We start from the raw sequence: 56,813 nt of genomic DNA, 5'->3' as shown, positions 1-56,813 counted from the left end.
CGAAGACTTCGCACTTGGCGCGGCCGGGTTGGTCGTTGTACTTGCACCGGGAGCTGAGGTCGACGTCTTTGGTGTTGATGTTGCCCTTGGAGTCGACGAGTCCGTCGGCGGCGGCCACTGCGCTGTGGAACTCCTCGACGGAGGTCTGGACGCAGGCGAGGAGCTCGTCGGTGGCCTGTTGCCTGGTGCGCGGGTATTGGCCCCCCTTGAGGTAGTCCGCCTTGAGGTAGTCCGCATCGTCGCAGTGGTAGCGGGTCTGATTGGGGTAGTAGTCGCCCTTGTCGCTGCCCCGGATGGCGCCCCACTCGCCGTTCTTGACGTCGAGGTCGCCTGCGGCCATCGCTTCGAGTGACTTCGGCTGGAAGTCGGGCAATGCTCCCTTGGTGATCGTGGTGTGCGTACCAGGGCCGAAGGCGTGCGCGGGGGCGGCGACGGCCGGGATGTAGGCCAGTGCCGCGGTGATGGCGAGAGCTGTGCGTGTGCGCCACGGCCGGCGGTGGCGTGCGGGGCGGGTCATGGCGAAACGGGGGGCGGAAGAGGCGTTCATGGCTGCTCCCTGAGGACGGGCACGGACGTTCGTGCCGAACGGAGAACCCAAAGCGACCAAGACCTGTGACCGGTCGCCTCCTTGCCTCAGCATGGCCCAGGAGTACTCCGAACAGCCTTCCTGATTGCCCCATTGGAGGGGTCTTCCGCCACGCCGTCGACTCCCACCCGCCGGCACACCGCCACCCCCTGAACCCACCCCCGCCCGCACATCCCGCTTGACCAGCAGAAATGCAGATCGCCCCTCACAAACCTGTGAGGGGCGATCCACGTCTCCAGACAACAAAACGGCCGGTCAACCCGACATTCTGTCGGATCGACCGGCCGCATTGGGTCGGATGACCTATGTGCGCGAGGGGGGAGTTGAACCCCCACGCCCTTTCGGGCACTGGAACCTGAATCCAGCGCGTCTGCCTATTCCGCCACCCGCGCATCTGGGTGATGTGGAATAGCTTAGCCCATCCGCGGGGGTGCTCCGAACCAGGTGGGAGGCGTCAGCGGGCGAGCTGCTCGACGATCCAGTCGACCAGCACGCGGGAGACGTGGCTGTGCTCGGTGTTGGCGTCGTCGAACTTGACGTCGTCCAGGTGGCCGTTCTCCAGGGCGGCGTCGGAGATCGCGGCGGCCGGGTCGACGTCCCACTTCACCGGGTCGAAGTCCAGCGCCACCGCGCTGACGGCCGGGACGAAGGTGCCGCTGCGGTACTCCTCGGAGATCTTCGCCTTGAGGGCAGTCGCGACCTTGCCGAAGGAGTCCAGGGTGCCGCCGGGGACGGCGTCCAGCGCCGGGACCTCGGTGGTGGTGGTGCGGCGCACGGTGAGCGCGAGGTGCATGCCGCCGACCGGCTGCTTCTCGCCCTTGTTCGGCTGGAAGCGGGCCGTGGCGCTGGCGAACAGGGCCTGCCAGTCGAACGCCACCTCGCCCGCCGGCAGCGGGAGGCCGACGCCGTCGCGCCGACCGTTGGAGACGCCGAGCTTGCGCGGGATCTGCGGGAAGTTGCCGACCCGGTCGAGGTCGGCGAGGAACTCCTTGCGCAGCTGGCTGGAGGTGGCCACCGGGCCCTCGTACTTCGAGTTCTCGACCCACGCCCAGAGCAGCTGCTGGGCGGCGGGGCTGCGGATCAGGTCGGCCTGCTTGACGCCGTCCGGGCCGGCCGGGGTGAAGCCCTCGAAGAAGTAGGCCATCTGCTGGAGGATCAGCGGGATCCAGGCGCCGTTGTGCGGGGAGTCGAAGGAGAGGTACGTCGCCGTCTCGTGGTCCACGGTCGCCGTCTCCAGCTTGGCGAGCGCGTAGCGGGTGATGATGCCGCCCATGCTCACCCCGCCGACGGTCAGCCGCTCGTCGCCCTTGCGTTCGGCGATGGCCCGGAGGATGGCCGCGATCGCGACCTCGGCGTTGGCCTGGATGTGGGTGTGACGCTCGGTGAAGCCGACCAGGACGATGTCGTAGCCCCGGCTGAGCAGTTGGTCGAAGAGGCCCGGCCCACCGTCGGCGGCGGTGCTGAAGTAGGCGAAGAGGCCGGGGAGGTCGCTCGGGCCGTAGTTGAAGCCGTCCGCGAAGATGAAGGGCTTCCGCAGACCGAACTTCGGGTTGGCGTAGTAGACCGCCGCCTGCCCGGTCGCCGTCTGCCCCTCGTACGGCGAGCCGGTCAGCTCCCACGTCACGTCGGCGGCGCGACCGGCGGCCTCGCCCGACAGCGCACTGGTGAACCAGACGCCGGGCGTGAGCGAGTTGGCGATCTCCGCCAACTCGGACTTGCTGGGCTCCCCCTGACCTTCACTGAGGGCCGTCAGCGCTACGTCGATACGGGGTTCTTGTGCCATGGGAGTACCGCCTCGGTCGATGCGAGCAGGTCATGTGCGCACAGTGATGGACCGTAGTGGCCTGGTTACTCAAGGCACCACCGACGCACCGGAACTGATCGGAATCGTTCGGGTGCGGCGGCGTTTGATCGACTAGAGGGGGAACTCGCCGTCGCGGACGGCGGCGATGAAGGAGTCCCAGGCGGTGGCGGGGAAGACGAGGGCCGGCCCCTGCGGGTCCTTGGAGTCACGCACCGGGACGGCGTCGGGAAGGAACCCGGGGGCCACCTCGATGCAGTTGCCGCCGTTGTCCCCGCTGTAGCTGCTCTTGCGCCAAGCGAGGGCCACCTCGATGCAGTCGCCGCCGTCCGGGCCGCTGTAGCTGCTCTTGCGCCAGGTCAACACAGCCAACTCCTCGGGGCCTTACGCCGGAAAGTCGCCCTCACGGACGGCCGCCACGAAGGCTTCCCAAGCGGAGGCAGGGAAAACCAGGGCCGGGCCCTGCGGGTCCTTGGAATCACGGACCGGGACGGTGTCGGGGAGGGAGCCGAGGGCCACCTCGATGCACTCGCCCCCATCGTCCCCGCTGTAGCTGCTCTTGCGCCAAGCGAGGGCCACCTCGATGCAGTTGCCGCCGTTGTTGCCGCTGTAGCTGCTCTTGCGCCAGGTCAACACAGCCAACTCCTCGGGGCCTTACGCCGGAAAGTCGCCCTCACGGACGGCCGCCACGAAGGCTTCCCAAGCGGAGGCAGGGAAAACCAGGGCCGGGCCCTGCGGGTCCTTGGAATCACGCACGGGGACGAGGCCGGGGAATCCGGGGGCCACCTCGATGCAGTTGCCGCCGTCGTCGTGGCTGTAGCTGCTCTTCTTCCAGACGGCTGCGGCGAGCTCGTTGCTCATCATCCTTGAATCCCTCCAGGGCCTCGGCGATCAGCCGAAGCGAGTCGCTCTCTGACAGGCATTCACCACGAAGCTGGTCATAGCGGCGCTGATGCCTGGCCACGGCCTCCGAATCACCGCTTAGATGCCCCCGATCGAGGCTCTCCGAATACACCAAGCGCTGTCCGTCCGCCAGCTCCAACAACACCATAGCGGTCTTGATGCGAGCCCGACGATTCGTGAACGGCGCCACATGAAGCACGACGTTCGGGAGCTGAGCCACCTTCAGCAGGTGTTCCATCTGGCGCCTCATCACGCCAGGCCCACCCACGACAGTACGGATGGTGCTCTCATCAAGGATGACGAGCAACAACGGCCCGTCAGGTGCGAGAAAGCGACTCTGTCGACCGAGTCGAGCCCTGGTTCGCTCCTCGATCTCCTCCGGGTTGCCCGCCGCAACGCCATTGGCGAAGAGCGCATGCGCGTACTGCCGGCACTGCAACAGGCCGTACATCACGCCGTCCTGGTACGCCCGCATTCCAATGGAGATGGCCTCCACGTCCACGTACTCCTGGAACCAGTCCGGGTGCTCGATCGAGGCGTTCCAGTCGACCCGGCCGTACAGCCGCCTCAACAGGTCGCCGGTGTTCAACAGCCGCTCGATTTCCTCGACTTCCTCGATCGACGGCCTCCGCTTGCCACCCTCGGTGCGCGAGACGACGGTCCGGTCGCAGTGCAGGTGCTTGCTCAGCTCCTCCTGCGTCCAGCCCATCGACTCACGGGCGTAGCGAACCTCCTCGCCGAACATGATCGCGGAGCTCGCCGTCGTCCCCCGCTTGGCCTTCCGTGTCATCGCTGCCCCCTGCTGTGCATCGCACGTCCCGCACGCCGATTTGGCGTCACCGTACCTCCGCAGCCTCGATGATTGACACCAGAACGCAATCATTTGCATGCATAGCGTGATTGCGCACTACCCTCGCGCTCCCCCATCCGCCCCCTTGAGGTGCCCCGCCATGCTCAAAATCCGTACCGCTCCCCGCCCCCGCGCGTTCGCCGCCCGCCTCGACTCGCAGACCGAATCCACGCCCATCGCCCGGCAGTTGCTCCGCGCCTACCTCGCCGCGCTCCCCACCGGCGACCGCTACCGCGACACCGCCGAACTCCTCCTCGGCGAACTCTTCGCCAACGCCGTCCAGCACACCGACGCCCCCACCGACCGCCTCATCGAAATCCGCTTCTCCCTCACCCCCGACCACCGCCTCCGACTCGAAGTCCACGACGCCGGCACCGGCCGCCCCTCCCTCCGCACCCCCACCCCCGACGACGAACACGGACGCGGCGTCCTCCTCGTCAACGAACTCGCCGAGAAGTGGGGCTGCTGCCCCCGCGCCGGCGGCATCGGCAAATTCGTCTGGGCCCTCATCGCCCCCACGCCCCCCACCTCCACCCTCCTCGCCGTCTGAACAGGTGCCCACCATGCGACTCCCCCTCACCGCCCGGCACCTCTTCGACACCGGCTCCACCCCCGCCGACGCCTACGCCACCCTCGCCCGCCGCACCCGCCAACCCCTCCGATCCGCCCGCGCCGTCTGCATCGCCCTCGGCATCCCCGCCACCGACACGGAGCGCCGCCTCGACGACTGCTACGACGCCCTGCTCGCCAGCCCCCGCCCCGGATCCGAGGCCGACACCGGCGAACTCCTCGAAGCCCTCGGCGTCTTCGACATCCCCAAGACCCCCGACGACCGCGACCTCGCCATCATCGAACTGCTCATCACCGCCATCGACGCCCACGGCAGCATCCGCGCCGGCCACCACCACGGCCTCACCCGCTGGTTCACCACCGGCAACCTCACCACCGCCTACCTCTCCCTCACCGCCACCCAACCCCGCCCCACCACCGGCGACCCCACCCACTACTGGACCACCCTCACCACCGCCGGCGAACTCCTCACAGCCCGCCCCTCCCCCGACCCCCGCCTCAAACCCGCCCTCACCCACGCCCGCACCCAAGCCCGCACCCAAGCCCAAGCCGCCCGCGAAACCCACCCCTAAACACCAGAAGTCGACCCCACCGACTTCCTGCGCGGGTGCCGGAACCTGATGACCGCCGACGGCACCCCCGACACCGCGCCCGGCTACCTGGCCTCCGGCGTCGTCGCCCTGGCTCCGCTGCGGCACCTCGCCCTCAAGGCGATCACCGACGAACCCCAGGCGAACAAGTTCGCACTCAGGGTTTCAGTGGCGATCGCCGAGGCTCGCGACCACGGCGGCCAGCCGGTCCATGGCGTGCGCCACACCGAGCCCGTCCATGTAGTCGCGGACGTGCACGATCCGGCCGTTGCGGACCCGGATCACCAGGAGGCCGGGAATGCTGAAGGTCCGCCCGGTCGTGGTCACGGTCCCGGTGACGACCTGCTCGACGGTGATCACCTCGGAGTCGGTGCTCTCGTGCACGGCGACTTCGCGGATCTCCTGCGGTTGCGCCGGGCTGGCGCCCCAGGCCGCCCGGTAGCCCGCGCGGACCTCCTCGCGTCCCTGGTAGCGCGTCGGCATGCCGGGGGAAAGGAACGGGAACTCGTGGACGGCATCGACGGTGTAGAGATCGGCCAGGTCGTCCGCAGACTTGTCGAGCATCGCCCGCTGGTAACGGGCCAGGACCTCACGAGGGCCAGGGCTGGCGGGGGTGGTATCCGGCATGGCGCTTGGGCTCCGTTCGGTCACCACGCGGCCGAGCTCTGTCGAGCGATGGGCCGGGACTTCGGGCGTGCGGATGTGGCCACGGCCCCCAAGATCCGCTTGTGACAGCCGACTTGGAGGCCAGCTTGATCGCACCTTACGTGAAGGTCGACGGCGGGATCGGAAGAACGCGATGGATGGGACCCCGAATCCGTCGGCGTCGGCGAGATCCACCTCGACGGCGAGCCCTTCCCCGTCGAGATCCACCACAGCCTCGGCTGCCGCAGTGCCCTGATCCCCCGAGTCTCCGGTCAGGAGGGCTACGTGATCGTCACCGCACCCGACGAGCACCGGGCGTTCGTCCTCGATCCGGCCCTTCAGCCCCCGTCGGCGTTCTGACGTTGCCTCAACACATCACCCCAAGGTGGGGTTTGGCTCAATGAACCCCACCTTCCGTGCCGAGAAGCGAACGGGGTGGCGGCGCTGAGGGCTGCCACCCCGCCGACCTCTCGGCGCCCAAGGGATCACGCGGGGATCACGCGGGGATCAGGCCGGGATCACGCGGGCGGGATCGGGCCGAGGTAGGTGCCGCCGGAGGCGTCGATGGTCTGGCCGGTCACCCAGCGGCCCTGCGGGCCCGCCAGGAAGCCCACCACGTCGGCGACGTCCTCCGGCTGGCCGATCCGGCCGAGCGCGGTGATCGATTCGAGCCCGGCCATCGCCTCGGGGACGCCCGTCCACGGGGACGTCATGTCGGTGAGGATCACCCCGGGGTTGACGGTGTTCACGGTGATCCCGCGCCGGCCGAGCTCGTTGGCGAGCGGTGCGGCGAGGGCGACCAGCGCCGCCTTGCTGACGGTGTAGCCGATCTGCACCGGGGAGCCGATCCGGGCGGCCGCCGAGGCCATGTTGACGATCCGCCCGCCGTCCCGCAGCAGCGGAATCGCCCGCTGGATCACGAAGACCGGTGTGCGCACGTTGATCGCCATCAACCGGTCGAACTCCTCCTCCGTGAGCTGCCCGATCGACCCGGCCAGGTGGATGCCCGCGTTGTTGACCAGGATGTCCAGGCCGGCCCCACCGTCCTCACCGGGCTCGCCGTGCTCCGCCAGCCCGGCGGCGAGGCCCTCGAACAGCTGGTCCAGCGCGCCGCTCTCGCCGAACCGGGCCCGCACCGCGAACGCCCGACCGCCGGCCTTGGCGATCAGCTCCACGGTCTCCGCGGCGGCCGCCTCGTTGCCGCCGTAGTGGACCGCGACCAGCGCCCCGTCGGCGGCGAGCCGCTGCGCCACCGCCCGGCCGATGCCGCGCGATCCGCCCGTCACCAGTGCGGTCCTGCCGTCCAGTTCGCCCACGATCGCCTCTTCCCTCGCGCCGGCCCCGGTCGGATCCGGGGCCGGTCTCCCGCCGTCACGACCCGATGCCGGACAACCCTTCATGTATGCCCGGGGCCGGAGAGCTGATGCCGACCGCCCGCACGACCACCCCCCCTCGCCCCGCTCGACCACCCCCCTCGACCACCTGCTCAGGCCCGGAACAGCGGCTCGTAGGCGCCGCCCTCCTCGGCGTTGAGCAGCACGTACGCAGGCCCGAGCCCGACCGCGACCTCCCGCAGCCGGGCCAACGCCACCGCCACGCCGGGCACTTCGAGGCCGAGCGCGGCGGCGGCCGCGTCCCGCTCCGTGTACAGACCGGGCTCGTCCTCCAGGTACTCCTCGGCGGCCTGCGCGCTCTCCTCCACCGTCAGCCGCGGGCAGTCCCGCCACCACGGCACGGCCAGCAGCAGCCGGACCAGCTCCGGCAGCCCGACGGCCAGCACCGCCGCGCCGCCCTCCGAGTCGGCGTACAGGACGGGACGCTCCTCGCCGCCCTCCCCGCACAGGAAGAAGGTGCCGCCCGCGCCGTCCTTGGCCACCGGCTCCAGGGCCTCCCCGGAGGCGAGCACCACCTCCTCGACGTGCGGGTAGTGGTCGAGGCTGAGATCGCCCGGCCAGGCCAGGTAGTCGAGGGCGGCGGGGTTGGCGCGGATCGCGTCGAGCAGCGGGGTCGTCGGCATGGCCGCCACCCTAGGTCGCCCCGGTGACACTCACCCCGCCGGCCGCTCGGGGGTGTTCGCCGCCGCTCGCCTCCGACTCGCCCCGGGTGGGGAGTTGATCTCTACCGCGCAGCCGTTGTTGGGTGGCTCCTGTTGCTCTGACCCCCAGCGGCGAAGGAATGTGACACGGTGGACGAGAAATTACCTCCGGACGAGCGGGCCGCACTGTTCGAGGCGCAGCAGCCCCGGCTGCGGGCCGTGGCGTACCGGATGCTCGGCTCGGTGAGCGAGGCCGAGGACGCCGTCCACGAGGCCTGGCTGCGCTACGACCGCACCGACGCCTCCGACGTGCAGAACCTCCCCGGCTGGCTGACCACGGTCGTCTCGCGGGTCTGCCTCAACCTGCTGCGCGGCCGGGAACTGCGCCGCGAGGAACCGCCGGAGGCCGAGGCGGGTGCGCCGGGCCCGGCGCGCATCCCGGACCCGCTGCTGCGGCGCGAGGGGGCGGCCGACCCCGGGCAGGAGGTACTGCTCGGGGACTCGGTGGGCCTGGCCCTGATGGTGGTGCTGGAGTCGCTGGCCCCGGCCGAACGGATCGCCTTCGTGCTGCACGACCTGTTCGCGGTGCCGTTCGCCGAGATCGCCCCGCTGATCGAGCGGACGGCGGCCGGGACCCGCCAACTGGCCGACCGGGCCCGCCGCCGGGTTCAGGACCAGGCACCGGCGCCCGACCCGGACCCGGGCCGCCAGCGGGCCGCCGTGGACGGCTTCTTCGCGGCCGCCCGCGCCGGCGACCTGGGCGCTCTGGTGGCCGCGCTCGCCCCGGGCGTGGTGCTGCGCTCGGACGGCGGCGAGGTGCGGGCCGGGCACCCGGTGGTGCTGGCGGGCGCGGCCGCGGTGGCCGACCAGCCGGTGCTGTGGGGCGGGCTGTCGCCGTTCGCCCGCCCGGCGCTGGTCAACGGCGCCGCGGGCGCGGTGGCGATCGGCGAGGGCGGACGGCCGCTGTCGGTCATGGCGTTCACCGTGGTGGACGGTGCGATCGCGGCGATCGAGGTGCTCACCGATCCGGAGCGGCTGGCGGCGCTGGACCTCTCGGCGTTCCGCGACTGAACGTAGCGGGCGAGGTTCCGCTGCTGAACCTGGCGGGCGAGAGGGAGGCCGACCGCCCTCTCACCCGCCCGCGCCGGTCGACGCCGCGCGTCCTCGGGACGCGCCGTCACCAGCCCTGCGCGGCGACCCAGTCGGCGAGGTGGCGGGCGCACCCGTCGACCGACTCGCGCCAGGTGTGGCTCGCGCCCTCGCCGGCCTCGTCGCTGACGTGCTTGACCAGGCGCACCGGCACCCCGAAGCGGTGCGCGACGGCGGCGACGGCGTAGCCCTCCATGTCGACCAGGTCGGCGTGCTCGGCGAGCCGGTCGCGGGCCGCCGGGTCGGAGACGAAGAGGTCGCCGGTGGCCAGCACCGGCCCGTCGCCCTTGCCGACCACCAGCGGGGCGCCGTAGCTGCGGCCGGTGAGCGCCAGCAGGGCCGGGGTGTCGAGGTCGTGCTGGATGACCTGGACGACGTGGTGGGTGCCCTCCCAGCCGGGGCGCAGCGCGCCGGCCGTGCCGAGGTTGATCACCTCGGACGGCTTCTCGCCCTGGGCGAGGACGGTGGCCAGCGCGGCGGTGGCGTTGATCTTCCCTATTCCGGTGAGCAGGACGGGCAGCCGGTCGTCGAGGTGGGCGGCTTCCTCGCGCACGGCGACGACGAGCAGCGGGCGGTCGGGCGTGATCGTTCCAAGCAGGCGCATGCTTCCCATCGTACGGAGGGTGTCCGCCGAAACCGGGTGCACCGACCGCGCCGGGGCCGGTGGCGTCACGGCGGGATCGCCCCCGCCGCCGGACCGGGGGTCCGTCCTCGGCTCCCCGCGTGCCGACGCGGCAACCGGACCTCACCCCTCCGGCCTGTCCGAGGAACCGCATAGGGTGCATCCCGCGTCGGACGGTTCACCGCCGGCCGCCGGGAGGCGGGGCCCCGGAGGCGTGCCGGAACCGTGCGCGGCGCGTGCGGGGCAAGCTCAAGATCGGCGCAATTCGGGTGTGGCCACGGGGAGTCACGGCCATACTGCTGGCATCGGCCGGGCCCCGGACAGCGGGCCCGACCCCTGGGGAGGATGAGGCGGGTGGCAACACCAGTAGGTAACGGCGCACCGGGCGCCGTGGTCCCGGCACGGCCGAGCGGCCCGCCGGGCACGGCACCGGCCCTGCCGGGCGTCCGGGGCGTCCCGGCGTCCGGACCCGGCGCCACGCCGGCCCGGCGGCCGCCTGCCGGGCCCCCGCCGCGCGGCCTGTCCCGCCTGCGGGCCCGGCTGACGGACGCCACCCGGACGGCGCCGGGCCGGCTGCGGCTGGCCGGGGCGGTGCTCGCCGTGCTGACCGTGGCCTTCGGCGCGCTGACCGCCTGGCAGTTGGAGACCAAGGCGGAGGCCGCCAACCGGGTGGTCCGGCACAGCCAGCCGCTGAGCAAGGACGCGGCCGACATCCACCGCCTGCTGGCCCACGCCGACACCACCGCGGCCACCGGCTTCCTGCTCGCCGGGGAGGAGACGAAGACCATGCGCGGCGACTACGAGAACGATCTGGCCTCGGCCACCGGCCTGATCGCCAAGGCCGCCGCGCAGACCACCATCGACTCCCCCGCGTACCAGAAGCTCACCGAGCTGAACAAGCAACTCCCCGTCTACGCCGGCCTGGTGGAGACCGCTCGGGCGAACAACCGGCTGGGCCTGCCGCTCGGCGGCGCTTACCTGCGGTACGCCTCCGAGCAGATGCAGGGCACCCTGCTGCAGCGCGCCGCCGAGCTGACCGCCATCGAGAACGACGAGCTGGACAAGGACTACGCCGAGGCGAAGTCCAGCCCGTGGGCCGCGTACGGCCTGGGGGTGCTCACCCTCGGCGCTCTGGTCTGGGTGCAGGTGACGCTGTTCCGCCGCACCAACCGGGTGTTCAACCCCGGCCTGCTCGGGGCCACCGCAGCCGTCCTGGCCGGGGCGCTCTGGCTGGCCGTCACCGGCCTGACCACCAACGCCGCGCTCCAGCAGAGCTGGAAGCAGGGCGCGCAGCCGCTGCGGGCGCTCAACACCGCCCGGGTGCAGGTGCTTTCCGCCCGACTGGCGGAGAACCTGAACCTCGTCGCCCGCGGCTCCACCACCGCGTACGCGGACCAGTGGACGACGATCACCCAGCAGCTCGCCGGGAGCGAGCCCGCGAACGTCCCGATGGAGCAGCACTCCGGCTCGCTGCGCCAGGCCCTCGACCTGGCCCCCGCGGACGCCCGGAAGCAGATCGGCGACGCCGACCGGCAGTACGAGACGTGGCGCGCCCGGCACGACGCGGCCCACACCCTGGAGACCCAGCAGGCCGACTACCAGGGCGCGCTGCAGGCGACCGTGACGGCGGACCCGGCCGCCGAGGCGAACACCGCGGACGGCGCCTTCAAGGCCACCGACGGGGCGCTCGACCTGGCCGCCACCACCGAACAGGAGCACTTCGAGCGCTCCGCCAAGGGCGCCGAGGGCGACCTCCGGCTCGCCGCCCTCGCGGCCGCGCTGCTCGGCGTGGCGGCCGCGGCCGCCGCACTGCGCGGCCTGGGCCGGCGACTGGCCGAGTACCGGTAGAGGGGGGAACGGACACATGCGCAGGAGATCCGTACGCACCAGGCCGGCCGCCGCGCTGGCGCTGCTGGCCGCCGGCGCGGCCGTGCTCGGCGGGGGCGGGCCGTCCGGCGCCGTGCCCGCGGCCGCCACGGGCGCACCGCAGGCCGTCCGGTCGACCGGGCAGGAACAGGCCGGGCAGGAAGAGGCCGAGTCCTGCGACCTGACCAGTACCGTGCCGCCGAGCTCCGTGGACGGCACGGCGGTGAAGGCCATCAAGGCCAAGGGCACCCTGATCATCGGCGTGGACCAGAACAGCTACCGCTGGGGCGCCCGCAACCCGAACACCGGTGAGCTCGAAGGCTTCGACATCGACCTCGCGAGGGCGATCGGCGCGGCCATCATGGACAACCCGACCAAGGTGGTGCTCAAGCCGGTGTCGACCGCCGGCCGGATCGACGCCCTCACGGGCAACCAGGTCGACCTGATCGTGCGCACCATGACGGTCAGCTGCGCCAACCTGAAGAAGGTCGCCTTCTCCCGGTCGTACTTCAACATCAAGCAGCGGGTCCTGGTGCCCCGGTCGTCCACCGCCAAGAACCTCGACGAGGCGATCGGCGGCAAGACGGTCTGCGCCGCGGACGGCTCGGTGGCCAAGGACGTGCTGAACGCGAAGAAGACCGCCAAGCAGCTCGTCCTGGTGACCAACCAGCTCGACTGCCTGGTCCGCATGCAGCTCGGCAAGGTCGACGCCACCATGACCGACGACGAACTGGCGGTCGGCCAGGCCGCGCAGGACCAGACGGTGAAGGTGGTGGACGGCTTCGAACAGCCGGAGACGATCGGTGTCGCGATGCGCCAGAACAGCACCGACCTCACCGCCCGGGTCAACCAGGTGATCTCCGACTACTACGCGGACAAGCGCTGGCAGAAGTCGTTCGAGCAGTGGGTCCAGCCCTACCTGCCCGAGAATTCCAAGGACCCCGGCCTGTACTGGCCGGCCCGCTGACGCACCGGGCGGCGCACGGGCGCCGGCGGGCCGCTGACGCGGTCTTGACGCCCACCGCCCGCTCCGCCCGAACGGCCACCGGCTAGGGTTCGGGACGATCACCACGGGGAGACCGGTGGTGGGCACGGGGGATGTCGTGGGATCGCACGTCAGGTACGTCGGGATCGCACGCGAGGAAGGAAGGACACGGCGTTGGCGGCTTCGGCTGGCCCGGTACTGAGCCGGGAGGAGGTGGACCGCGCGCTGGCGCGCCTCGGCGCGGAGCGGGACGCGGTCGAGTCGGCGCTGCTCGCCCTCCAGGACCATCCGGGCCTGCGGCTGCTCGACGGCGCCGAACTGGCCGGGCGCACGCTGGAGCGCTGGTCCGTCGCCGGGAAGGGCCTGCCGCTGCTCTGGGCTCTGTTCGACCGCTACGCGGAGGCACTGGCCTCGGCGCGCGCGGTACGGGCCCGCAAGGCCAAGCCCGGCGCGCCCGAACTCGCCGAGCTGAGCGAACTGCTCACCGGCGACGCGGTGACCGTCCCCGGCGGCGCGCTGCCGGACGGCCCGCAGCTGCTCGGCGCGCCCGCCCGGCTGGTCGAGCGGGTCAGCCTGGACGCGCTGATGACCCGGATGAACTCCTGGTACGCCACCGTGCTGGAGGTGGTCAGCGCCGCCGACGCGGTCTGGTCGGCGCTGCCGGCCCGGATCGACCTGCTGCTGGCCGAACTCCACCGGGTGGGCAACCTCGCCGCCTCGCTCGGCGTGCGGGCCGGAAGCCATCCGCTCGCCGACGACCTGGCCGGGCTGGACGCCGACCTCACCGGGCTGCGCGCCGAGGTGCGCGAGGACCCGCTGGCGCTGTGGCGCCCGGCCCGGGTGCCCGCCCAGCGCGGCACCGTGCCGGAGGGCGGCGCCTTCGCCACCCCCGCCGGGGTGGTGGACACCGAGCGGTTCGACCGGGCCGGGCGGGCGCTGGACGGCGTCCGGGTGGAACTGGAGAACCTGCTGCGGCTGCGCGACGACGCCGAGGAGCGCCTTCAGGGCGTCGGCGACCTGCTCCAGCGGGCCGACGCCACCCTGGCCGAGGCCCGCCGGGCACGTGGCGAGGTGCTGGCGAAGATAGCCTCCAGCGACGTCCCGGCGGTGCCCGGGCCGGCCTCGGCGCTGCGCGAACGGATCGTGACGGCGCTGGAGTTGCGCCAGGGCGGGCAGTGGGGCCGGCTGGCGCCGCTGCTGGACACGCTGGAGGACGCCGCCGCCAAGGAGCTGGCCCGGGCCCGGCAGTCGCTCACCGAGGTGACCCAGCCGCTGGCCGTCCGCGCCGAACTGCGCGGCCGGCTGGACGCGTACAAGGCGATGGCCGCCCGGCTGCGGGTCTCCGAGGACCCGGAAGTGATCGAGCGGTACGAGAAGGCGCGCTGGCTGCTGTGGAGCGCGCCCTGCGACCTGCGGGCGGCGGCCGCCGCGGTGGCCCGCTTCCAGCAGTCGCTGCGGCCGGCCCAGGCCGAGGCCGCACAGGAGACGACCGGCCAGACGCCGGTCGACGGACAGGTCCAGGGGGGCTGAGGTTGATGGGCGGGACGTGCGTACGGCCGGAGTGCTCCGGCAACGGCAGGATCGACGCGGACGGCTACTGCGACGAGTGCGGGCTCGCCCCGGCGGGCGGCGGCACCGCGGCCTCGGCCGCGGTGTCCGCCAAGGCTTCCGGGGCCGCCGGGGCGCCGGCCGCCGGCCCCGGCGCGCCCTGCCCGAGGGACTGCTCCGGCACCATCGACGCCGACGGCTACTGCGACGAGTGCGGCCTCACCCCGCCCGGCGGCGACACCGGCGTCACCCAGCCCTACGTCCCGTCCTCCCGGGTCTCCAGCGACTCGGCGCGCAGCGGCTCGATCCGCTCGACCCGCACCGGCTCGGCCCGCTCGATGTCCGGCCGCTCCCGCTCGCACCGCTCGACCCGCACCGGCAGCAGCCGCTCGGTCTCGGTGCGCAGCACTCGCGGCAGCGTCAGCGCGGGCACCCGCAACCGGCTGGGCGCCGGCCTGGTGACGGTGCCGACCGTCGAGACGGCCGACCCGTCGCTGGCGGTGCTGGAGAACCCGGAGGTCCCGGAGCGCAAGCGGTTCTGCTCCAAGTGCGAGACCCCGGTGGGCCGGGAGAAGAACGGTCGGCCGGGCCGCCCGGACGGCTTCTGCACCAAGTGCGGCACGCCGTACTCGTTCACGCCCAAGCTGCGGCGCGGCGACCTGGTCGGCGGGCAGTACGAGGTGGTGGGCTGCCTGGCGCACGGCGGCCTCGGCTGGATCTACCTGGCGATAGACCGGCGGGTCAACGACAAGTGGGTGGTCCTGAAGGGCCTGCTGGACACCGGGGACGAGGACGCGCTCGCCGTGGCCGTCGCCGAGCGCCGCTTCCTGGCCGAGGTGGACCACCCGAACATCGTCCGGATCATCAACTTCGCCGAGCACCTGGACCTCGGCTCCGGCTCCACCGACGGCTACATCGTGATGGAGTACGTCGGCGGCAAGTCGCTCAAGGACATCGCCAACGACCGCCGCACCCCGGACGGCCGGCGCGAGCCGCTGCCCGTCGAGCAGGCGATCGCGTACGCGCTGGAGGCGCTGCCCGCGCTCGGGTACCTGCACGGCCGGGGCCTGATCTACTGCGACTTCAAGATCGACAACGTGATCCAGAGCGGCGACGCACTCAAGATCATCGACATGGGCGCCGTCTGCCGCCTCGACCACGACGGCCCGATCTACGGCACCGTCGGCTACCAGGCCCCGGAGATCGCCACCCACGGCCCCTCCCCCGCCTCCGACCTCTACACCGTGGCCCGCACCCTCGCGGTGCTCACCTTCGACTTCCAGGGCTACAGCACCACCTACCGGGACACCCTGCCCGGCCCCGAGGACGTCGAGGTCTTCGCCCGTTACGAGTCGTACTACCGCTTCCTGGTCCGCGCCACCGACCCGGACCCGGCCCGCCGGTTCTCCTCCGCCGACGAGATGGCCGACCAGCTCACCGGCGTGCTGCGCGAGATCCTCGCCCTCCAGGACGGCCGGGCCCGACCCGCCCTGTCCACCCTCTTCGGCCCCGAACTACGCGTCGTGGACACCGAGTTGGTCATGCCCACCGAGCAGCCCGGACAGCTCCTGGTGACCGCCCTCGACCCGGCCGCCGCCGCCCTCGCGCTGCCCGTCCCGCGCGTCGACCCCGGCGATCCCAACGCCGGCTTCCTCGCCACCCTGCTCGCCACCGACCCCGAGGAGGCGCTCGCCGCCCTGGCCGGCGCGCCCGCCCTCTCCATCGAACGGCGGCTGCGCGAACTGCGCGCCCACCTCGAACTCGGCCGCCGCGCCGCCGCCGAGGAGGCCCTCGACGCCCTGGAGCGGGAGTACCCGGACGACTGGCGGGTCGTCTGGTACCGCGGCCTGGTCGCCCTGGTCGGCGCCGCACACGGGCCGGACGGCCCGGACGGCTCGGACGTCCCCGGCAGCTCGGTCGCCCTGGTCGGCGCCGCGGGCGGCCCGGACGGCCCGGCTTCACCCGACGAGGCCGGGCTGCGCGCCGCCGCCGAAGCCTTCGACGCGGTCTACGACGCCTTCCCCGGCGAGGCCGCCCCCAAGCTGGCCCTCGCCATCTGCGCCGAGCTCCTCGGCGACGGCGGCGACGCCGCCGAGTTCTACCGACTGGTCTGGACCACCGACCCGGCCTACCTCAGTGCCGCCTTCGGGCTCGCCCGGGTCCGGCTGGCCGAGGACGACCGGCCCGGTGCCGTCCGCGTCCTGGAGTCCGTCCCGGCCACCTCCAACCAGTACACCGCCGCCCGGATCGCGGCCGTCCGCGCCCGGCTGCGCGAACGGCCCGCCACCGACCCGCTCGCCGCCGACCTCGGCGCCAGCTCCGACCAGCTGACCGCGCTGCGCCTGGACGACCGCCGCCGCGAGGAACTGGCCGTCGAACTGCTCGGCGCCGCCCTCGGCTGGGTCACCGCGGGCTCGACCGGCGCCCAGCAGGGCGGCGGCACCACGGTGCTGGGACGACCTGCGGTGGAGCGGGAACTGCGCTTCGCCCTGGAACAGTCCTACCGGGTACTCGCCCGGTTGGCCGACCGGGCCGAGACCAGGATCGAGATGGTGGAGCGGGCCAACCGCGCCCGCCCCAGGACGTGGGTGTAGCCGATGCCGCAGCAGACCGTGTGCCCGAGCTGTTCCGAACCGCTGGAGCCGGAGGACGCCTACTGCGGCGCCTGCGGCGCCAGCCGGGACGGCCGGACCGCCCCGGGCGCGATGCCCGCGAACTGGGCCACCGCCCGGGCCGAGGGCGCCCCGCCCCAGCACGGGCCGGTCTGCGCGCACTGCGGGCTGCCGCAGGTCACCGCGGACGGCTACTGCGAGGCGTGCGGCGGCGCCCAGCCGCGCCCGCGCGACCACATGGAGAAGTCCCTCGCGGGCGTCGCCGGGGTCAGTGACCGCGGCCTGCGCCACCACCGCAACGAGGACTCCTTCACCATCGCCGCCACCTCGCTGCCCGGCGGCGAGCCCGTCGTGGTCGCCGTGGTCTGCGACGGCGTCTCCTCCTCCGACCGGCCGGACGAGGCCTCCGAGACCGCCGTCGACGCCGCCTCCGAGTCGCTGCTGAGCGCCCTGGAGGCGGGCCGCGAACCCACCGCCGCCATGCGCCAGGCCATCGCCGACGCCGCCGGGGCCGTCGCCGACCTCGCCCAGACCGGCCCCGGGCCCGCCCGGCCCGACCTCAACGCGCCCGCCTGCACCTACGTCAGCGCCATAGCCTCCGGCGGCCGGATCACCATCGGCTGGGTCGGCGACACCCGCGCCTACTGGATCCCGGACGACCGCGCCGGCGCCGAGCCCTTCCGGCTCACCCAGGACGACTCCTGGGCGGCCCGGATGGTCGAGGCCGGGCTGATGAGCGAGGCCGAGGCGTACGCCGACCCGCGCGCCCACGCGATCACCGGGTGGCTCGGCGCCGACGCCGAGGAGGTCGTCCCACACACCCTCGACTTCACGCCGCACGTCCCCGGGGTGCTGCTGATCTGCACCGACGGGCTGTGGAACTACGCCGAGGCCGCCACCGACCTGGCGTACTTCGTCCGGCCGGACGCCCGCGCCGAGCCGCTCGCGGCGGCGCAGACCCTGGTGAAGTTCGCGGTCGCCGCCGGCGGCCACGACAACATCACCGTCGCCGTCCTGCCGATCGACCCGCCGGCCGCGGGCGCCGGTGCCGAGGACCGGAGCGAGGGCGAGGACGAGGACGACCCCCGGACCGCCACCGCGCTCGACCTGCCGCTGATCACCGCGGCGGGTGCCAGGCGCGCCGCCGAGGAGGACGAGGACTACGAGCCGACCCTGCCGGACCTCCCGGTGATCGGCTCCCCCGCCGCACCGCTGCCCCCCGCCGCCCCGCCGGCACCGCCCGCCACTCCCGCCGCACCCACCGTCCCCCCGCAGCCGCCGCACCCGCCGACGGCCTGACCGGACGCCGCCCGCCCGGGGTCAACCCCGGCGGTCACCCGGCCCGCCGGCCCGCCCCCGACGCGGCCGGCCCCCACCGACCGATCCGTACCGACGACCCTTCCGACGGGAGCCACCGGCCCATGGCAACACTGGCGAAGCCGAACCTGCCCAGGTTCGACGTGGAGATCTTCCAGAACGAGTACCTTGCCGACGGCGCCCGCGAGGTCAACGCCATCGTCACGGTCACCGCGACCGGCGGCGGCACCTCCGGCGGCCGCCCGCTCGGCATCGCCGACGCGGGCGGCCCGCAGAGCGCCGACACCGCCGCGGCCGTGGTGATCCTGGTGGACTGCTCGGGCTCGATGGACTACCCCAAGACCAAGATCAACGGTGCCCGGGAGGCCACCGCCGCCGCCATCGACGCGCTGCGCGACGGCACCGCCTTCGCCGTCGTCGCCGGCACCCACGAGGCCCGCGACATCTACCCCGGCGACGGCACCCTCGCCACCGCCTCCGCCACCACCCGCGGCCACGCCAAGGAGTCCCTGCGCCGCCTCACCGCCGCCGGCGGCACCGCGATGGGCACCTGGCTGGCCAAGGCCGACAAGCTCTTCCTGACCCGCCGCGACATCGCCATCCGGCACGCCGTCCTGCTCACCGACGGCAACAACGAGCACGAGTCGGCGGTCGACCTGGAACGCGCCGTCGAGCGGGTCACCGGCCACTTCACCGCCGACTGCCGCGGCGTCGGCACCGACTGGCGGATCGACGAACTGCGCAAGATCTCCTCGGCGCTGCTCGGCACCGTCGACATCGTCGCCGAACCCTCCGGCCTGGCCGAGGACTTCCGCTCGATGATGACCGGCGCCATGGGCAAGCAGGTCGCCGACGTCGCGCTGCGGATCTGGACCCCGGCCAACGCCGCGGTCAAGTTCGTCAAGCAGGTCGCCCCCGCGGTCGAGGACCTCAGCGCCCGGCGCGCCGAGGCCGGCCCCCGGGCCGGCGACTACCCCACCGGCTCCTGGGGCGACGAGAGCCGCGACTACCACGTCTGCGTCGAGGTCCCGGCCGCCTCCATCGGCAACGAGATGCTCGCCGCCCGGATCAGCCTGGTGCTGCCCCCGCAGGTCGGCAGCGGCACCCCCGAGGTGCTCTCCCAGGGCCTGGTCAAGGCGGTGTGGACCGACGACCTGGCGTCCTCCACCCGGATCAGCCCGCAGGTCGCCCACTACACCGGGCAGGCCGAGCTGGCCTCCTCCATCCAGGAGGGCCTGGAGGCCCACCGGGCCGGGGACGTCGACACCGCCACCTCCAAGCTGGGCGCCGCCGTCCGGATCGCGCACGCGACCGGCAACGAGGGCACCTACAAACTGCTGCAGAAGGTGGTGGACGTGGTGGACCCGAAGGAGGGTACGGTTCGGTTCCGTAAGAACGTGAGCGAGGCCGACTCGATGACCCTTGAGACCCGGTCGACCAAGACGGTGCGTGTGAAGAAGTGACCGCTGAAGACGTGACCGGGCCGACGACCCGGTGCGACGCCGCCCCAAACCGGCTCGATGTGAGGGGGAACTGATGCCGATCTGCCCGAGGGGCCACGAGTCGCAGGCCGAGGACTGGTGCGACGTCTGCGGCTTCCCGATGACTCCGCCGGCCCCGACGCCGCCCGGAGCCCACCCGGGAGCCCACGGGGCCCACGGGACCCACCCGGGGGCGTACGGCTCCCACCCGGCGCCCGGGGCGCCAGGCTCGTTCGAGCAGCCCCAGCACCCGGACCACCGCGGTACGCCCTACGGCGCGCCGCTGCCGCCTCCGCCGGTGCCGTCGGGGAACGTCCCGCCGCAACCCGGCGCGATGCCGCCGCCACCGGCCCAGGGCTACCCCAACCTGACCGAGGGCCTGACGGTCTGCCCGATCTGCCGCAGCCCGCAGACCGGACGGTTCTGCGAGGAGTGCGGGTACGACTACGAGCTCTCCACCCCCTCGCGCCGCCAGCCGCCGCCCGTCGGCGGCCCGGCGCACGGCGGCCCGGCCCAGCCGCCGCTGAACATCCCGGCGGCGTACGGCGGCGCGCCGGCCGCCCAGCCGCCGTTCGGCCAACCGCCGTACGGCCAACCGCCCCTCCCGCAGCAGCCACAGCCGCAGCACACCCGGCACCCGCAGCAGGCCGCCGCGCCCGCGCACACCTACGGCTACCCTCCCTCCCTGCCCGCCAACGGGCCGGAGGGGCCCACGCCGGAGGGCGCGTTCCCCGAGGCCCCCGTCCGCGAGGACTCCGGCCCGGTGTACGCCGAGCCCCCCGGCCCGAACAACCGCGGCGGCGACTTCGGCACCTCGTTCCACCTCGCCCCGCCGCACCAGCAGCAGCCCCAGCAGCAGCCGGCGGCCACCCCCGCGGAGCCGCTCCGGGCCAACTGGATCGCGGTGGTCTCGGCCGACCGCGAGTACTTCACCGAGATGATGGCCCGCAGCGGCCCCGAGGCGGCCGGCCTGTTCTTCCCGCCGTACTGCCCCGAGCGGCGCATCCCGCTGACCGGCCGCGGCCAGCTGCGGATCGGGCGGCGCAGCCAGCACCGCGGCACCGTGCCGGAGATCGACCTGTCGGTGCCGCCGGAGGACCCGGGCGCCTCGCACCAGCACGCGATGCTCGCCGAACAGGCGGACGGCAGCTGGGTCCTGGTGGACCAGGACTCGACCAACGGCACCACCGTGAACGGCGGCGCGGAGCCGATCGCCCCGCACACCGCCGTGCCGCTGAACGACGGCGACCGGATCCACATCGGCGCCTGGACGACGATCACGGTGCACCGCGCCTGAAAGACCGTCAGCGACAACTCCGGCCGGGCCGGGCGGAATTCAACCTCCGCCCGGCCCGGTTTGTTCCCGGTTCCTCAAACGATCCACAAATTCGTCGCCCCGGGCGTGCACAGGGACCTCCGCAAGCCCTAGGCTCAGGCCACATGACTGCAGCTATATCCGCCGACGGCATCCGTCAGCGGTACGGGGACGTACAGGCCGTCGACGGGGTGTCCCTCACCGTCGAGGCCGGCGAATTCTATGGAATCCTGGGGCCCAACGGCGCCGGGAAGACCACCACGATGGAGATCCTGGAAGGCGTCCGCAAGCCGGACGAGGGCCGGGTCGAACTGCTGGGGCTGGCGCCCTGGCCGCGCAATCCGAAACTGCTGCCGCGCATCGGCGTGCAGTTCCAGGCCTCCGCCTTCTTCCGGAAACTGACGGCCCGGGAGACCATCCGCACCTTCGCGTCGTTCTACGGGGTCGGCCCCAAGCGGGCCGACGCGATGCTGGAGCGGGTCGGCCTGACCGACAAGGCCGACGTCATGACCGACCAGATGTCGGGCGGTCAGGCGCAGCGCCTGTCGATCGCCTGCGCGCTGGCCCACGACCCGGAGATCGTCTTCCTGGACGAGCCCACCACCGGCCTCGACCCGCAGGCCCGGCGCAACCTCTGGGACCTCCTGCGGGACATCAACGGCGAGGGCCGCACGGTCGTCCTGACCACCCACTACCTGGACGAGGCCGAGGTGCTCTGCGACCGGGTCTCGATCATGGACCACGGGAAGATCCTGCACACCGGCGCCCCGGCGACGCTGATCCGCGAGATCGACGACACCGTCCGGATCAGCGTCGCGTCCGGCCAGCTGTCCGCCGAGCGCGCCCGTGACCTGCTCACCGCGGCCGGCGCCGACATCGCCGCCCTGGAGGACGACAGCGTCTCGCTCTCCGTCTCCACCCGCCTCCCGGGCCCGGTCCTGAGCGTCCTGGCCGAGCAGAACGCGCTGCGCGGCCTCGAAGTGCGCGGCGCCACCCTGGAGGACGTCTTCCTCCAGCTGACCGGACGGGAGTACCGCGCATGACCGCCAGCACGTCCACCGAGCCGAAGACCCCCGCCCGGAGCGACGGGTCGAGCGGCGGCGCGAGCGCCGAGCGGGAGCGGGTCAGCGCGTTCTGGAGCCTGTCCCGCGCGATGCTGCTCGGCATGAAGCGCGACCGCACCGCGACCTTCTTCATCCTGCTCTTCCCGCTGGTGTTCCTGGTGTTCTTCGGCACCGTGGGCAAGGGCTCCGGCAGCCCGCACGCCAAGGTGGCGCAGGTCGGCGCGGTGAAGCTGTTCGACTCGATCCAGGGCGAGGGCCGGGTCGACCTGGACAAGGTCCTCACCATCACCAGGACCGACGACGCGGCCGCCACCCTGGAGAAGGTCCGCAAGGGCGACTACGACGCGATGATCGAGCAGGGCCCGGACGGCAAGGTCGAGCTGCGCTTCAGCGCCGCCGACACCGTCCGCGCCGGCGCGCTCCAGGGCATCGTCAACTCGGTGGTCCAGAGCGCCAACCAGGCCGCCACCGGCCAGAAGCCGGCCTACGTGCTGGACGCCCAGCAGGTCGAGGACCAGTCGCTCAAGCCGATCCAGTTCCTCACCCCCGGCCTGCTCGGCTGGGCCGTCGCCACCGGCGCGGTGTTCGGTGCCGCACTGACCCTGGTCGGGTGGCGCAAGAGCAAGGTGCTGCGCCGGCTGCGGCTGGCCCCGGTGAGTGCGGGCACGGTCATCAGCTCCAGGATCCTGGTCTCGCTGCTGACCTCGCTCCTCCAGACCGCCGTCTTCCTGACGGTCGCCACCAACTTCTTCGGGCTCAAGCTCACCGGCAACTGGTGGCTGGTCATCCCGCTGGTGGCCTGCGCGACGCTCGCCTTCATGTCGATCGGCCTGCTGGCCGGTTCGGTCGCCAAGACCGAGGAGGCGGCCAACGGCATCTCGCAGATCATCGTGCTGCCGATGTCCTTCCTGTCCGGCGCGTTCATCCCGCTGGACAGCGCGCCCGGCTGGCTGGAGACCATCTCCAAGGTCATGCCGCTGCGCTACCTGGTGACGGCCGCCCAGTCGGTGCTGACCCGCGGCGGCGGCGTCATGGACGCCCTGCCCACCATGGGCGGGCTGCTGCTCTTCGCGGCCGTGCTGACCGGCGTCGCCTGGAAGCTGTTCAAGTGGGAGGACGTGTGACCGCCGCCCCGGTCGCCTGAGCCCCGACACACGCCCTGCGGGGTCGTACGCCTTTGGTCCCGGTGTACGACCCCGTCGGCGTCTGCGACCATGGTCGGGTGAAAGAGATCCGGCGAGGAACGTTCAGCGAGGAGACCTTCTTCGACCAGGTCGGCGGCGAACCGACCTTCCGGCGACTGGTCCACCGGTTCTACCAGGGCATCGCCGAGGACGAGTTGCTCCGGCCGATGTACCCCGAGGAGGACCTCGGCCCGGCCGAGGAGCGGATGACCCTGTTCCTGATGCAGTACTGGGGCGGCCCGCGCACCTACAGCGAGCAGCGCGGCCACCCCCGGCTGCGGATGCGGCACGTGCCGTTCAAGGTCGACCGCGCCGCGCACGACGCCTGGCTCAGGAACATGCGGGCGGCCGTGGACGACCTGGCCCTGCCCGCCGAGGCCGAGCGGCAGCTCTGGGACTACCTCACCTACGCCGCCGCCTCGATGATCAACACCCCGGGCTGAGCCCCCGGGCCGGGCCGGCCCCGGTCAGCGGAGCGGGCTGAGCCCCAGCCCCGCGCCGGGCGCGGCCGCCGTCCGGACCGCCACCGAACCGGCCGGGGCACTCAGCCGCAGCCAGCCACCCGCCCGGTGCACGGTGAGCGGGGCCCCGGGCTTCAGGAAGCCGATCACGTACGCCGCGTGCACCGCCCGCAGCGGCAGCTCCGGCAGCACGGAGACCGGGCGGGACCAGATCTCGTCGGCCAGCGCATCCAGCACCGCACGGCCGCGGTGGTGCGCCGGGACGGCCTCGCTGCGCTCACGGAACTCCCGCACCCCGGCCATCAGTTCCGGGTACACCTCGGCCGCCGGCGGCGCCCCGACCGGCCGCCAGCCGGTGCGCGGCGGCAGCAGCCCGGCCCAGGCCGGTCCGGTCACCGGGGCGGGCAGCGCGACGGCACCCGTCCCGGTGTCCACGCCGTCCAGCAGTTGGCCCGCCGAGACCGTCAGATCGGTCGACTCGGCCGGCCCGGTCAGCCGGGCGGTGCGGATCGCCAGCGCGCCCGAACCGCCCAGCGGCAGCCGCCCGAAGACCGCCAGCACGCCGTCGTCCCCGGCCGGGGCCACCGCCTGCAACCGGACGGCCGCCGCCTTGTCGAAGCGCAGCAGGCGCAGCAGGAAAGCGGAGAGGTCGGCGGCCTCGCCGGCGTCGGTGAGGGCGAGGCGGGCGGTGATGGTCAACGCGGGTCAGCTCGAATCGTCGGAGGTGGGTGCTCAGGCGGCGACTACGGCGGGCTCCTCGTCCATGAAGCGGGACAGGAACTCCCGCTCCACGGGCGAGATCCGGCGCGGCCGGCCCTCCGCCAGGTCGTAGGGCACGACCACGGTGGAGGCCTGGACGTACACCGTCTCGGTGCCGTCCTCGGCGACGTCCTTGATCTCGTAGGACACGGTCAGCGAGGCGCCGCCGATGCGGGTCACCCTGGTCTCGACGGTGACCGGCTCCGGCCGGTGCACCAGCGGGCGCTTGTAGTCGATCTCGTGGCGGGCCACCACCGAGCCGCCCGCGAACTCCCCCGCCCCGGCCTCGGCGGCCTGGGTGAACATGAAGTCGATCCGGGCCTCCTCCAGGTAGCGAAGGAAGACCACGTTGTTGACGTGGCCGAACGCGTCCATGTCGGACCAGCGCAGCGGGCAGGCGTAGATGTGGCGGGCCACAGGTGTTCTCCTCGACGTCCGGTCGCCCGCCGCCGTGCGGTGGCGGCGGGCCGGCGGCCGGCAGGCCGCCCCGAGGGGCAGTCTGCCGGGCCGCCGTGACGGCTGGGTGTCAGCCGCGGGTCAGCTTCTTGTACGTGGCCCGGTGCGGGCGGGCCGCGTCCGCGCCGAGCCGCTCGATCTTGTTCTTCTCGTACGACTCGAAGTTGCCCTCGAACCAGAACCACTTGCTCTCGCCCTCGTAGGCGAGGATGTGGGTGGCCACCCGGTCCAGGAACCAGCGGTCGTGGGAGATGACCACGGCGCAGCCGGGGAACTCCAGCAGGGCGTTCTCCAGCGAGGAGAGCGTCTCGACGTCGAGGTCGTTGGTGGGCTCGTCGAGGAGCAGCAGGTTGCCGCCCTGCTTGAGGGTGAGCGCCAGGTTCAGGCGGTTGCGCTCACCGCCGGAGAGCACGCCGGCCGGCTTCTGCTGGTCCGGGCCCTTGAAGCCGAAGGCCGACACGTAGGCGCGGGACGGCATCTCGACCTGGCCGACGTTGATCCAGTCCAGACCGTCGGAGACGACCTCCCAGAGCGTCTTCTTCGGGTCGATGTTGGCGCGGCTCTGGTCGACGTAGCTGATCTTGACGGTCTCGCCGACCTTGACCACACCGGAGTCGGGGGTCTCCATGTCCTGGAGCATCTTGAACAGCGTGGTCTTGCCGGCGCCGTTGGGGCCGATGATGCCGACGATGCCGTTGCGCGGCAGGGTGAAGCTGAGGTCGTCGATCAGGATCTTCTCGCCGAAGGCCTTGGAGAGGTTCTCCACCTCGATGACGATGCTGCCCAGACGCGGGCCCGGCGGGATCTGGATCTCCTCGAAGTCCAGCTTCCGCATCTTGTCCGCCTCGGCCGCCATCTCCTCGTAGCGGGCCAGACGGGCCTTGGACTTCGCCTGGCGGCCCTTGGCGTTGGAGCGGACCCACTCCAGCTCCTCGCGGAGCCGCTTGGCGCGCTTGGCGTCCTTCTGGCCCTCGACCTTGAGGCGGGACTGCTTGGACTCCAGGTAGGTGGAGTAGTTGCCCTCGTAGCCGATGGCGCGGCCGCGGTCGAGCTCCAGGATCCAGCCGGCCACGTTGTCCAGGAAGTACCGGTCGTGGGTGACGGCGACGACGGTGCCCGGGTACTTGGCCAGGTGCTGCTCCAGCCAGTTCACCGACTCGGCGTCCAGGTGGTTGGTGGGCTCGTCGAGGAGCAGCAGGTCGGGGGACTCCAGCAGCAGCTTGCAGAGCGCCACGCGGCGCTTCTCGCCACCGGAGAGCTTGGTGACCGGCCAGTCGCCGGGCGGGCAGCCCAGGGCGTCCATGGCCTGCTCCAGCTGGGCCTCCAGGTCCCACGCGTTGGCGTGGTCCAGGTCCTCCTGGAGCTTGCCCATCTCGTCCAGCAGGGCGTCCGAGTAGTCGGTCGCCATCAGCTCGGCGATCTCGTTGAAGCGGTTGAGCTTCCCCTTGATCTCCTTGACGCCGTCCTCGACGTTCTCCAGGACGGTCTTGGTCTCGTCGAGCGGCGGCTCCTGGAGCAGCATGCCGACGGTGAAACCGGGCGAGAGGAAGGCGTCGCCGTTGGAGGGGTGCTCCAGGCCGGCCATCATCTTCAGCACGGTGGACTTGCCCGCGCCGTTGGGGCCCACGACGCCGATCTTCGCCCCGGGGAGGAAGCTGAGCGTCACGTCGTCAAGGATGACCTTGTCTCCGTGCGCCTTGCGCACCTTGCGCATCGTGTAGATGTATTCCGCCACGTGAGATCGCTCCGGCGTCGTCGGGAGTATTCGGCTTGCAGCCTTCCATTGTGCCGCACCCGGCCGGGAGCCCCGAACGCCCGGTGTGCCCCACGGGGGTATCCGCAGCGCGGGGTTGAACGCCGAAGGCCCGGCCCCCGCAGCGGGTGCGGGGGCCGGGCCGGGTGCCGTCAGGGCCTCAGGAGGTCAGCGCCTCCGGGCCTGCGGGGCGGTTCAGGCGGCGGTGCGACCGTGGCGGCCACGGCGGCGCAGGACGAAGACCGCGGCGCCACCGGCCAGGACCAGGCCACCGGCGACGGCGGCGAGGATCGGGGTCGAGTCACTGGCACCGGTCTGGGCCAGGCCACCGGTGCCCGGGGCGGAGCTGGTCGCGGCCGGGCTCGGGTGCGCGGCGGCGGCGGTGCTGGCACCGGCCGACGGGGTGCCGGCCTGGCTCGGGGTGCCACTCGGGGTGCCGGTCGGCGCGGTGCTCGGGGCGGTGCTCGGGGTGCCGCTCGCGGCCGGGGTCGACGGGCCGGAGGTCGGCGGGGTCACACCGGTCTTGCAGTCCAGGACGCCCTTGAACTCCTTGGCGAAGCCGTTCGGGCCGGTGACGTTGATGTCGTAGGCGGCCTTCTCGGCGACCGGGACGAGCACGTTCTCGGTCTTGCCCGGCTGGACGGTCAGCTGCTTGCCCGGCTTGACCGTGACGGTGGCGGCCTCGTCACCGCCGTTGGTGACGGTGACGCGCACGCCGTTGTTCTCGCACTCGACCTGGGCGGTGCTGTCGAGCAGCGCGCCCTGGCCCTGCTTCCAGGTGGCCTTGGCGCCGGCGGAGACGCTGAGCTTGCTGGAGCCGGCCAGGATCATGCTCTGGCTGTGCCGCTTCGGGTCGTAGCCCTCGCTGAGGAAGACCCGGCCGCTGGGCACGACGGTGTCGGCGGCGGCGGCGAGGGCGACGGAGCCGTCCGGGGTGCCGGCCGGCACGTCCAGGAACAGCTGGGTCTCCTTGATCGGACCGGTCAGGGTGGCGCCGACCGGCTTGCCGTCCTTGTCCACCACCTTGACCTTGTCGGCGGCGTCACCGGTGACGGTGAGCTTCACCTCGGCGGCGCTGGACTTGAGGGTGAAGGGGCCGAGCTTGTTGCCGGACTTCCCGGAGACGGAGTCCGGGTTGAGGGTCAACGAGGGGTTGGGCTCGGCGGCGATGCCCTTGTTGGCGTCGCCGAGCAGGTAGTCGCGCAGCTTCTTGGCCTTGGCGTTGCGCGGGACGGCGTTCTTGTTGTCCGAGAACTTCCAGATCGCGGCCTGGGTGCCCGCAGCGGCGTCCTCGGCGGTCAGGCCGTCGACGCCGACGGTCTTGCCGAGCGCCGTCAGGTCCTTGACCTGCGGGTAGGAGTTCTCCAGGATCCAGCGGATCTTGGAGGCCGCCTCGACCTTGTTCTTGCCGCCGAGCGAGCTCGACTTCCAGTCCGACTCCTGGTACTTCGCGGCGCTGTCCAGGTAGACCGGGTTGTCGAAGTCGATGCAGTAGGTCTGGATCTCGCCGTTGGACGTCTTGAGGGTGAACAGGCCGCCGTCGACGGTCCCCTTGCCCTCGACGTCGATCTTCTCGCCCAACATCGTGTTCTGGAGGACGGCCTTGACGCCCGCACCCGGGGTGTCCGCCGCGGCCGCCGCACCGGCCGCGAACAGGCCCCCGCCCAACACCAGGCTGGTCGTGAGCATGACAGTGGTTATGCGGGGGAGACTCCGCGCCTGCCTCTGGAACATCTGGGATCCCTCCGGGCCGGGCCGCACCGATGGACAGCCCGCCGACTTGCCGTGCCGCGCGCGCCCCCTGTGGCGCTGCTGCGGGTATGAACCAGACGAATCCTATTGAGCCCCGCAGGCCCCGAAACCCCCATGCGAAATCAGGACGATTCCGTATCTGGATCGTTATCAACCCCCTCAGTTTCGACACAAGCTGACGAGCAGCCAGAATCCCCTCGCGACTTTTCGTTATCCGGGCGAGATTGCACGTACGGGAGCAACAACTGTCTCGATCAACATATTTGTCGACAGTTAAGGTCATCGACCCGTCAGATCAGCGCAGCCTGCTCGCCACCTCTCCGCTCCCCCTCGGCCACCCGGCCCCGCTCCCCCACCTCCGCCTCCGACGCCCCGTCCGACACCGGCCGCAGCGGCGGCGGGGGCTCCGGCGGGCGCGGCGCCGAGGCCGCCGCCGAGGCCTTCCGCGCCTCCAGCGCGTCGGCGATCCACCCCGGCACCACCCCTGGGCCGGCCTGCGCCCCGGCCGGCCCCGCGGCACCCGACGGCTGCCCGCGCACCCCCGCCGCCCAACGGAACGCCGAGGTACCACGGGTGAGGTCGTGTCCGACCGATCGGGCGTCGATCTCGGCCCCGGTGCGCTTCACCTCGCCGTCGGCCCACTCCCGCAGCCGCAGCCGACCGCACACCAGCACCGGGTCCCCCTTGGCGAGCGAACCGATCAGGTTGACCGCGAGGCCCCGCCAGGCCGTCACCGTCAGCCACTGCGTCTCGCCGTCCGCCCAGCACTCGCGCTGCCGGTCGTAGCGGCGCTCGGTGCAGCCGAGCCGGAACCTGGCCATCGGCACCCCGCTGCCCGTTTCGCCGTAGGTCACCTCCGTCGCGACAATGCCGACGATCGTCACCTGCATCTCGTTCACGGCGCACTCTCCGTTCTCGCCGATGCACCGTACGGAATCGACCGGTGCGCGTTGAGAGTGTGCTTCGCGGGAAATCCCCGCCAGGGAGTTCTGAAATCCTGTGGACAACTCGATGCCCCGGAAAACCGACGTCACTCGCAGGGGTGAATTTCGGCCTTTCGGCACCCCTTCGCGCCCATCTCATCGCGGCCATGACAACAAACCCGCTGCTCGTCACCCCCGACCGGCACGCCCCGGAACAGCGCCGGACGACCGTCCGCGCACGTCATCCGACCGGAGGAAGCCGAATACGGCCCCCCACCCGCGCCGGTGGCGACACATTCTCCGTGCCGAATCCATAACGGGTGGGGCGGCAGCCCCGTAACGACTGCACAACGTCCGGCTCGGAACACTCCCAGACCGCTGCACTCACGGCGTTCACCTGCGATTATCGGACCGCTCCACCGAACCGACACACCAACGGCGGTGTCGTCACACTCGGCCGAGGAACTGGGCACCCTTATCCTGTCCCCGACAGGGCGAGGGCCCACTACCCCCACCCCCACCCTCACGGTACGGGGCCGGAGACGCGCGCCCCCAGCGCTCGTCGCCCGACCCGGCCACGGTCACGCCCGCCCGGGCGCAGCCCGCCCCGCCCCCATAGCTCAGCGGATAGAGCACCCGCCTTCTAAGCGGTAGGTCGCAGGTTCGAATCCTGCTGGGGGCACCACCATGGCATTCCCGCAGGCCGTCAGGCCGGCGGCCGCATTGCCCGGCCACCGCGGGCTCCCGGAAATCCCGTCCGCACGCCGCCCGATTCCCCGCACCCACCGCAGCTAACCCGTGACTATCCGTGTCATGGCCACTGCGATAACCGGCCGATCCGGATGGCCGCCACTGCGGACCGGATGCGGGAGAAGACCCGGACAACCGGAATTCCGGGCGAATCACGCCCCGGGGACAATCCGCCCGCCGACCCGGCCGGGAGCCGCTCGGCCGCGGACCCGATCGGCCGCTCAGCCGGCGGTGGCGAGCCCGGCCAGGTAGGCGTCCAGCAGGGCGGTCTGCCGCTCGGGCGGGAAGTCCGCCGGGGCGAACAGCGCCTGCACCACCAGGCCGAGCGCGAAGGCCTGCGCGCCGGTCGCGAGCGCGGCGGCGTCGGCCCCGGCCGGGAGCTCCCCGAGCCGCTGGGCGTCCGCGACGTGCGCCGCGAGGGCCTCGCGCGAGCGGGCGTAACGACCCGCGTGCGCGGCCGCGAGCGCGGGGTCCGACAGGGCGACGTCCCAGGAGCCGACCCAGATCCGGTTGCCGGCCACCGCCGCGCCGTCCAGTGGCAGGACGTCGAGCAGCGCGGCCCGCAGTCGGGCCAGTCCAGGGGGTGGCGGCGGGGTGCCGTCGGCGGGGGCGGTGCGCCGGGGCCGGGAGCCGGAGCGCCGGTCGAGTTCGTCCAGCGCGTGGCTCAGCAGGGCCCGCTTGTTGGGGAAGTAGTGCGTCAACAGGCCGGTGGAGGCGCCCAGTTCGGTGGCCACGGCACGCAGGGTCAGCCCCTCGAAACCACGGCTGGAGAGCACCCGCCACACGCCCTCGGACACTTCCAGGCGGCGGGCGTCATGGTCTCCACGGGCCGGTGTCATGGGGATCATCGTACATACCAAACGTTTGTTATGTATGGTTCCCAGCACAGCGCGCGTCCCGTGAACGTGCATCCCGTGAACCCGTGAACCGTGTCCCCTGTCCCGTGAAAGGCCAGCCCATGTTTGCCGTACCGCTCGCCGAGAACGCCGAACTGCGCCCGCTGGAGCCGTGGCAGGCAGCCGAGTTCCTGGCCCACATCGACCGCGCCCGCGCCCACACCGACCCGTGGATCCCCTGGGCCACCCGCTCCACCGACCTCGACTCCGCCCGCGCCACCCTCCAGCGCTACGCCGACCAGCAGGCCGCCGACACCGGCCGGATCTACGGCATCTGGCGGGACGGCACGCTGGTCGGCGGCGTGATGTTCGTGAGCTTCAACGCCCAGAGCGGCGTCTGCGAGATCGGCGCCTGGACCGAGCCGGCCGGCGAGGGCGGCGGACTGATCACCGCCGCCGTCCGGCGGCTGCTCGACTACGCCTTCACCACCCGCGGCCTGCACCGCGCCGAGTGGTGGTGCTCCGCCGGCAACGCCCGCAGCCGGGCCGTCGCCGAGCGGATCGGCATGACCCTGGACGGCACCCTGCGCGAGTGGTACCCGCACAACGGGGTCCGCCACGACAAGCAGATCTGGTCGATCCTGGCCCCGGAGTGGACGCCCGGGGCCTGACCGGACGCGGCGGGGCCCGGTGGACACCCCCGTGTCCCACCGGACCCCGCCGCTCCCCGGACCGTCGCCCCGGGCCCCGGGCCCTCAGGCCGCCAGCACCGGCGGCTCCGCCGCCGCCACCGTCCTGGGTACCCGCAGCGCGAGCAGCAGGACCAGCACCAGCAGACCGCCGGCCGACAGGAACACCACGTCGACCGCGTCCGTGAAGCTGCGCAGCGCGTGCTCGCGGGCCGCGCCGCCGAGCGTCCGGACGGCGCCGAGCGGCAGTCCGGGCTCGCCGTCCGCGAAGGCCCGGGCCAGCACGGTGCCGAAGAGCGCCGCGCCGAGCGCGCTGCCGAGGGTCTGGAAGAAGCGGATCCCGGTGGTCGCGACGCCGAGCTGGTGCCGGGGGACGGACTCCTGCACCACCGTGACCAGCTGGCCGATCAGCTGACCCATCCCGAAGCCCAGCAGGACGAGTTCGCCGCAGACCGCCCACAGCCCGGTGGTCGGGCCGCTGAGGCCGAGCAGGAGCAGGGCGATCGCCGCACAGCCCGCGCCGGCCACCAGGAAGGTGCGCTCCGCGTGTCCGCGGGCGGTGAGCCGGCCGGCCAGCAGGCCGACCGCCGTCATCCCGCCCGCCATCGGGGTCAGGTAGAGGCTGGCCGAGGTGGGGTCGATGCCGCGGGCGATCTGCAGGTAGAGCATCACGTAGACGATCGAGCCGGTCAGGGCCATCCCGACCAGGCCCTGGATCGCGAAGCCGAGGCGCACCACGCTGATCCGGAACAGCGACAGCGGCAGCACCGGCTCGGCGGCGGTGGCCTGGCGCCACACGAAGAGGCCGAGCGCGGCCAGGGTGGCGGCGACGAGCCCGAGGATCACCGGGGAGGTCCAGGCGTGGTCCTTGCCGCCCCACTCGGTGACCAGCAGCAGCCCGGTCGCGAAGGCGGCGGCGAGGGCGGCACCGAGGAAGTCCAGGCTGCGGCGGCCGGCCGCCGGCGGCAGCTTGATCACCAGGGCGGTGCCGACCAGGACGAGCACGCCGAGCGGCAGGTTGACGTAGAAGATCCAGCGCCAGCTGAGGTGATCGGTGAGCAGCGCCCCGATCAGCGGGCCGACCGCCATGCCGATGCCCGCGACGACCCCGCCCATCGCACCGCCCTTGCCGCTGCCGCGCTCGGCCGGGTCCTTGAGGTGGGCGACGACCACCATGGTGACGCTCATCAGCCCGCCGCCGCCGATGCCCTGGACGGCCCGGAAGGCGATCAGCTGGCCCATCGACTGCGCGAACCCGCAGAGCGCCGAGCCGACCAGGAAGGTGGCGACCGCGCCGAGCAGCACGCGCTTGGCGCCGTACAGGTCGCAGAGCTTGCCGTAGAGCGGCAGCAGCGCGGTCGCGGCGAGGGCGAACGAGCTGACCAGCCAGGGCAGTCGGTCGACGCCGTGGACGGGGTCGAGCTCCCGGACGATCGGCACGGTGGCCGCGGACACGATGTTCATGTCGAGCACGGCCAGCACGATCGTGACCAGGCAGAGCAGCATGCCCAGGTTGCGCTGGGCCGGTGTCATCAGGGCAGCGGGTGCCATCGGTAAGTCCCCCCAGGGTCGGTGGAGTTCGGGCCGGGCCGGTGCGGCCGGCGGCACGTCCTCACCATGGCAGTTTTTTTATACCTGGTCAATTCTTAAGCTGGGCTCAATCTTCATCCTGGTCGATCTTTGATCCTGGTACAGTCGAACCATGGCGACGCACACCGGCTTCAGCCCCGACGACGACCGCGACCTCGACGCCCTTCCGCTGCGCGAGCGCAAGAAGATCCAGACCGGCATCCGGATCTGGCGCACCGCCATCGGGCTGTTCGCCGAGCGGGACTTCGACCAGGTCTCGGTGGCCGAGATCGCGGCCGCCGCCGAGGTGTCCAAGATGACCGTCTTCAACTACTTCCCCACCAAGGAAGACCTGGTCATGGCCCCCATGGAGCAGCACCTCGACGAGCCGGCCCGGGTGGTCCGCGAACGCGCCCCCGGCGTCTCGGCAGTGGCGGCGATGCGCGAGCAGTACCTCGCCGCACTGGAGCAGTACGACCCGGCCACCGGGCTGAGCGACGAACCGCTCGTGCTCGACGTGGTCCGGCTGATCCACCGCACCCCGGCCCTGGCGATGCGCGCCACCGCCGGCTTCGGCCGACACGCGCAGGGCCTGCTGACCACCGAACTCCTCGCCCAGGACCCGGCCCACGACGAGCTCACCGCACAGATCGCCGCCGCCCAACTGCTCGCCGCCCGACTGGCCCTGACCACCGAGAACCAGCGCCGGATACTGGCCGGCGAACGCGCCGCGGCCGCCCTGCCCGCCGCCCTCGACCGGGCCGCGCGCGCCTTCGCCCTGGTCGAGGGCGGCCTCGGCGACTACTGCGCCGTCGCCTCCTGAGAGAGTGGGCGCACCACGACCGCCCGGAGGTGCGCATGGACCAGCCGCTGCTCACGCGGGACCGCTCCGCCCTGCCCGCCCACGCCGAGGGCCTGCACGCGTACGTCGGCGAGGACGGCGTCGCCGTCCTGGAGTTCGCCCGACCGCACCGGCGCAACGCGGTGACCCTGGAGATCTGGCAGGCGCTGCCGAAGGTGCTACTGCGCCTCGCCGAGCAGCCGGGGGTGCGCGCCCTGCTGGTCACCGGCGCCGGCGGCACCTTCAGCGCGGGCGCGGACATCGCCGAACTCGCCGAGGTGTACGGCGATCCGGAGCGCGCGGACGCCTACCACGCGGTCAACGTCGCCGCCGAGGAGGCGCTGGCGGCCTTCCCGCACCCGACCGTCGCCGTGGTGCAGGGCGCCTGCGTGGGCGGCGGCTGCCAGCTGGCCGTCGCGTGCGACCTGCGGTTCGTCGCCGAGGACGCCCGGCTGGGGATCACCCCGGCCAAGCTCGGCGTGGTCTACCCGGCGGTACCGACCGTACGGCTGGCCCGGCTGGTCGGCCCGGCCCGCGCCAAGTACCTGTTGTTCTCCGGCGAGTTGGTGACGGGCCGCGACGCGCTGCCGCTGGGCCTGGCGGAGCGTGTCCTGCCGGGCGCCGAACTGGACGCCGCCGCGCTGGAGTTCGCCCGACTGCTGACCCGGCGTTCGGCCCAGACCATCGGCGCGGTGAAGGCCGCGCTGGCCGTCCCGGCGGAGCGGGCGGCGCAGGCGCTGGCGCCCTGGGAGCGCCGCTCCCGGGAGACCTCGGACGTGCCCGAGGGGCTGGCCGCGTTCCTGGAGGGCCGTCCGGCGCGGTTCTGACCGGGGCCGGGCCCGAGGTCCGGGGCCCGTCCGCGCGGACGGGCTCGCGTACGATCATCCGATTGACGCCGGGCCGCCCCGACGCCCCCGTCCTGACCTGCCGCCCCAACCCGCCGCCCCGACGCCCCGCCCCGACGCCCCCTTCACGCCGACCCCTTCGCGCACCCGGAGCACACACCCCGATGACGACCGAGGCCACGACCGCCCCCACCAGCCGGACGATCTGGGCCCGCCGGGTCACCGACGGCGTCGAGCCGAAGAACGTCATCATCGCGATGCTCCCGCTGATGGGCATCGTCCGCTACGGCTGGACGGGCCTCGGCTGGGCGGCCTTCGCGGCCCTGTTCGCGGCCGTCATCCCGACCATGTTCATCCAGCGCGGCATCCGCAAGGGCACCCTGGAGGACCGCCACGTCGGCCACCGGCAGCGCCGGCTGACCGTCATCCCGTTCATCATGGGCTCGGTCGCGACCAGCTTCGCCGTGATGCTCTGGCTGGACGCCCCGGCCGACCTGACCGCGATGGTGCTGGCGATGTTCGCCTCGCTGGTCCCGATCCTGGTGATCACCGTCTGGTGGAAGGTCTCCGTGCACACCGCCGTCGCCGCCGGCGCGGTGGTCTGCCTCGGGATCGCGCTCGGCCCGCTGTGGCTGCTGCTCGCCCCGCTGGTCGCGGCGATCGGCTGGTCCCGGGTGGTGCTGCGGGACCACACCGCCGCGCAGACCATCGTCGGCGCGGCGGTGGGCGCGCTCACCGCCGGACTCGCCTTCTGGGCGGCCCGGTAGCCCAGTCGGCCACCAACCCGGTGACTCGGCGGACTCAGCGGATCGGCATCCCCGAGATCGCCCGCGCGATCACCAGCCGCTGGATCTCGCTGGTCCCCTCGAAGATCGAGTAGATCGCGCTGTCCCGGTGCATCCGCTCCACCGGGTACTCCCGGGTGAAGCCGTTGCCGCCGAGGATCTGCATCGCCTGCGCGGTGACCCACTTGGCCGTCTCGCCCGCGTACAGCTTGGACATCGAGCCCTCGGCCGCGGTGAACGGCTGGTTGTTGGCGGCCATCCAGGAGGCCCGCCACACCAGCAGGCGGGAGGCGTCGATCCGGGTCTTCATGTCGGCGAGCTGGAAGGCCACGCCCTGGTTGTCGATGATCGGGCGGCCGAACTGCTCGCGGGTCCTCGCGTAGTCCAGCGCCACCTCGTACGCGGCCCGGGCGATGCCGATCGCCTGCGCGCCGACGGCCGGCCGGGAGGCCTCGAAGGTGGCCATCGCCGCGTTGCCCCTGCCCCCCGGGCGCTTGACCCCCTCGCGGGCGCGGGCCAGCCGCTCGTCCAGCTTCTCCTTGCCGCCGAGCAGGCAGCTGCCGGGCACCCGGGCGTCGTCCAGCACCACCTCCGCGGTGTGCGAGGCACGGATGCCGTGCTTCTTGAACTTCTGGCCCTGGCTCAGTCCGGGGGTGCCCGGCGGGACGACGAAGGAGGCCTGGCCCTTCGCCCCCAGCTCCGGGTCGACGGTGGCGACGACGACGTGGACGGCGGCTATCCCGCCGTTGGTGGCCCAGGTCTTGGTGCCGTTGAGCACCCACTCGTCCCTGGCCCCGTCGTACACCGCCCGGGTGCGCAGCGCGGAGACGTCGGAGCCGGCGTCGGGCTCGGAGGAGCAGAACGCGGCCACCTTGAGGTCGTCCGGGGTGCCGAACATCTGCGGGGTCCAGGTGCCGATCTGCTCGTCGGTGCCGTTGGCGAGCACCGCGACGGCGGCCAGCGTGGTGCCGACGATGGACAGCCCGATGCCCGCGTCACCCCAGAACAGCTCCTCCATGGCGATCGGGATGCCGACGCCGGAGGGGTCGAAGTACTGCTGGGCGTAGAAGTCCAGCGAGTAGATGCCCAGCTTGGCAGCCTCCTGGATGATCGGCCAGGGGGTCTCCTCGCGCTCGTCCCACTCGGCCGCGGCGGGGCGGACGACGTCGGCGGCGAAGCCGTGCAGCCAGTCGCGTACGGCGAGCTGGTCCGCGCCCGGGTCCAGCGAGAACGTGCTGCTCATGGTGCTTGCCTCCGAAGAAGGGGTACGGCCGACCAGGGGGGGTTACCTCGGGTAACATCGTCGGAGTCTGCTACTGATTGGTAACTGGTGTCAACGCCCGGTCAGACCCCGACCCCAAGGAGCAGCACATGTCCCGAGAGCCCCGCCGCGAGCAGCTGCTCAACGCCGCCGACCGGGTCATCCAGCGGGACGGTCCGACCGCCAGCATGAACGCCATCGCCGCCGAGGCCGGCATCACCAAACCGATCCTCTACCGCCACTTCGGCGACCGGAACGGCCTGATCACCGCCCTCACCGAGCGCCACACCAGCGGCCTGCTGGCCGCCGTCCGGGCCGCCCTCGCCGAACCGCTGGAGCGCCGCGACCGCGTCGAACACGTCCTGGACACCTACCTGGCCGGGATCGAGGCCCGCCCGCAGGTCTACCGGCTGCTCACCCACCCCGAACCGGGCGACCCGAGCGGCGCCGGCACCGCGCTCGCCCCCGCGCTGCGGCAGATCGCCGCGGAGATCACCCGGGCCGTGCAGAGCCAGGTCGACCTCGGCGCCGACCGCGAGCTGCTCGCCGAGGCCTGGGGCCGGGGCATCACCGGCATGGTGCTGGCGGCCGGCGACTGGTGGCTGGAGACCAGACCCTGCTCACGCACCCGCATGGTGCAGGCGCTCGCCGACCTGCTCTGGGGCCGCCTGGCCGCCGCCGCGGACCGGCCCACCCCCGCCACCCCCGCCACCCCGGCCCCGACCCCGGACGCCGACTGAACTGCCCTTCCGCGCAAGGCCCTTGTGCGACACCCGGCACCGCGGGCATCATCGGGCCCCCACCCCCGCGCCGTACGAGGTCCCGATGCGCCTGCGCCGCACCGCCGCCGCCCTGCTGCTCGCCGCCGCCACGGCCCTCACCGCGGCCCCCGCCACCCCCGCCGCCGCACACACCGGCCCACCCGCGCGGTTCCCCGCCGCGACGGCCACCGGCCCCGACGGCCGCACCGCCTTCACCGACCCCCAGGGCCGCCGCCTCCACCTGCGCGGCTTCAACCTCGACAAGTACGCCGAGACCACCGAGGCCGACCTCAAGTCCCTGGCCGCGCAGGGCTTCACCCTGATCCGGGTCGCGGTCTCCTGGAACAGGCTGGAGCCCGTCCGCGGCCGCCTCGACCCGGCCGAACTGCACCGGCTGCGCCGACTCCTCGGCTGGGCCGACCGGTACGGCCTGCTCGCCCTGATCGACCTGCACCAGGACGTCTACGGGCCGGCGTTCGGCGGCGGCGACCGCGGCATCCCGCGCTGGGCCACCCGGGACGACGGCCTGCCGTTCACCCCCGACCCGAACGACTGGTTCGCCGGCTACTTCCAGCCCGCCGTCCAGGCCGCCTTCCGCCACCTCTACGACGACCCCGACCTGCGCGTCTGGCAGGCCGACTTCTACACCCGGCTCGCCCTCGAACTGCGCGGCCACCCCTCACTGCTGGGCTACGACCTGTTCAACGAGCCGTTCGGCCCCGTGGACGGCGACCCGACCGACCCGGCCGTGCTCGCCGCCGCCTCCGCCGCCCTCGAACAGGGCCGGCTCGCCGACATGTACCGCCGCCTGATCGCCGCCGTGCGCCGGGTCGACCACCGCGCCTGGCTGTTCGTCGAACCCACCGTCCTGGTCGGCCAGGGCGTGCCCACCCGGCTGCCCGGCTTCGACGACCCGCGCCCCGGCCCGCCCCGGCTCGGCTACGCACCGCACTTCTACGACACCGCGGTCGAGAACGGCGCCGACTGGGACCAGGCCGACGGCTTCGTCGAGCGATACACCGCCGCGATCACCGCCTACCCCGCCGCCCACCGCCTGCCCGTCCTGGTCACCGAATGGGGCCCGCCCGACTCCCGCAGACCCGGCAACACCCTGCTCGTCCGCCGCCAGGTCGCCGCGATGGACGGCTTCGCCGAGGGCTGGACCATGTGGTACTGGTGCCGCGGCACCGGCGGCTACTGCGCGCTCGACCCGTCCGGGCGCCCCGCCCCCGGCGACGAGCCCGCCTTCGGCCCGTACCCGGCGGCCGTCGCCGGGACGGACGTGCGCACCGGCGCCACCACCGTCCGCTGGAGCGCCGACGGCACCCGGCACGACAGCGAACTCGTCCTGCCCCCGGCGGCGTTCCCGCACGGCGCCGAGGTCACCGCCACCCCCGCCGCCGCCCGCGTCGACGTCGAACAGCCGGCCGGCGGGCGGGCCGGCACCGTCCGGATCCGCCTCCCGCACGCCCGCCCGGGCACCCCGGTGACGGTCACGGTCACACCGCGCTGACCGCCACCGGGGCCACCCGGGAAACGGCTAGACCAGGCCCCGCCGCGCCAGCAGCGGACCGGTCTCCGGCGCCCGGCCGACCACCGCGCGGAAGGACTCCAGCGGGTCCCGGCCGTAGCCGCGCGCCAGCAGCTCGCGCCGGAACAGCTCGCCGCTCTCCCGCACCGCGCGCCCGTTGCCCTCGAACCACTGCACGGTGTCGGCGTCCAGCACCTCCGACCAGATGTACGCGTAGTACCCGGCGCTGTAGCCGCTGGCGAAGACGTGCTGGAAGTACGCCGTCCGGTAGCGCGGCGGGATCGCCGGCACCGCGATCCCGGCCTCCGCCAGCGCCCGTGCCTCGAACTCCTCGGCGTCCGCGATCTCCCGGCCCTGCGGCACCGTGTGCCAGGCCCAGTCCAGCAGCGTCGCCGCGAGGTACTCCACCGTCCGGAAGCCCTCCCCGAAGCCCTCGGCCGCCACCATCCGCTCGACCAGCTCGGCCGGCAGCGGCTCCCCGGTCACGTGGTGGCGCGCGTAGTTGGCCAGCACCTCCGGCCGGACCATCCACATCTCGTTGACCTGCGAGGGGAACTCGACGAAGTCCCGGGGCACCGAGGTGCCCGCGAACAGCGGGTACCGCACGTCCGAGAACAGCCCGTGCAGCGCGTGCCCGAACTCGTGGAAGAGCGTGCGCACCTCGTCCCAGGCCAGCAGCACCGGCTCGCCCGGCGCCGGGCGGGCGATGTTCAGGTTGTTGACCACCACCGGCCGCCGGCCGGTCAGCCCCGACTGGCTCACCAGCTCGTCCATCCAGGCACCGCCGCGCTTGGACGCCCGGGCGTGGAAGTCGCCGATGAACAGGCCCAGCGAACGGCCGTCCTCCTCGAACACCTCGAAGACCCGCGCGTCCGGGTGGTGGGCCGTCAGGTCCGGCCGCTCGGTGAAGGTCAGCCCGTACGCCAGCCCCGCCGCGAAGAACACGCCGTCCCGGAGCACCCGCTCCAACTCGAAGTACGGGCGCAGCACCGCCGCGTCCACCTGGTAGGAGCTCTGCCGAACCTTCTCCGAGTAGTACGCCCAGTCGTGCGCGGCGATCTCCTCGATCCCGTCCGCCGCCGCCAGCTTGGCCAGCTCGGCGGCCTCCCGGCGGGCATTGGCCACCGCCGGACCCACCAGCCGGGCCAGCAGCCCGGACACCGCCTCCACCGTGCCCGCGGTCTCGTCCTCCACCACGTACGCGGCGTGGCTCGGGTGCCCCAGCAGCGCGGCCCGCTCGGCGCGCAGCCCGGCCATCCGGATCGCCAGCGGGCCGTTGTCCGCCAGGCCCCGGTCGAGCGAAGCCGTCAGCAGCCGCTCGCGCACCGACCGGTCGGTCAGCCGGGCCAGTTCGGGCTGACCGGAGGTGCTCTTCAGGGACAGTACGAACCGGCCCTCGTACCCGAGCACCCGGGCGTTCTCCGCAGCGGCGGCGACCTCGTCCGCCGACAGCCCGTCCAGCTCCTCGGCGGCGTCCACGACCAGCGCGGCGGCCTTGGTGGCGGCGTTCACGTTCTGCTGGAACGTCGTGCCGAGCGCGGCGAGTTCGGCGTTCAGCTCGCGCAGCCGGGCCTGCTCGGCCTCGCCCAGCCGGGCGCCGGAGCGGACGAAACGGGTGTGCCGGGTCTCCAGCAGCCGCAGCGACTCCGGGTCCAGGCCCAGCTCGGCGCGGCGCCCGTACAGCTCCTCGATCCGCGCGAACAGGGCGCGGTCCAGGTGAATCGCGTCGTGGTGCGCGGCCAGCAGCGGGCTCACCGCGGTCTCCACCTCGTCGACCGGCTCGCTGGTGTCCGAGGACGACTGGTTGCGGAACACCGCGTCCACCCGGCGCAGCAGCTCCCCGGAACGCTCCAGGGCGACCAGCGTGTTGTCCGGCGTCGGCGGCCGCGGATCCGCGGTGATCGCCGCGATCTCGGCCAGCTGCTCCGCCATCCCGCGCTCGTACGCGGGCAGGAAGTGCTCCGGCCGGATCTCGGCGAAGGGCGGCAGTTCGTAGACCAGGGGGCTGGGCTTGAGGAACGGGTTCTCGGTCATTTCGCCGACCATACGCGGTGTCACCCACCCTGCCTATGCGCCCCCGCCCCCGTTGTCGTACCCACCCGTTAACGTCGAGCCCGGACACCCGAACGACCGCACACCCGTGCCCGTACCCGCACGCCAGAACAGCGCGCCGGAGAGGAGACGCCCCCGTGGCACCCAGGACGGCCCTCGCCCCCGACCCGCACGGCCCCGGCGGCCGGCTCCAGCCGCTCGACGACGCCGGCACCCCGCTCGGCCCGCCCGAGAAGGTCCCCGACCTCGCCGCCGCCGTCGCCGCCCGGGAGACCGCAGAGCACCCTCGCTGGGTGTGGGCCGCCACCGACAGCGCCTACGCGCCGCTGCTGCCCCGGCTGCCCGACCGGCTCGGCCGCTGCCACGACCTGCGCCTGGTCGAGGCCCTGCTGCTGGCGCACGAGGGCCGGTTCGGCGCGCCGCGCTCGCTCGGCGCCGCCTGGTCCCGGCTGCGCGGCCTGCCCGTCCCGGACGACCTACCCGAGCCCGGCTCCGCCGAGGCCGACGACGGGCAGGACACCCTGTTCGCGCCCGACCGGCTGCAACTGCCGCCCGGCGCCGACGCGCTGACCGCCGTCGTCGCCGTCCACGCCGAGCAGCAGCGCCGGATCGCCGCGATCGCCGACCCGGCCGCCCGGCACCGGTTCCGGCTGCTGGTCGCCGCCGAGTCCGCCGGCGCGCTGGTCGCCGCCGAGATGGCGCACGACGGGCTGCCCTGGCGCGCCGACGTCCACGACCAGCTGCTCACCGAACTCCTCGGCCCCCGCCCGACCGTCCCCGGCGCCCAGCCGAGACTGCTCGCCGACCTCGCCGCCGAACTCCAACGGGCCCTCGGCGGGCGTCCGTTCAACCCCGACTCGCACACCCAGGTGCTGCGCGCCTTCGCCGAGCACGGCATCCAGCTCGGCTCCACCCGCTCCTGGGAGCTCAAGGGCGTCGACCACCCGGCCGCCGCGCTGCTGATCCGCTACAAGGAGCTGTCCCGGATCCACGCCGCGCACGGCTGGGCCTGGCAGGACGCCTGGGCCCGCGGCGGCCGGTTCCGGCCCGAGTACGTGGTCGGCGGCGTGGTCTCCGGGCGCTGGGCCAGCCGCGGCGGCGGAGCGCTGCAGATCCCGCGCATCCTGCGCCGCGCCGTCGTCGCCGACCCGGGCTGGCTGCTGGTCGTCGCCGACGCCGCCCAACTGGAGCCCCGGGTGCTCGCCGCCCTCTCCCAGGACGCCGGGCTGGCCCGCACCGCCGCCGGCGGCGACCTGTACGAAGCGCTGGCCGCCAACGCCTTCCAGGGCGACCGCGACAAGGCCAAGCTCGGCCTGCTCGGCGCCATGTACGGGCAGACCAGCGGCGACATCGGCCCGCTGCTGAACACCCTGCGCCACCGCTACCCCGCCGCGATGGGCTACGTGGAGGCCGCCGCCCGCACCGGCGAGGACGGCGGGGTGGTCGCCTCCCGGCTGGGCCGGGTCTGCCCGCCCGCCTCCGCCGAGTTCCTCGACCTCACCGAGGCCACCGACACGGCCGGCGAGGCCGGCGGCCGGCAGGCCCGCGCCCGCGGCCGCTTCACCCGCAACTTCGTCATCCAGGCCAGCGCCGCCGACTGGGCACTCGCCCTGCTCGCCGCCCTGCGCCGCCGGCTGGGTGAGCTTCCGGTGGCCGGCCCGGCGGAGCGCCCGCACCTGGTGTTCTTCCAGCACGACGAGGTGATCGTGCACACCCCGGCCAACCTCGCCGACGAGGTGGCCGCCGCGGTCGCCGAGGCGGCCGACGAGGCCCGCCGCCTGGTGTTCGGCGACACCCCGGTCCGCTTCCCGCTCACCACGGCGGTGGTGGACTGCTACGCCGACGCCAAGTAGCCGCCCCGGCGTCACGGCCGCGACCTCGGCGCTGTGGCCTCGGCGCTGTGGCCTCGGCGCTGTGGCCTCGGCGCTGTGGCCTCACAGCTGTGGCCTCACAGCTGTGGCCTCGCCCCGACAACTCAGCACGACGACCTCACAGCTGCGGTTTCACAGCCGCGGTCTCACAGCTTCCGGAACGAGCGGGCCTCCTCGGCCGCCGCGACCACCTCCGCCAGCGCCGCCCCGGTCGAGGCGGTGACGGCGGCCGCCACCGCGCCCTCCACGAACGGCGCGTCCACCAGCCGCACGCCCGGGCGCGGCTCGTCCTCCAGCACCGCGACGGCGGTGAGCACCGAGCTGCCGAGGTCCGGCAGCACGACCACGCCCGCCCCGCCGTCCGCCTCGGCGACCGCCCGCGCGATCAGGTCGTAGCTGGTGCCGAGCCCGCCGTCCTCCGTCCCCGCCGCGCACACCACCCGCACGCCGCCCGAGCCGAGTTCGGCGAGCAGCTCGCGCAGCCCGGAGGCCAGTCGGGCGCTGTGCGAGACCAGGACGATACCCACGTGTTCGCTCATGCGACCGACCCTACGACCGACCCCGCGGCCGACGCCGCTACTCCGGGAGAGTGACTCGAATCCCGCGTGTCGCACCCCGTGCCCGTCACCCCCGTCTGGCGTAGCGTCGGGGCAGCAGCGTCCACGGCCGACGACCGGCACAAGGGAGCGAAGAGCGTTGAAGAAGCTGATCAACACCCCGGAGAGCGTCCTGGAGGACGCGTTGGCCGGAGTCGCCGCCGCCCACCCCGAGCTGACGGTGGACATCCCCAACCGGGTGATCACCCGGGCCGCCCGCCCGGCCGGGCCCAAGGTCGCGGTGATCTCCGGCGGCGGCTCCGGCCACGAGCCGCTGCACGGCGGCTTCGTCGGCCCCGGCATGCTGGACGCCGCCTGTCCCGGCGAGGTCTTCACCTCCCCGGTGCCGGACCAGATGCTGGCCGCCGCCAAGGCCGTGGAGAGCGGCGCCGGCGTCGTCTTCATCGTGAAGAACTACACCGGCGACGTGATGAACTTCGAGCTCGCCGCCGAACTCGCCGCCGAGGAGGGCCTGGCGGTCCGCACCGTCCTGGTCGATGACGACGTCGCGGTCGAGGACTCCACCTGGACGGCCGGTCGCCGCGGCACCGGGGCGACCGTCCTGGTCGAGAAGGCCACCGGAGCGCTGGCCGAACGCGGCGCCCCGCTCGACGAGGTGGCCGCCCTGGGCGAACGGGTCAACGCCGCCTCCCGCTCCTTCGCCATCGCGCTCACCGCGGCCACCACCCCGGCCGCCGGCAAGCCCGGCTTCGACCTGCCCGAGGACGAGATCGAGGTCGGCGTCGGCATCCACGGCGAGCCCGGCCGCCGCCGCGAGAAGCTGCGCCCGGCCCGCGCGCTGGCCGCCGAGGTGGTCGACACCGTCCTCGCCGACCACCACCTGGCCCCGGGCGACGAGGCGATCGCCCTGCTCAACGGCCTCGGCGCGACCCCCCTGCTGGAGCTGTACATCGCCTACGGCGAGGTCGCCGCCCGGCTCGCCGAGCGCGGCATCACGGTGGCCCGCAGCCTGGTCGGCAACTACGTCACCAGTCTGGACATGGCGGGCTTCTCGCTCACCCTCACCAAGGCCGACCCGCAACTGCTGGAGCTGTGGGACGCGCCCGTCGACACCCCCGCCCTCAAGCGGGCCTGAGCCGGGAGACGTCATGGACTTCGACACCCCCCTCGCCGAGGCCTGGATCCGCGCGATCGCCGCGGCCGTCGAGAAGGAGCAGGACCGGCTCACCGAGCTGGACTCGGCGATCGGCGACGGCGACCACGGCAGCAACCTCCGGCGCGGCTTCTCCGCCGCCCTGGCCGCCCTCGACGGCCTCCAGCCGGCCGGCCCGGGCGCCGTGCTCACCAAGGTGGGCAGCACGCTGATCTCCAAGGTCGGCGGCGCCTCCGGCCCGCTCTACGGCAAGGCCTTCCGCGCCATCGGCGCCGCCCTGCCCGATCCCGCCCCGCCCGGCTCCGCCGAACCCGTCGGCCCGGCCACCGTCGCCGAGGCACTGGCGGCCGGCCTGGACGCCGTCCGCGCCCTCGGCAAGGCCGTGCCCGGGGACAAGACCATCGTCGACGCCTACACCCCGGCCGTCGCCGCCTTCCGCTCCGCGGCCGGCGCCGGGGCCGCCCTCCCCGAGGCGGCGTCGGCGGCCGCCGACGCCGCCGACCAAGGCGCCCGCGACACCATCCCCCTCCAGGCCCGCAAGGGGCGCGCCTCCTACCTCGGCGAGCGCAGCATCGGCCACCAGGACCCGGGCGCCACCTCCACCGCCCTGCTCTTCCGGGCCCTCGCCGACGTCACCGCGTCCTGAGACGCCGCCCTCTCTCTCCTCGCGCGGACGCCCGCGCGGGGAGAGAGTCCTCCGGCCCTCGGCCGTCCGGCCCTCAGCCGTCCGTCCTGGCGATCAGCAGCAGCAGGGCGTCGTCCCGCAGTTCCCCGCCCGTGTGCGCGAGCAGGTCCGCGTACACCCGCCCCACCGCCGCCTCCAGATCCCCCTCCGACCGCGTGGCGCCCCGCACCAGCGGCCCGACCCGCTCCGCCAGCGGGTAGAACTCCCCGCTCTTGCGGTGCCGCGCCTCGACCACCCCGTCCGTGCAGAGCACCAGGACGTCCTCCGCCCCGAACGGCTGGTCCCAGCTGGCCGGCTCGCCGGTCGCCAGCCGTCCGAGGCCGAGCGGCACCCAGGGGTCGGGGGCGTCCAGCACGTGCGCCCGCCCGTCGCCGTCGACCCGGATCGGCGGGACGTGCCCGTACTGCAGCAGTTCCATCACCCCGGGCGTGCGGAACTCCGCGAACAGCGCGGTGGTGAACTCCCCGTCCGGGACGTGCCGCTCGACGCTGGCCTCGATCCGCGCCGCGACGCCCCGCAGCCCGGCCTCGTCGTACGCGGCCTCCCGGAACGCGCCCAGCACCACGGCCGCGGTCTGCACGGCGGAGAGCCCCTTGCCCCGGACGTCCCCGACCGCGACCCGGGTGCCGTGCGGTGTCTCCAGCACCGAGTACAGGTCCCCGCCGATCCGTGAGGCGTCGGCGGCCGACACGTACCGGACGGCCAGCCGCAGCGGCCCGACGGCCGGGCCGGGCAGCCGCAGCAGGGCCCGTTGGGCGGCCTCGGCGACGGAGCTGACGGCCGCGAAGGCCGCCGCGCGCCGCATCCGGATCTTGGCGACCCAGGCGGAGAAGACCGTCAGCACGACGTAGCTGACCATCGCACCGTAGAGGAAGCGTGCGTCGTTGATGTTGTCGACCTGGTCGTAGTGGCTGAGCCCGAAGACGGCGAGCAGGCCGAGCGCGCAGACGGCGAGCAGTTCGCCCGGCCTGAGGGTGAGCGCGGCGGCGGCCGGGACGACGGTCATCAACGGTGCCAGGTAGCGGTCCTTGCCGGAGAGGAGGTCAGCGAGTGCGACCAGGAGCACGGCGAGCAGCGCCGGGCTGGCGCGCCGCCAGAACGGCACGTCCTGGAGGTCGGCGGCCAGCAGGGCGCCACGCCGCCGGTCCGGCGGCAGCCCGGCGGCGCTGGGGGCCGAGGGGGACTGGGCGCGGCGAGTCGGAAACACATACCGAACATAAAGGACGTTCGCGGCGCCCACCCGCCCGCCTACCGCGTTTCCGTCCACCGCGTCCGTCGGCCCGCCGCACGAGCGCCCCGATCGCCCCCAAATGCCCTATTTGTCATACAGTTCGACCAAAGCGGCTACCCCGAGGAGGCCCCGTCCGGTGTCCGGCTACCGCAACACCCCCCGCATCTCCGACGCCCCGGCCCGCACGACGGCCACGTCCGACCACTGGCTGAAGGTCTTCGCCGTCGGCCTGCTGCTCTGGGGCGCCACCGTCGTCGTCACGTTCCTCACCGGGAACAGCAACCTCGTCCCGACGATCGTGCTGCTCGGCAGCTTCCTGGTCCCGGCCACCCTGGTGATCTGGGCCTACGAGCGCTACGCCGGCGACCTCGGCCCGGACCGGATCTTCGCCTGCTTCGGCATCGGCGGCATCATCGGCGTCCTGGGCGCCTCGGTGCTGGAGAGCTACCTGGTCTCGCCCTCGGCCTGGATGTACGTCACCGTCGGCCTGATCGAGGAGGCGGCCAAGCTGGCCGCCCTGGTCATGGTGAGCCGCCGGCTGCGGGTCAGCGGGCTGCGACACGGGCTGGTGCTCGGCGCCACCGTCGGCGCGGGGTTCGCCGCGTTCGAGAGCGCCGGGTACGCGTTCAACGCCGTGCTGAGCATCCAGGGGCTTTCGCTCGAGGACCTGGTCGAGACGGAGATCCTGCGCGGGGTGCTCGCGCCGGTCGGCCACATCCTGTGGACGGCGATCATCGGCGGGGTGCTGTTCAGCGAGCGCCGCGGCGGGCGGTTCCGCTTCACCACCCCGGTCGTCGTCACCTACCTGGGCGTATCGCTGCTGCACGCGCTCTGGGACAGCACGAGCGGCATCGCCGTCTGGCTGGTCGCCAAGACCACCGCGAGCTCCTGGCAGCGCGCACTGTTCGAGCTCGGCCACATGCCCCACCCCGACAGTGAGCAGGTGCACCTGTACACCCTCTACGACACGGCCGGGCTACTCGTGGTCTCCTTGGGCGGGCTGCTCTGGCTGCGGCTGCTGATCCGGCGCGAGCGCGCGCCGATCCCGGCCCAGCTCCCGGCTTCCCCGGCCTGAGGCGATCCGGCACATACGCCCGACCGGCGCGCGCCCGTGACGCGTGCCACGTCACCCACCCCTCCCGGAAATACCCCTGAGGGGTATGGTGTTGTCAGAGTAGAGCCCGGGCCGACGCCCGGGGCGCCACACCTCCCGGAGGCCCGGATGTCCAGCACCACCACCTACACCGTGACCGGCATGAGCTGCGGCCACTGCGAGAAGGCGATCAGCGAGGAGCTCTCCGCCCTCACCGGCGTCACCGAGGTCGCCGCCGACTCCGGGGCCGGCACCGTGACGGTCTCCTCCCTCGCCCCGCTGGACGACGAGCAGGTCCGCAGCGCCGTCGACGAGGCCGGCTACGAACTGGTCGGCCGCAGCGCCTAGGCCTCCCTGCACGCCCGTACGGCGGGGCCCGGGCAGCGGACCCCGCCGTACGCCCCCACCGAGGAGCTGCCGAGGAGCCGATCCGCATGAGCGAGCGAAGCGAACTGGTCACCACCGCCCCCGGCGTCCAGGGCACCCCCGGGATCCGGGACCGGGTCGAGCTGTCGATCGGCGGCATGACCTGCGCCTCCTGCGCGACCCGGATCGAGAAGAAGCTCAACCGGATGGACGGCGTCGAAGCCACCGTCAACCTCGCCACCGAGAAGGCCCGGGTCGACTACGGCCCCGGGGTGACGGTCGAGGACCTGATCGCCACCGTCGAGCGCACCGGCTACACCGCCGAGCTCCCGCCGCCCCCGGCCCCCGCCCTCCCGACCGGCGCCGACGCCGGCAGCACTGCCGGTACCGGTACCGACACCGCCGACCCGCTGTACGACCGACTGCTGATCAGCGCCGTCCTCAGCGTCCCGGTGGTCATGCTGTCGATGATCCCGGCCCTCCAGTTCGCCAACTGGCAGTGGCTCGCCTTCGCCCTCACCGGCCCGGTCGTGGTCTACGGCGGCCTGCCGTTCCACCGCGCCGCCTGGACCAACCTCAGGCACGGCGCCGCGACCATGGACACCCTGGTCTCGCTCGGCACCCTGGCCGCCTTCGGCTGGTCGTTCTGGGCACTGTTCTGGGGCCACGCGGGCCTGCCCGGCATGCACCACGACTTCTCGCTGGCGATCGGCGACACCGACGCCTCGTCCACCCTCTACCTGGAGACGGCCGCCGCCGTCACCGTGCTGATCCTGCTCGGCCGCCACCTGGAGGCCCGCTCCAAGCGCCGGGCCGGGGCCGCCCTGCACGCCCTGCTCGACCTCGGCGCGAAGGACGTCACCGTGCTGCGCGGCGGGGCCGAGGTCCGGATCCCGGTCGGCGGCCTGGCCGTGGGCGACCGGTTCGTGGTCCGGCCGGGCGAGAAGATCGCCACCGACGGCACGGTGGTCGAGGGCGGATCGGCGGTGGACGCCTCGATGCTCACCGGCGAGTCCGTACCGGTCGAGGTCGGCGTCGGCGACCAGGTCACCGGCGCCACCGTCAACGCCGGCGGCCGGCTGGTCGTCGAGGCCACCCGGATCGGCGCGGACACCCAGCTGTCCCGGATGGCCCGGCTGGTCGAAGAGGCCCAGAACGGCAAGGCCGCCGCCCAGCGCCTCGCCGACCGGATCTCCGCCGTCTTCGTCCCGGTCGTCATCCTGCTCGCGCTCGCCACCCTGGTCGGCTGGCTCCTGGCCTCCGACAGCCCCACCGAGGCGTTCACCGCCGCCGTGGCCGTGCTGATCATCGCCTGCCCGTGCGCCCTGGGCCTGGCCACCCCGACCGCGCTCATGGTCGGCACCGGCCGCGGCGCCCAGCTGGGCATCCTGATCAAGGGCCCCGAGGTACTGGAGACCACCCGCAAGGTCGACACCGTCGTCCTTGACAAGACCGGCACCGTCACCACCGGCCGGATGACCCTGCTCGCCGTGCACACCGCCGAGGGCGTCGACGAGACCGAGGCGCTACGCCTGGCCGGCGCCCTGGAGCACGCCTCCGAGCACCCGATCGCCGTCGCCATCGCCACGGCTGCCGCCGAGCGGACCGGCGCGCTGCCGCCGGTCGAGGACTTCCGCAACCTCCCCGGGAGGGGCGTGCAGGGCGTCGTCGAGGGCCGGGCGGTGGTGGCCGGGCGTGAGGCCCTGCTCGCCGACCGGGCCCAACACCTGCCGCCCGTCCTGGCCCGCGCCAAGGCCGCGGCCGAGGCGGCCGGGCGGACCGCGATCGCGGTGGGCTGGGACGGCGAGGCCCGGGCCGTCCTGGAGGTCGCGGACGCGGTCAAGCCGACCAGCGCCGAGGCGATCGCCCGGCTGCGCGCGCTGGGCCTGCGTCCGGTGCTGCTGACCGGCGACAACCGGGCGGTCGCCGAGGCCGTCGCGGCCGAGGTCGGCATCGCCCCCGCGGACGTGGTCGCCGAGGTGCTGCCCGAGGACAAGGTCGCCACCGTCAAGCGGCTCCAGGCCGAGGGCAGGGTCGTGGCGATGGTCGGCGACGGCGTCAACGACGCGGCCGCCCTCGCCCAGGCCGACCTGGGCCTGGCGCTGGGCACCGGCACCGACGCCGCGATCGAGGCCGGCGACCTCACCCTGGTCCGCGGCGACCTGCGTTCGGCGGCCGACGCCATCCGGCTCTCCCGCCGCACGCTCGGCACCATCAAGGGCAATCTGTTCTGGGCCTTCGGCTACAACGTGGCAGCGATCCCGCTGGCCGCCGCCGGGCTGCTCAACCCGATGATCGCCGGTGCCGCGATGGCCTTCTCCTCGGTCTTCGTGGTCACCAACAGCCTGCGCCTGCGCCGCTTCCAGCCCGCCTGACCCGCCCGCGCGACGCGGAAGGGGCCGGACCGCCCGGTCCGGCCCCTTCCGCGCGTCAACGCGTCACGGCGTCACGGCGTCACGGCGTCACCGCGCCGGCTCGTCAGCGCCCGAGCAGCTCGCCGCCATTGCAGTGCAGGATCTCGCCGGTGATGAACCCGGCCTCGGGCGAGGCCAGGAAGTGGACCGCGGCCGCGACCTCACCGGTCTCCCCGATCCGGCCCAGCAGGGTGCGGGCCGCCCGGCGGGAGACCTCGGCCTCGTCCAGCCGGGGGCCGAAGAACTCGGTGCCGGCCACCGTCCCGGGCGCCACGATGTTGGCGGTGATCCCGGAGGTGCCCAACTGGGCGGCCAGGAAGTGGTTCCAGGCGTGCAGCGAGGCCTTCGCCGCGCCGAACGAGCCGGCCCCGCGCAGGGCGGCGATCGAGCTGATGGTGACCACCCGGCCGGCGCCGGGGGTGAGCCGGTCCCGGATCGACTCGGTGAGCAGCACCACGGTCAGCACGTTGCGCTCGAAGTCGCCGCGCCAGCGGGCCAGCAGGGCGTGCGGCCCGGCGCCGATCACGGTCTCCCGGCTGCCGGCGTTGTTGACCAGGACATCGATCCGCTCGGGCAGTTCGGCGAGCGCGGCCTCGACGGCATCGGGGTCGGCGAGGTCGCACACCAGCGGGGTGACGTTCGGCCCGAGGTCCGCCGCGGCCTTCTCCAGGACCGCGCGGCGGCGGCCCACGATCACGACCCGTTCGCCCGCCTCGGCGAACCGCCGCGCGACTTCGTACCCGATTCCCGTGCCACCGCCGGTGACAACGACGTTCCTGGCCATCTGCGCACTCCCTCCCCAGCTCCGCCGCCACGCTGCGAGGGTGCGGGACGGTCCGTACCGGAATGCCACGATTCCTATCACGCTCGGTTGCCGTGACTGCGGGGAGGGTGACGTCGCGCGCGCGGGAACGTGTGATATGGGCTCGGCACGAGGCGCACACGGAGCGTGGCGAGAGGCAGCTCACACCCCCCGGGCGTAACTTCTCGCACCCTGATACGTCTTAGGTTGGTAGTGCGGCAGTTTTCCGAGGGGCGGAGACGCGACGAACGGCAATGCGTCCCCGCGCTTCCACCGACTGCCGCCGACGGGGCTCCGGCGGGCCCCGGGACGGTCGTCGACCTTGACGGCCTTCGCGCACGACGCCGGGGTTGCGGCGGGTCAGGGACGCTTTGAGCGGCCGTCCCCGGCTTCGGCCCGGCCCCGGAGTCGTGCGCCGTACGGTTCCGTCCCCGCGCGGGCGCCCACCCGGGCCCACCGCACGGGGACGCGGAAGGGCCCGGCCGCCACCTGGCGGCCGGGCCCTTCCGGGTGCAGCGTCAGCGGTCGCCGAGGGCGACGTAGTCGCGGATCTCGACGCCGGTGTAGATCTGGCGCGGACGGCCGATCCGGCTGGTCGGGTCGTTGATCATCTCGTGCCAGTGGGCGATCCAGCCCGGCAGCCGGCCGAGGGCGAACAGCACGGTGAACATGCTGGTCGGGAAGCCCATGGCGCGGTAGATCAGGCCGGTGTAGAAGTCCACGTTCGGGTAGAGCCTGCGCGAGATGAAGAAGTCGTCCTTGAGGGCGTGCTCCTCCAGCTTGAGCGCGATGTTCAGCAGCTCGTCGTTCTTGCCGAGCTGGCCGAGGACCTCGTGCGCGAGCAGCTTGACCTGCGCGGCGCGCGGGTCGAACGCCTTGTAGACGCGGTGGCCGAAGCCCATCAGCTTGACGCCGGCTTCCTTGTTCTTCACCTTCGTGATGAACGCGTCGACGTCGCCGCCGTCCTTCTGGATGCTCTCCAGCATCTCCAGCACGGCCTGGTTGGCGCCGCCGTGCAGCGGGCCCCAGAGCGCCGAGATGCCCGCCGAGATCGAGGCGAACAGGTTGGCGTGGCTGGAGCCGACCAGGCGCACGGTGGAGGTCGAGCAGTTCTGCTCGTGGTCCGCGTGCAGGATGAGCAGCTTGTCCAGGGCGTTGACGATCACCGGGTTGAGCTCGTAGTCCTCGGCGGGGACGGCGAAGGTCATCCGCAGGAGGTTCTCGACGTAGCTCAGGTCGTTGCGCGGGTAGACGAAGGGCTGGCCCATCGCCTTCTTGTACGCGTAGGCGGCGATCGTCGGCAGCTTGGCGAGCAGGCGGACCGTCGACAGGTGGCGCTGGCCGGCGTCGAACGGGTTGTGGCTCTCCGGGTAGAACGTGGAGAGCGCACCGACCACCGAGGACAGCATGGCCATCGGGTGGGCGTCCCGCGGGAAGCCCTGGAAGAAGCGCTTGACGTCCTCGTGCAGCAGGGTGTGCTGGGTGATCTCGCGGTTGAACTCGGCCAGCTGGTCCGCGTTGGGCAGCTCACCGTTGATCAGGAGGTACGCGGTCTCGATGAAGCCGCCCTGCCCTGCGAGCTGCTCGATCGGGTAGCCGCGGTACCGCAGGATGCCGTTGTCACCGTCCACGAAGGTGATCGCGGACTTGTACGCGGCGGTGTTACCGAAGCCGTTGTCCAGGGTGACCAGGCCGGTCTGCGGGAGCAGCTTCGAGATGTCGAAGCCGGCGTTGCCCGCAGTGCTCTCGACGACGGGGTACTCGTACTCGCCGTCCTGGTACCGCAGTACTACCGAGTTGTCGCTCACGTCTTCCTCACCGACGAAATGAATCCTCTTCCAAGGTGCCCTGACTGTCTCTACCATCCCCCATCTGGAGGACAGCCGCGCACCCGGGGTGGCCCGAAAGGGCCCGCCCCTACAAAACCTGCTGCCGCAGCCGGTACGAACCAGACAAGATCGGCACCACCCTAGGCTCTGCCGTAAATCTCTTCACGTCAAGAGAACATTAGAGGCAACCATCCTGTTGGATAATCATCCAGTTGCCAGTCGATGATCGAGCGCCGCATGCCGTCGACCTGCACTGACGGTCCGCACGGCCTGCGCGATCGCCTTCCGTGACCCCACCAGTACCACCAGTTTCCTTGCCCTGGTCACAGCGGTGTAGAGCAGGTTTCGCTGGAGCATCGTCCAAGCGGACATGGTGACCGGAATCACCACCACTGGGTACTCGCTCCCCTGCGAGCGGTGGATCGTGACCGCGTACGCGTGGGCCAGCTCGTCCAGTTCGTCGAAGTCGTACGGCACCTCCTCGTCCTCGTCGGTGAGCACCGTCAACCGCTGGTCGTCCACGCTGAGGGCGGTCACCACTCCCACTGTGCCGTTGAAGACCCCGTTGCGCCCCTTGTCGTAGTTGTTGCGCACCTGCGTGACCTTGTCCCCCACCCGGAACGTGCGCCCGCCGAACCGCCGCTCCGCCAGCCCCTCCCGGGCCGGCGTCACCGCCCCCTGGAGCAGCGTGTTCAGGTTCCCCGCTCCGGCCGGCCCCCGGTGCATCGGCGCCAGCACCTGGACGTCCCGCCGCGGGTCGAAGCCGAACCGCTGCGGGATCCGCCGCGCCACCACGTCCACCGTCAGGCCGGCCGCCAGCTCCGCGTCGTCCTCCGCGAACAGGAAGAAGTCCGGCAGACCGTCCGTCAGCGGCGGCCTCCCCTCGTTGATCCGGTGCGCGTTCGTCACCACCCCCGACTGCTGGGCCTGCCGGAAGATCCTGGTCAGCCGCACCGACGGGATCGGGCCGCCCTGCGCCAACAGGTCCCGCAACACCTCGCCGGCGCCCACCGACGGCAGCTGGTCCACGTCCCCCACGAACAGCAGGTGCGCCCCCGGCGGCACCGCCTTGACCAGCTTGTTCGCCAGGATCAGATCCAGCATCGAGGCCTCGTCCACCACCACCAGATCGGCGTCCAGCGGCCGGTCCCGGTCGTACGCGGCGTCCCCGCCCGGTTTCAGCTCCAGCAGCCGGTGCACCGTCGAGGCCTCCGCCCCGGTCAGCTCCGCCAGCCGCTTCGCCGCCCGCCCGGTCGGCGCCGCCAGCACCACCTTCGCCCGCTTGGCCAGCGCCAGCGTCACGATCGACTTCACCGTGAACGACTTACCGCAACCCGGACCACCCGTCAGCACCGCGACCCGCTCGGTCAGCGCCAGCCGCACCGCCTGCTCCTGCTCCGGCGCGAGATCGGCCCCGGTGCGCTTCGCCAGCCACTCCAGCGCCACCGGCCAGTCCACCCCGCCGAACCACGGCATCCGGTCGGAATCCGAACGCAGCAACCGCAGCAGCTGGTTGGCCAGCGAGATCTCCGCCCGGTGGAACGGCACCAGGTACACCGCGGTGATCGCCTCGCCCGCCTCCCCCGGCACCGACTCCCGCACCACCCCCTCCGCCGCGACCAGCTCCGCCAGGCAGTCGATCACCAGGCCCACGTCCACCTGCAGCAGCTTCACGCCGTCCGCGATCAGCCGCTCCTCCGGCAGGTAGCAGTGCCCCTGGTCGCTGCTCTGCGACAGTGCGTACTGCAGCCCCGCCTTCACCCGCTCCGGGCTGTCGTGCGGGATCCCCACCGCCTGGGCGATCCGGTCCGCCGTCAGGAAGCCGATCCCCCACACGTCCGACGCCAGCCGGTACGGCTCGTTCCGCACCACCCCGATCGAGGCGTCCCCGTACTGCTTGTAGATCCGCACCGCGAGCGAGGTCGACACCCCGACCCCCTGGAGGAAGACCATCACCTCCTTGATGGCCTTCTGCTCCTCCCAGGCCGCCGCGATCTTCTTCGTCCGCTTCGGCCCCAGCCCCGGCACCTCGATCAGCCGGCCCGGCTCGTTCTCGATCACCTCCAGGGTGTCCACCCCGAAGCGCTCCACGATCCGCTCGGCGAACCGCGGCCCGATCCCCTTGATCAGCCCCGAACCCAGGTACCGCTGGATGCCCTGCACCGTCGCCGGCAGCACCGTCGTGTAGTTCTCCACCGTGAACTGCCGCCCGTACTGCGGATGCGAGCCCCACCGCCCGTGCAGCCGCAGCGACTCCCCCACCTGCGCTCCCAGCAGCGCGCCCACCACCGTCAGCAGGTCGTTCGCGCCCCGGCCGGTGTCCACCCGGGCCACCGTGTAACCGGTGTCCTCGTTGGCGTACGTGATCCGCTCCAGCACGCCCTCGACCTGCGCGAGCTGGCGCGGCGCCTCCTGCCCCGACTGCGCCTGCCTGGCCACCGGAACCCCCTTCGACCAGTACGGGTGGACCTTCCGTTACGCACCGTACCGCCCGGCCACGACAAGCCCGCACCCGCGCCGAACCACCCCCGCGGCAGGACCGCCTCCGGGCCCCTGCCGTGCAGCGCCCCCGCCGAGGTGCCAGGCTGGGACGGGCAGGGGGGCACGATCGCGCCCGTACGGGCCCCGTCCGAGGAGCAGTGCCCATGCTCAACACCGCCTTCCGCCCCGGCTCCCCCGACTGGCTCGACCTGGGCAGTCCCGACACCCGGGCCTCCGTCGACTTCTACACCGCCCTGTTCGGCTGGACCTTCGACCCGGCCGGCCCCGAAGCCGGCGGGTACGGCTTCTTCCAGCTCGACGGCCGGACGGTCGCCGCCCTCGGCCCGCTCGCGGAGGAGGGCTCCCTGCCCGCCTGGACGCTGTACTTCGCCACCCTCGACGCCGACCGCACCACCGAACTCGTCGAACAGGCCGGCGGGCACGTCCGGTTCACGCCCTTCGACGTCTTCACCGCCGGCCGGATGGCCGGCTACACCGACCCGACCGGCGCCGAGTTCGCCGTCTGGCAGCCGCACGACACCCGCGGCCTGGATGTCGTCAACGAGGAGGGCAGCCTCTGCTGGACCGAGTGCTACAGCGTCGACGCCGAACGCGCCAAGACCTTCTACCAGGCCGTCTTCAGCTGGCAGGAGCAGGACGTGCCACTCGAAGGCACCTCCTACACCGTCCTCACCCCCGCCGGCGCCGGCAGCGACGACGCCCACGGCGGCATCATGCAGCTCGGCCCCGAACAGACCGCCCGCGGCACCACCTCGCACTGGCTCCCCTACTTCGAGGTCCCCAACGTGGACGCCAGCCTCGCCATCGCCGACAAGCTCGGGGCCACCGTGCGGATCCCCGCCATGGACGTCCACGGCGTGGGCCGCCTCGCCCAGTTCCACGACCCGCACGGCGCCGTCTTCGCCGTCATCACCAGTGCCAAGCCCGGGGAGTGACAGCGAATCACCCCCGAGAAGGGGCCTGAGGGGGTGCTACGGGCAGTGGCGGCGGAGGTGCACAGGGCCCGCCTATCCTCTGAATCATGACTGACCTGACGATCCGCCGGGCCACCGCGGAGGACCTGCCAGCGCTAGGGCGCGTATTCGGTCGTGATCAATCTGCGCGATTTACCTTCGCAGCGGGTCCAGTTCCGGTAAACCGTGGTGCGTGACGCGAGCGCAACT

General features: G+C 73.0%; 50 protein-coding genes and 2 tRNA genes (1 of these 52 running past the window's edge). 27 read left to right on the top strand and 25 right to left on the bottom strand.

Features of this window, described 5'->3' with window-relative positions:
- From ABT015_RS32300 to ABT015_RS32270, 7 genes are all read right to left on the bottom strand, one after another.
- Window positions 1-547 carry the 5' portion of a hypothetical protein gene (locus tag ABT015_RS32300; protein ID WP_350885503.1) on the bottom strand. 515 nt of this gene lie to the left of the window's left edge, so 547 of the gene's 1,062 nt are visible here — the first part of the coding sequence; the start codon lies at window positions 545-547; its stop codon lies beyond the left edge, outside the window.
- A 347-nt stretch (window positions 548-894) separates the two neighbouring features.
- Window positions 895-978 (bottom strand) — tRNA-Leu (locus tag ABT015_RS32295).
- Window positions 979-1,040: 62 nt separating this feature from the next.
- Entirely contained in the window at window positions 1,041-2,369 is a 1,329-nt protein-coding gene (locus ABT015_RS32290) for an alpha/beta hydrolase (protein WP_350885501.1), read from the bottom strand.
- 132 nt (window positions 2,370-2,501) lie between these two features.
- Window positions 2,502-2,750 carry a DUF397 domain-containing protein gene (locus tag ABT015_RS32285; protein ID WP_350885499.1) on the bottom strand — a complete coding sequence of 83 codons (249 nt, stop codon included), beginning with the start codon at window positions 2,748-2,750 and terminating at the stop codon, window positions 2,502-2,504.
- A 21-nt stretch (window positions 2,751-2,771) separates the two neighbouring features.
- Window positions 2,772-3,020 carry a DUF397 domain-containing protein gene (locus ABT015_RS32280; protein ID WP_350885497.1) on the bottom strand — a complete coding sequence of 83 codons (249 nt, stop codon included), beginning with the start codon at window positions 3,018-3,020 and terminating at the stop codon, window positions 2,772-2,774.
- Between the two features lie 21 nt (window positions 3,021-3,041).
- Window positions 3,042-3,173, bottom strand: coding sequence for a DUF397 domain-containing protein (locus ABT015_RS32275; protein ID WP_350885495.1), 132 nt, complete (start codon window positions 3,171-3,173; stop codon window positions 3,042-3,044).
- On the bottom strand, window positions 3,136-4,080 hold the full coding sequence (locus ABT015_RS32270; protein ID WP_350885493.1) for a helix-turn-helix domain-containing protein: 945 nt from the start codon (window positions 4,078-4,080) through the stop codon (window positions 3,136-3,138). Before ABT015_RS32270 ends, ABT015_RS32275 begins: the two co-directional genes overlap by 38 nt.
- A 160-nt stretch (window positions 4,081-4,240) precedes the next feature.
- Here ABT015_RS32270 and ABT015_RS32265 point away from each other — a divergent pair, with 160 nt between their 5' ends.
- Both ABT015_RS32265 and ABT015_RS32260 read left to right on the top strand, forming a co-directional pair.
- Window positions 4,241-4,690 carry an ATP-binding protein gene (locus ABT015_RS32265; RefSeq protein WP_350885491.1) on the top strand — a complete coding sequence of 150 codons (450 nt, stop codon included), beginning with the start codon at window positions 4,241-4,243 and terminating at the stop codon, window positions 4,688-4,690.
- Between the two features lie 13 nt (window positions 4,691-4,703).
- On the top strand, window positions 4,704-5,282 hold the full coding sequence (locus tag ABT015_RS32260) for a hypothetical protein (RefSeq protein ID WP_350885489.1): 579 nt from the start codon (window positions 4,704-4,706) through the stop codon (window positions 5,280-5,282).
- Window positions 5,283-5,465: 183 nt separating this feature from the next.
- Here the strand turns inward: ABT015_RS32260 and ABT015_RS32255 are convergent, their stop codons facing one another.
- The 3 genes from ABT015_RS32255 to ABT015_RS32245 form a co-directional block, all read right to left on the bottom strand.
- A complete protein-coding gene (locus ABT015_RS32255; protein WP_350885487.1) occupies window positions 5,466-5,927 on the bottom strand; it encodes a nuclear transport factor 2 family protein in 462 nt (153 codons plus the stop codon).
- Window positions 5,928-6,463: 536 nt separating this feature from the next.
- Entirely contained in the window at window positions 6,464-7,261 is a 798-nt protein-coding gene (locus tag ABT015_RS32250) for an SDR family NAD(P)-dependent oxidoreductase (protein ID WP_350885485.1), read from the bottom strand.
- Window positions 7,262-7,431: 170 nt separating this feature from the next.
- Window positions 7,432-7,962 carry a hypothetical protein gene (locus ABT015_RS32245; protein ID WP_350885483.1) on the bottom strand — a complete coding sequence of 177 codons (531 nt, stop codon included), beginning with the start codon at window positions 7,960-7,962 and terminating at the stop codon, window positions 7,432-7,434.
- Between the two features lie 168 nt (window positions 7,963-8,130).
- Here ABT015_RS32245 and ABT015_RS32240 point away from each other — a divergent pair, with 168 nt between their 5' ends.
- Window positions 8,131-9,051, top strand: coding sequence for a sigma-70 family RNA polymerase sigma factor (locus ABT015_RS32240; protein ID WP_350885481.1), 921 nt, complete (start codon window positions 8,131-8,133; stop codon window positions 9,049-9,051).
- A gap of 106 nt (window positions 9,052-9,157) precedes the next feature.
- Here ABT015_RS32240 and ABT015_RS32235 read toward each other — a convergent pair whose 3' ends face one another.
- Window positions 9,158-9,733 carry a nucleosidase gene (locus ABT015_RS32235; RefSeq protein WP_350885479.1) on the bottom strand — a complete coding sequence of 192 codons (576 nt, stop codon included), beginning with the start codon at window positions 9,731-9,733 and terminating at the stop codon, window positions 9,158-9,160.
- 372 nt (window positions 9,734-10,105) lie between these two features.
- Between ABT015_RS32235 and ABT015_RS32230 the strand changes: the two genes are divergently transcribed.
- The 10 genes from ABT015_RS32230 (at window position 10,106) to ABT015_RS32185 (ending at window position 23,566) form a co-directional block, all read left to right on the top strand.
- Window positions 10,106-11,599, top strand: coding sequence for a GlnX family signal transduction membrane protein (locus tag ABT015_RS32230; RefSeq protein ID WP_350885477.1), 1,494 nt, complete (start codon window positions 10,106-10,108; stop codon window positions 11,597-11,599).
- Between the two features lie 16 nt (window positions 11,600-11,615).
- On the top strand, window positions 11,616-12,584 hold the full coding sequence (locus ABT015_RS32225) for a transporter substrate-binding domain-containing protein (RefSeq protein WP_350885475.1): 969 nt from the start codon (window positions 11,616-11,618) through the stop codon (window positions 12,582-12,584).
- Window positions 12,585-12,776: 192 nt separating this feature from the next.
- Entirely contained in the window at window positions 12,777-14,132 is a 1,356-nt protein-coding gene (locus ABT015_RS32220; protein WP_350885472.1) for a hypothetical protein, read from the top strand.
- 5 nt (window positions 14,133-14,137) lie between these two features.
- Window positions 14,138-16,744 carry a serine/threonine-protein kinase gene (locus ABT015_RS32215; protein ID WP_350885470.1) on the top strand — a complete coding sequence of 869 codons (2,607 nt, stop codon included), beginning with the start codon at window positions 14,138-14,140 and terminating at the stop codon, window positions 16,742-16,744.
- A 3-nt stretch (window positions 16,745-16,747) separates the two neighbouring features.
- Window positions 16,748-18,061 carry a protein phosphatase 2C domain-containing protein gene (locus tag ABT015_RS32210; protein WP_350885468.1) on the top strand — a complete coding sequence of 438 codons (1,314 nt, stop codon included), beginning with the start codon at window positions 16,748-16,750 and terminating at the stop codon, window positions 18,059-18,061.
- A 122-nt stretch (window positions 18,062-18,183) separates the two neighbouring features.
- Entirely contained in the window at window positions 18,184-19,542 is a 1,359-nt protein-coding gene (locus ABT015_RS32205; protein WP_350885466.1) for a vWA domain-containing protein, read from the top strand.
- A gap of 73 nt (window positions 19,543-19,615) precedes the next feature.
- Window positions 19,616-20,857: an FHA domain-containing protein gene (locus ABT015_RS32200; RefSeq protein WP_350885464.1), complete on the top strand. Its 1,242-nt coding sequence runs from the start codon at window positions 19,616-19,618 to the stop codon at window positions 20,855-20,857.
- A 143-nt stretch (window positions 20,858-21,000) separates the two neighbouring features.
- The gene (locus tag ABT015_RS32195; RefSeq protein ID WP_350885462.1) at window positions 21,001-21,918 is read left to right on the top strand and encodes an ABC transporter ATP-binding protein; all 918 of its coding nucleotides are present in this window, start codon (window positions 21,001-21,003) and stop codon (window positions 21,916-21,918) included.
- A complete protein-coding gene (locus tag ABT015_RS32190) occupies window positions 21,915-23,063 on the top strand; it encodes an ABC transporter permease (RefSeq protein WP_350885460.1) in 1,149 nt (382 codons plus the stop codon). The genes ABT015_RS32195 and ABT015_RS32190 overlap by 4 nt, the downstream gene beginning before the upstream one ends.
- A gap of 98 nt (window positions 23,064-23,161) precedes the next feature.
- On the top strand, window positions 23,162-23,566 hold the full coding sequence (locus tag ABT015_RS32185) for a globin (protein ID WP_063351424.1): 405 nt from the start codon (window positions 23,162-23,164) through the stop codon (window positions 23,564-23,566).
- A 24-nt stretch (window positions 23,567-23,590) separates the two neighbouring features.
- Here ABT015_RS32185 and ABT015_RS32180 read toward each other — a convergent pair whose 3' ends face one another.
- The 5 genes from ABT015_RS32180 to ABT015_RS32160 all read right to left on the bottom strand — a co-directional run bounded on the left by ABT015_RS32180 (window position 23,591) and on the right by ABT015_RS32160 (window position 29,194).
- Complete coding sequence (locus ABT015_RS32180) at window positions 23,591-24,283, bottom strand: DUF8185 domain-containing protein (RefSeq protein WP_350885458.1); 693 nt, start codon at window positions 24,281-24,283, stop codon at window positions 23,591-23,593.
- A gap of 33 nt (window positions 24,284-24,316) precedes the next feature.
- Entirely contained in the window at window positions 24,317-24,760 is a 444-nt protein-coding gene (locus tag ABT015_RS32175) for an acyl-CoA thioesterase (RefSeq protein ID WP_063349408.1), read from the bottom strand.
- Between the two features lie 109 nt (window positions 24,761-24,869).
- A complete protein-coding gene (ettA, locus tag ABT015_RS32170) occupies window positions 24,870-26,534 on the bottom strand; it encodes an energy-dependent translational throttle protein EttA (protein WP_079135893.1) in 1,665 nt (554 codons plus the stop codon).
- Window positions 26,535-26,747: 213 nt separating this feature from the next.
- Window positions 26,748-28,241, bottom strand: coding sequence for a Cys-Gln thioester bond-forming surface protein (locus tag ABT015_RS32165; RefSeq protein ID WP_350885455.1), 1,494 nt, complete (start codon window positions 28,239-28,241; stop codon window positions 26,748-26,750).
- 353 nt (window positions 28,242-28,594) lie between these two features.
- The gene (locus ABT015_RS32160) at window positions 28,595-29,194 is read right to left on the bottom strand and encodes a single-stranded DNA-binding protein (RefSeq protein WP_350885507.1); all 600 of its coding nucleotides are present in this window, start codon (window positions 29,192-29,194) and stop codon (window positions 28,595-28,597) included.
- Between the two features lie 642 nt (window positions 29,195-29,836).
- Between ABT015_RS32160 and ABT015_RS32155 the strand changes: the two genes are divergently transcribed.
- Window positions 29,837-29,912: transfer RNA gene (locus ABT015_RS32155), tRNA-Arg, on the top strand.
- A 286-nt stretch (window positions 29,913-30,198) separates the two neighbouring features.
- Here the strand turns inward: ABT015_RS32155 and ABT015_RS32150 are convergent.
- Entirely contained in the window at window positions 30,199-30,816 is a 618-nt protein-coding gene (locus ABT015_RS32150; RefSeq protein ID WP_350885453.1) for a TetR/AcrR family transcriptional regulator, read from the bottom strand.
- A 119-nt stretch (window positions 30,817-30,935) separates the two neighbouring features.
- Between ABT015_RS32150 and ABT015_RS32145 the strand changes: the two genes are divergently transcribed.
- Window positions 30,936-31,484, top strand: coding sequence for a GNAT family N-acetyltransferase (locus ABT015_RS32145; RefSeq protein ID WP_350885451.1), 549 nt, complete (start codon window positions 30,936-30,938; stop codon window positions 31,482-31,484).
- Between the two features lie 84 nt (window positions 31,485-31,568).
- Here ABT015_RS32145 and ABT015_RS32140 read toward each other — a convergent pair whose 3' ends face one another.
- Window positions 31,569-33,053 carry an MFS transporter gene (locus ABT015_RS32140; RefSeq protein WP_350885449.1) on the bottom strand — a complete coding sequence of 495 codons (1,485 nt, stop codon included), beginning with the start codon at window positions 33,051-33,053 and terminating at the stop codon, window positions 31,569-31,571.
- Between the two features lie 151 nt (window positions 33,054-33,204).
- On the opposite strand from ABT015_RS32140, the gene ABT015_RS32135 reads away from it, so the two are divergent.
- The 3 genes from ABT015_RS32135 (at window position 33,205) to ABT015_RS32125 (ending at window position 35,524) form a co-directional block, all read left to right on the top strand.
- Window positions 33,205-33,894: a TetR/AcrR family transcriptional regulator gene (locus ABT015_RS32135; RefSeq protein ID WP_350885447.1), complete on the top strand. Its 690-nt coding sequence runs from the start codon at window positions 33,205-33,207 to the stop codon at window positions 33,892-33,894.
- Between the two features lie 35 nt (window positions 33,895-33,929).
- Window positions 33,930-34,739 carry an enoyl-CoA hydratase/isomerase family protein gene (locus tag ABT015_RS32130; protein ID WP_079135891.1) on the top strand — a complete coding sequence of 270 codons (810 nt, stop codon included), beginning with the start codon at window positions 33,930-33,932 and terminating at the stop codon, window positions 34,737-34,739.
- Between the two features lie 182 nt (window positions 34,740-34,921).
- The gene (locus tag ABT015_RS32125) at window positions 34,922-35,524 is read left to right on the top strand and encodes a phosphatase PAP2 family protein (protein ID WP_350885445.1); all 603 of its coding nucleotides are present in this window, start codon (window positions 34,922-34,924) and stop codon (window positions 35,522-35,524) included.
- 34 nt (window positions 35,525-35,558) lie between these two features.
- Here ABT015_RS32125 and ABT015_RS32120 read toward each other — a convergent pair whose 3' ends face one another.
- Window positions 35,559-36,785 carry an acyl-CoA dehydrogenase family protein gene (locus ABT015_RS32120; RefSeq protein ID WP_350885443.1) on the bottom strand — a complete coding sequence of 409 codons (1,227 nt, stop codon included), beginning with the start codon at window positions 36,783-36,785 and terminating at the stop codon, window positions 35,559-35,561.
- A gap of 128 nt (window positions 36,786-36,913) precedes the next feature.
- Between ABT015_RS32120 and ABT015_RS32115 the strand changes: the two genes are divergently transcribed.
- Together ABT015_RS32115 and ABT015_RS32110 are read left to right on the top strand one after the other, a co-directional pair.
- Window positions 36,914-37,543, top strand: coding sequence for a TetR/AcrR family transcriptional regulator (locus ABT015_RS32115; protein WP_350885441.1), 630 nt, complete (start codon window positions 36,914-36,916; stop codon window positions 37,541-37,543).
- Window positions 37,544-37,628: 85 nt separating this feature from the next.
- Complete coding sequence (locus ABT015_RS32110; RefSeq protein ID WP_350885439.1) at window positions 37,629-39,077, top strand: cellulase family glycosylhydrolase; 1,449 nt, start codon at window positions 37,629-37,631, stop codon at window positions 39,075-39,077.
- Between the two features lie 27 nt (window positions 39,078-39,104).
- Here the strand turns inward: ABT015_RS32110 and ABT015_RS32105 are convergent, their stop codons facing one another.
- Window positions 39,105-41,129: a M3 family metallopeptidase gene (locus tag ABT015_RS32105; RefSeq protein ID WP_350885437.1), complete on the bottom strand. Its 2,025-nt coding sequence runs from the start codon at window positions 41,127-41,129 to the stop codon at window positions 39,105-39,107.
- A 155-nt stretch (window positions 41,130-41,284) separates the two neighbouring features.
- Here ABT015_RS32105 and ABT015_RS32100 point away from each other — a divergent pair, with 155 nt between their 5' ends.
- On the top strand, window positions 41,285-43,000 hold the full coding sequence (locus tag ABT015_RS32100) for a bifunctional 3'-5' exonuclease/DNA polymerase (protein ID WP_350885435.1): 1,716 nt from the start codon (window positions 41,285-41,287) through the stop codon (window positions 42,998-43,000).
- Window positions 43,001-43,164: 164 nt separating this feature from the next.
- Here ABT015_RS32100 and dhaM read toward each other — a convergent pair whose 3' ends face one another.
- The gene (dhaM, locus tag ABT015_RS32095) at window positions 43,165-43,557 is read right to left on the bottom strand and encodes a dihydroxyacetone kinase phosphoryl donor subunit DhaM (RefSeq protein ID WP_350885433.1); all 393 of its coding nucleotides are present in this window, start codon (window positions 43,555-43,557) and stop codon (window positions 43,165-43,167) included.
- Between the two features lie 157 nt (window positions 43,558-43,714).
- Here dhaM and dhaK point away from each other — a divergent pair, with 157 nt between their 5' ends.
- The gene (gene dhaK, locus ABT015_RS32090) at window positions 43,715-44,710 is read left to right on the top strand and encodes a dihydroxyacetone kinase subunit DhaK (RefSeq protein WP_350885431.1); all 996 of its coding nucleotides are present in this window, start codon (window positions 43,715-43,717) and stop codon (window positions 44,708-44,710) included.
- Between the two features lie 13 nt (window positions 44,711-44,723).
- Window positions 44,724-45,374: a dihydroxyacetone kinase subunit DhaL gene (gene dhaL / locus ABT015_RS32085; protein ID WP_350885429.1), complete on the top strand. Its 651-nt coding sequence runs from the start codon at window positions 44,724-44,726 to the stop codon at window positions 45,372-45,374.
- A gap of 73 nt (window positions 45,375-45,447) precedes the next feature.
- On the opposite strand, the gene ABT015_RS32080 is transcribed toward dhaL, so the two are convergent.
- Complete coding sequence (locus ABT015_RS32080) at window positions 45,448-46,620, bottom strand: PP2C family protein-serine/threonine phosphatase (protein ID WP_350885427.1); 1,173 nt, start codon at window positions 46,618-46,620, stop codon at window positions 45,448-45,450.
- Between the two features lie 160 nt (window positions 46,621-46,780).
- On the opposite strand from ABT015_RS32080, the gene ABT015_RS32075 reads away from it, so the two are divergent.
- The 3 genes from ABT015_RS32075 (at window position 46,781) to ABT015_RS32065 (ending at window position 50,478) form a co-directional block, all read left to right on the top strand.
- Window positions 46,781-47,719 carry a PrsW family intramembrane metalloprotease gene (locus ABT015_RS32075; protein WP_350885425.1) on the top strand — a complete coding sequence of 313 codons (939 nt, stop codon included), beginning with the start codon at window positions 46,781-46,783 and terminating at the stop codon, window positions 47,717-47,719.
- A gap of 36 nt (window positions 47,720-47,755) precedes the next feature.
- Complete coding sequence (locus ABT015_RS32070; RefSeq protein WP_402447702.1) at window positions 47,756-48,085, top strand: heavy-metal-associated domain-containing protein; 330 nt, start codon at window positions 47,756-47,758, stop codon at window positions 48,083-48,085.
- Between the two features lie 176 nt (window positions 48,086-48,261).
- A complete protein-coding gene (locus ABT015_RS32065; RefSeq protein ID WP_502897455.1) occupies window positions 48,262-50,478 on the top strand; it encodes a heavy metal translocating P-type ATPase in 2,217 nt (738 codons plus the stop codon).
- 103 nt (window positions 50,479-50,581) lie between these two features.
- On the opposite strand, the gene ABT015_RS32060 is transcribed toward ABT015_RS32065, so the two are convergent.
- From ABT015_RS32060 to recD2, 3 genes are all read right to left on the bottom strand, one after another.
- Window positions 50,582-51,301, bottom strand: a complete 720-nt coding sequence (locus ABT015_RS32060) for an SDR family NAD(P)-dependent oxidoreductase (protein WP_350885419.1) — start codon at window positions 51,299-51,301, stop codon at window positions 50,582-50,584.
- Between the two features lie 536 nt (window positions 51,302-51,837).
- Complete coding sequence (locus ABT015_RS32055) at window positions 51,838-53,127, bottom strand: citrate synthase (RefSeq protein WP_350885417.1); 1,290 nt, start codon at window positions 53,125-53,127, stop codon at window positions 51,838-51,840.
- Window positions 53,128-53,352: 225 nt separating this feature from the next.
- Window positions 53,353-55,587 (bottom strand): SF1B family DNA helicase RecD2, encoded by a 2,235-nt coding sequence (gene recD2, locus ABT015_RS32050; protein WP_350885415.1) that lies wholly within the window; start codon window positions 55,585-55,587, stop codon window positions 53,353-53,355.
- 206 nt (window positions 55,588-55,793) lie between these two features.
- Between recD2 and ABT015_RS32045 the strand changes: the two genes are divergently transcribed.
- Complete coding sequence (locus ABT015_RS32045; RefSeq protein ID WP_350885413.1) at window positions 55,794-56,585, top strand: VOC family protein; 792 nt, start codon at window positions 55,794-55,796, stop codon at window positions 56,583-56,585.
- Window positions 56,586-56,813: the final 228 nt, after the last annotated feature.

The organism is Kitasatospora sp. NPDC094016, from assembly GCF_040304045.1.
In the GTDB taxonomy this organism is placed as follows: Bacteria; Actinomycetota; Actinomycetes; order Streptomycetales; family Streptomycetaceae; genus Kitasatospora.
Note: the sequence above shows the minus strand (reverse complement) of the source record. Positions and strands in the feature narration are given on the sequence as shown.

What these genes read in the sequence shown, in the direction of transcription:
- ABT015_RS32290 (WP_350885501.1), bottom strand. Translation starts at nt 2,369, where the DNA reads ATGGCACAAGAACCCCGTATCGACGTAGCGCTGACGGCCCTCAGTGAA.
- ABT015_RS32270 (WP_350885493.1), bottom strand. Translation starts at nt 4,080, where the DNA reads ATGACACGGAAGGCCAAGCGGGGGACGACGGCGAGCTCCGCGATCATG.
- ABT015_RS32265 (WP_350885491.1), top strand. Translation starts at nt 4,241, where the DNA reads ATGCTCAAAATCCGTACCGCTCCCCGCCCCCGCGCGTTCGCCGCCCGC.
- ABT015_RS32260 (WP_350885489.1), top strand. Translation starts at nt 4,704, where the DNA reads ATGCGACTCCCCCTCACCGCCCGGCACCTCTTCGACACCGGCTCCACC.
- ABT015_RS32255 (WP_350885487.1), bottom strand. Translation starts at nt 5,927, where the DNA reads ATGCCGGATACCACCCCCGCCAGCCCTGGCCCTCGTGAGGTCCTGGCC.
- ABT015_RS32245 (WP_350885483.1), bottom strand. Translation starts at nt 7,962, where the DNA reads ATGCCGACGACCCCGCTGCTCGACGCGATCCGCGCCAACCCCGCCGCC.
- ABT015_RS32235 (WP_350885479.1), bottom strand. Translation starts at nt 9,733, where the DNA reads ATGCGCCTGCTTGGAACGATCACGCCCGACCGCCCGCTGCTCGTCGTC.
- ABT015_RS32225 (WP_350885475.1), top strand. Translation starts at nt 11,616, where the DNA reads ATGCGCAGGAGATCCGTACGCACCAGGCCGGCCGCCGCGCTGGCGCTG.
- ABT015_RS32215 (WP_350885470.1), top strand. Translation starts at nt 14,138, where the DNA reads ATGGGCGGGACGTGCGTACGGCCGGAGTGCTCCGGCAACGGCAGGATC.
- ABT015_RS32210 (WP_350885468.1), top strand. Translation starts at nt 16,748, where the DNA reads ATGCCGCAGCAGACCGTGTGCCCGAGCTGTTCCGAACCGCTGGAGCCG.
- ABT015_RS32205 (WP_350885466.1), top strand. Translation starts at nt 18,184, where the DNA reads ATGGCAACACTGGCGAAGCCGAACCTGCCCAGGTTCGACGTGGAGATC.
- ABT015_RS32200 (WP_350885464.1), top strand. Translation starts at nt 19,616, where the DNA reads ATGCCGATCTGCCCGAGGGGCCACGAGTCGCAGGCCGAGGACTGGTGC.
- ABT015_RS32195 (WP_350885462.1), top strand. Translation starts at nt 21,001, where the DNA reads ATGACTGCAGCTATATCCGCCGACGGCATCCGTCAGCGGTACGGGGAC.
- ABT015_RS32190 (WP_350885460.1), top strand. Translation starts at nt 21,915, where the DNA reads ATGACCGCCAGCACGTCCACCGAGCCGAAGACCCCCGCCCGGAGCGAC.
- ABT015_RS32165 (WP_350885455.1), bottom strand. Translation starts at nt 28,241, where the DNA reads ATGCTCACGACCAGCCTGGTGTTGGGCGGGGGCCTGTTCGCGGCCGGT.
- ABT015_RS32160 (WP_350885507.1), bottom strand. Translation starts at nt 29,194, where the DNA reads ATGCAGGTGACGATCGTCGGCATTGTCGCGACGGAGGTGACCTACGGC.
- ABT015_RS32150 (WP_350885453.1), bottom strand. Translation starts at nt 30,816, where the DNA reads ATGACACCGGCCCGTGGAGACCATGACGCCCGCCGCCTGGAAGTGTCC.
- ABT015_RS32145 (WP_350885451.1), top strand. Translation starts at nt 30,936, where the DNA reads ATGTTTGCCGTACCGCTCGCCGAGAACGCCGAACTGCGCCCGCTGGAG.
- ABT015_RS32140 (WP_350885449.1), bottom strand. Translation starts at nt 33,053, where the DNA reads ATGGCACCCGCTGCCCTGATGACACCGGCCCAGCGCAACCTGGGCATG.
- ABT015_RS32135 (WP_350885447.1), top strand. Translation starts at nt 33,205, where the DNA reads ATGGCGACGCACACCGGCTTCAGCCCCGACGACGACCGCGACCTCGAC.
- ABT015_RS32130 (WP_079135891.1), top strand. Translation starts at nt 33,930, where the DNA reads ATGGACCAGCCGCTGCTCACGCGGGACCGCTCCGCCCTGCCCGCCCAC.
- ABT015_RS32125 (WP_350885445.1), top strand. Translation starts at nt 34,922, where the DNA reads ATGACGACCGAGGCCACGACCGCCCCCACCAGCCGGACGATCTGGGCC.
- ABT015_RS32120 (WP_350885443.1), bottom strand. Translation starts at nt 36,785, where the DNA reads ATGAGCAGCACGTTCTCGCTGGACCCGGGCGCGGACCAGCTCGCCGTA.
- ABT015_RS32115 (WP_350885441.1), top strand. Translation starts at nt 36,914, where the DNA reads ATGTCCCGAGAGCCCCGCCGCGAGCAGCTGCTCAACGCCGCCGACCGG.
- ABT015_RS32110 (WP_350885439.1), top strand. Translation starts at nt 37,629, where the DNA reads ATGCGCCTGCGCCGCACCGCCGCCGCCCTGCTGCTCGCCGCCGCCACG.
- ABT015_RS32105 (WP_350885437.1), bottom strand. Translation starts at nt 41,129, where the DNA reads ATGACCGAGAACCCGTTCCTCAAGCCCAGCCCCCTGGTCTACGAACTG.
- dhaM (WP_350885433.1), bottom strand. Translation starts at nt 43,557, where the DNA reads ATGAGCGAACACGTGGGTATCGTCCTGGTCTCGCACAGCGCCCGACTG.
- dhaL (WP_350885429.1), top strand. Translation starts at nt 44,724, where the DNA reads ATGGACTTCGACACCCCCCTCGCCGAGGCCTGGATCCGCGCGATCGCC.
- ABT015_RS32065 (WP_502897455.1), top strand. Translation starts at nt 48,262, where the DNA reads ATGACCTGCGCCTCCTGCGCGACCCGGATCGAGAAGAAGCTCAACCGG.
- ABT015_RS32060 (WP_350885419.1), bottom strand. Translation starts at nt 51,301, where the DNA reads ATGGCCAGGAACGTCGTTGTCACCGGCGGTGGCACGGGAATCGGGTAC.
- ABT015_RS32045 (WP_350885413.1), top strand. Translation starts at nt 55,794, where the DNA reads ATGCTCAACACCGCCTTCCGCCCCGGCTCCCCCGACTGGCTCGACCTG.